The organism is Corallococcus sp. RDP092CA, from assembly GCF_041903675.1.
Lineage (GTDB): Bacteria > Myxococcota > Myxococcia > Myxococcales > Myxococcaceae > Corallococcus.
On the sequence record NZ_JAYESI010000016.1, the window covers coordinates 113,874 to 171,544 of the forward strand.

38 protein-coding genes and 1 pseudogene (1 of these 39 only partly in view) are annotated in these 57,671 nt (G+C 72.1%); 12 read left to right on the top strand and 27 right to left on the bottom strand.

Features of this window, described 5'->3' with window-relative positions:
- Positions 1 to 162, top strand: the end of a protein-coding gene (locus tag U8525_RS18820; protein ID WP_374267608.1) for a TerC/Alx family metal homeostasis membrane protein. The gene continues 762 nt to the left of window position 1, outside the view; the window shows 162 of its 924 coding nt (coding positions 763-924); the start codon falls outside the window, past its left edge; it ends in the stop codon at positions 160 to 162.
- Between the two features lie 3 nt (positions 163 to 165).
- On the opposite strand, the gene U8525_RS18825 is transcribed toward U8525_RS18820, so the two are convergent.
- Both U8525_RS18825 and U8525_RS18830 read right to left on the bottom strand, forming a co-directional pair.
- Positions 166 to 978, bottom strand: a complete 813-nt coding sequence (locus U8525_RS18825) for a hypothetical protein (RefSeq protein WP_374267610.1) — start codon at positions 976 to 978, stop codon at positions 166 to 168.
- Between the two features lie 108 nt (positions 979 to 1,086).
- Positions 1,087 to 3,351, bottom strand: a complete 2,265-nt coding sequence (locus tag U8525_RS18830; RefSeq protein WP_374267691.1) for a PAS domain S-box protein — start codon at positions 3,349 to 3,351, stop codon at positions 1,087 to 1,089.
- Between the two features lie 396 nt (positions 3,352 to 3,747).
- Here U8525_RS18830 and U8525_RS18835 point away from each other — a divergent pair, with 396 nt between their 5' ends.
- The gene (locus U8525_RS18835; RefSeq protein ID WP_374267694.1) at positions 3,748 to 4,455 is read left to right on the top strand and encodes a hypothetical protein; all 708 of its coding nucleotides are present in this window, start codon (positions 3,748 to 3,750) and stop codon (positions 4,453 to 4,455) included.
- A gap of 63 nt (positions 4,456 to 4,518) precedes the next feature.
- Here U8525_RS18835 and U8525_RS18840 read toward each other — a convergent pair.
- The 3 genes and pseudogenes from U8525_RS18840 to U8525_RS18850 form a co-directional block, all read right to left on the bottom strand.
- Positions 4,519 to 4,959 (bottom strand): annotated as a pseudogene (locus U8525_RS18840) (thermonuclease family protein); the annotation flags it as partial.
- Complete coding sequence (locus tag U8525_RS18845) at positions 4,956 to 6,614, bottom strand: lamin tail domain-containing protein (RefSeq protein WP_374267612.1); 1,659 nt, start codon at positions 6,612 to 6,614, stop codon at positions 4,956 to 4,958. The gene U8525_RS18845 and the pseudogene U8525_RS18840, both read right to left, overlap by 4 nt.
- Before the next feature lie 96 nt (positions 6,615 to 6,710).
- Positions 6,711 to 8,714, bottom strand: a complete 2,004-nt coding sequence (locus U8525_RS18850) for a hypothetical protein (RefSeq protein ID WP_374267614.1) — start codon at positions 8,712 to 8,714, stop codon at positions 6,711 to 6,713.
- A 196-nt stretch (positions 8,715 to 8,910) separates the two neighbouring features.
- Between U8525_RS18850 and U8525_RS18855 the strand changes: the two genes are divergently transcribed.
- Both U8525_RS18855 and U8525_RS18860 read left to right on the top strand, forming a co-directional pair.
- Complete coding sequence (locus tag U8525_RS18855; RefSeq protein WP_374267616.1) at positions 8,911 to 9,684, top strand: alpha/beta hydrolase; 774 nt, start codon at positions 8,911 to 8,913, stop codon at positions 9,682 to 9,684.
- Between the two features lie 10 nt (positions 9,685 to 9,694).
- Positions 9,695 to 10,273 (top strand): DUF2378 family protein, encoded by a 579-nt coding sequence (locus tag U8525_RS18860; protein ID WP_374267618.1) that lies wholly within the window; start codon positions 9,695 to 9,697, stop codon positions 10,271 to 10,273.
- 3 nt (positions 10,274 to 10,276) lie between these two features.
- On the opposite strand, the gene U8525_RS18865 is transcribed toward U8525_RS18860, so the two are convergent.
- Positions 10,277 to 11,437, bottom strand: coding sequence for an acetyl-CoA carboxylase biotin carboxylase subunit family protein (locus U8525_RS18865; RefSeq protein WP_374267620.1), 1,161 nt, complete (start codon positions 11,435 to 11,437; stop codon positions 10,277 to 10,279).
- A 363-nt stretch (positions 11,438 to 11,800) separates the two neighbouring features.
- Complete coding sequence (gene ettA / locus U8525_RS18870) at positions 11,801 to 13,480, bottom strand: energy-dependent translational throttle protein EttA (RefSeq protein ID WP_374267622.1); 1,680 nt, start codon at positions 13,478 to 13,480, stop codon at positions 11,801 to 11,803.
- 185 nt (positions 13,481 to 13,665) lie between these two features.
- On the opposite strand from ettA, the gene U8525_RS18875 reads away from it, so the two are divergent.
- The 4 genes from U8525_RS18875 to U8525_RS18890 all read left to right on the top strand — a co-directional run bounded on the left by U8525_RS18875 (position 13,666) and on the right by U8525_RS18890 (position 17,393).
- Complete coding sequence (locus U8525_RS18875) at positions 13,666 to 14,607, top strand: ABC transporter ATP-binding protein (RefSeq protein ID WP_374267624.1); 942 nt, start codon at positions 13,666 to 13,668, stop codon at positions 14,605 to 14,607.
- A 25-nt stretch (positions 14,608 to 14,632) separates the two neighbouring features.
- On the top strand, positions 14,633 to 15,394 hold the full coding sequence (locus U8525_RS18880; protein ID WP_374267626.1) for an ABC transporter permease: 762 nt from the start codon (positions 14,633 to 14,635) through the stop codon (positions 15,392 to 15,394).
- Positions 15,395 to 15,524: 130 nt separating this feature from the next.
- Positions 15,525 to 17,141, top strand: coding sequence for a serine/threonine protein kinase (locus U8525_RS18885; protein WP_374267628.1), 1,617 nt, complete (start codon positions 15,525 to 15,527; stop codon positions 17,139 to 17,141).
- Between the two features lie 102 nt (positions 17,142 to 17,243).
- On the top strand, positions 17,244 to 17,393 hold the full coding sequence (locus U8525_RS18890; protein WP_374267630.1) for a hypothetical protein: 150 nt from the start codon (positions 17,244 to 17,246) through the stop codon (positions 17,391 to 17,393).
- Here the strand turns inward: U8525_RS18890 and U8525_RS18895 are convergent.
- From U8525_RS18895 to treZ, 4 genes are all read right to left on the bottom strand, one after another.
- On the bottom strand, positions 17,348 to 17,767 hold the full coding sequence (locus U8525_RS18895) for a VOC family protein (protein ID WP_374267632.1): 420 nt from the start codon (positions 17,765 to 17,767) through the stop codon (positions 17,348 to 17,350). The genes U8525_RS18890 and U8525_RS18895 overlap by 46 nt on opposite strands.
- Before the next feature lie 76 nt (positions 17,768 to 17,843).
- Entirely contained in the window at positions 17,844 to 19,274 is a 1,431-nt protein-coding gene (locus U8525_RS18900; protein ID WP_374267634.1) for a M20 family metallopeptidase, read from the bottom strand.
- Positions 19,275 to 19,427: 153 nt separating this feature from the next.
- Positions 19,428 to 20,690: a discoidin domain-containing protein gene (locus U8525_RS18905; RefSeq protein WP_374267636.1), complete on the bottom strand. Its 1,263-nt coding sequence runs from the start codon at positions 20,688 to 20,690 to the stop codon at positions 19,428 to 19,430.
- Positions 20,691 to 20,865: 175 nt separating this feature from the next.
- The gene (gene treZ, locus U8525_RS18910) at positions 20,866 to 22,710 is read right to left on the bottom strand and encodes a malto-oligosyltrehalose trehalohydrolase (RefSeq protein WP_374267638.1); all 1,845 of its coding nucleotides are present in this window, start codon (positions 22,708 to 22,710) and stop codon (positions 20,866 to 20,868) included.
- A 211-nt stretch (positions 22,711 to 22,921) separates the two neighbouring features.
- Between treZ and U8525_RS18915 the strand changes: the two genes are divergently transcribed.
- Both U8525_RS18915 and U8525_RS18920 read left to right on the top strand, forming a co-directional pair.
- The gene (locus tag U8525_RS18915; protein ID WP_374267641.1) at positions 22,922 to 24,073 is read left to right on the top strand and encodes an AAA family ATPase; all 1,152 of its coding nucleotides are present in this window, start codon (positions 22,922 to 22,924) and stop codon (positions 24,071 to 24,073) included.
- 134 nt (positions 24,074 to 24,207) lie between these two features.
- On the top strand, positions 24,208 to 24,585 hold the full coding sequence (locus U8525_RS18920) for a DUF5335 family protein (RefSeq protein WP_374267643.1): 378 nt from the start codon (positions 24,208 to 24,210) through the stop codon (positions 24,583 to 24,585).
- Positions 24,586 to 24,689: 104 nt separating this feature from the next.
- On the opposite strand, the gene U8525_RS18925 is transcribed toward U8525_RS18920, so the two are convergent.
- From U8525_RS18925 to U8525_RS18950, 6 genes are all read right to left on the bottom strand, one after another.
- Positions 24,690 to 26,084 carry an MBL fold metallo-hydrolase gene (locus U8525_RS18925; RefSeq protein ID WP_374267645.1) on the bottom strand — a complete coding sequence of 465 codons (1,395 nt, stop codon included), beginning with the start codon at positions 26,082 to 26,084 and terminating at the stop codon, positions 24,690 to 24,692.
- Positions 26,085 to 26,397: 313 nt separating this feature from the next.
- Complete coding sequence (locus tag U8525_RS18930; protein ID WP_374267647.1) at positions 26,398 to 31,398, bottom strand: DNA topoisomerase 3; 5,001 nt, start codon at positions 31,396 to 31,398, stop codon at positions 26,398 to 26,400.
- Positions 31,399 to 31,648: 250 nt separating this feature from the next.
- Complete coding sequence (locus U8525_RS18935; RefSeq protein WP_374267649.1) at positions 31,649 to 32,965, bottom strand: NAD(P)/FAD-dependent oxidoreductase; 1,317 nt, start codon at positions 32,963 to 32,965, stop codon at positions 31,649 to 31,651.
- A 173-nt stretch (positions 32,966 to 33,138) separates the two neighbouring features.
- Positions 33,139 to 34,302, bottom strand: a complete 1,164-nt coding sequence (locus tag U8525_RS18940) for an NAD-dependent epimerase/dehydratase family protein (RefSeq protein WP_374267651.1) — start codon at positions 34,300 to 34,302, stop codon at positions 33,139 to 33,141.
- A complete protein-coding gene (locus U8525_RS18945) occupies positions 34,299 to 35,585 on the bottom strand; it encodes an NTP/NDP exchange transporter (protein WP_374267653.1) in 1,287 nt (428 codons plus the stop codon). The genes U8525_RS18940 and U8525_RS18945 overlap by 4 nt, the downstream gene beginning before the upstream one ends.
- A gap of 68 nt (positions 35,586 to 35,653) precedes the next feature.
- The gene (locus U8525_RS18950) at positions 35,654 to 36,949 is read right to left on the bottom strand and encodes a pyridoxal phosphate-dependent aminotransferase (RefSeq protein ID WP_374267655.1); all 1,296 of its coding nucleotides are present in this window, start codon (positions 36,947 to 36,949) and stop codon (positions 35,654 to 35,656) included.
- A 159-nt stretch (positions 36,950 to 37,108) separates the two neighbouring features.
- Here U8525_RS18950 and U8525_RS18955 point away from each other — a divergent pair, with 159 nt between their 5' ends.
- Positions 37,109 to 37,789 (top strand): hypothetical protein, encoded by a 681-nt coding sequence (locus U8525_RS18955; protein ID WP_374267657.1) that lies wholly within the window; start codon positions 37,109 to 37,111, stop codon positions 37,787 to 37,789.
- 16 nt (positions 37,790 to 37,805) lie between these two features.
- On the opposite strand, the gene U8525_RS18960 is transcribed toward U8525_RS18955, so the two are convergent.
- The 10 genes from U8525_RS18960 to U8525_RS19005 all read right to left on the bottom strand — a co-directional run bounded on the left by U8525_RS18960 (position 37,806) and on the right by U8525_RS19005 (position 57,009).
- Complete coding sequence (locus U8525_RS18960) at positions 37,806 to 38,213, bottom strand: hypothetical protein (protein ID WP_374267659.1); 408 nt, start codon at positions 38,211 to 38,213, stop codon at positions 37,806 to 37,808.
- Between the two features lie 364 nt (positions 38,214 to 38,577).
- Positions 38,578 to 40,560: a 4-alpha-glucanotransferase gene (locus tag U8525_RS18965; protein ID WP_374267661.1), complete on the bottom strand. Its 1,983-nt coding sequence runs from the start codon at positions 40,558 to 40,560 to the stop codon at positions 38,578 to 38,580.
- A 72-nt stretch (positions 40,561 to 40,632) separates the two neighbouring features.
- A complete protein-coding gene (locus U8525_RS18970; RefSeq protein WP_374267663.1) occupies positions 40,633 to 43,818 on the bottom strand; it encodes an efflux RND transporter permease subunit in 3,186 nt (1,061 codons plus the stop codon).
- A gap of 45 nt (positions 43,819 to 43,863) precedes the next feature.
- Positions 43,864 to 45,159 (bottom strand): efflux RND transporter periplasmic adaptor subunit, encoded by a 1,296-nt coding sequence (locus tag U8525_RS18975; RefSeq protein WP_374267665.1) that lies wholly within the window; start codon positions 45,157 to 45,159, stop codon positions 43,864 to 43,866.
- Between the two features lie 248 nt (positions 45,160 to 45,407).
- Entirely contained in the window at positions 45,408 to 47,282 is a 1,875-nt protein-coding gene (locus tag U8525_RS18980) for a hypothetical protein (RefSeq protein ID WP_374267666.1), read from the bottom strand.
- A 256-nt stretch (positions 47,283 to 47,538) separates the two neighbouring features.
- Positions 47,539 to 48,507 (bottom strand): ADYC domain-containing protein, encoded by a 969-nt coding sequence (locus U8525_RS18985; RefSeq protein ID WP_374267667.1) that lies wholly within the window; start codon positions 48,505 to 48,507, stop codon positions 47,539 to 47,541.
- Between the two features lie 187 nt (positions 48,508 to 48,694).
- On the bottom strand, positions 48,695 to 52,510 hold the full coding sequence (locus tag U8525_RS18990) for an SUMF1/EgtB/PvdO family nonheme iron enzyme (RefSeq protein WP_374267668.1): 3,816 nt from the start codon (positions 52,508 to 52,510) through the stop codon (positions 48,695 to 48,697).
- Positions 52,511 to 52,630: 120 nt separating this feature from the next.
- A complete protein-coding gene (locus U8525_RS18995) occupies positions 52,631 to 53,098 on the bottom strand; it encodes a response regulator (RefSeq protein WP_171421672.1) in 468 nt (155 codons plus the stop codon).
- A 169-nt stretch (positions 53,099 to 53,267) separates the two neighbouring features.
- The gene (locus U8525_RS19000; protein ID WP_374267669.1) at positions 53,268 to 55,064 is read right to left on the bottom strand and encodes an Ig-like domain-containing protein; all 1,797 of its coding nucleotides are present in this window, start codon (positions 55,062 to 55,064) and stop codon (positions 53,268 to 53,270) included.
- 250 nt (positions 55,065 to 55,314) lie between these two features.
- Complete coding sequence (locus tag U8525_RS19005) at positions 55,315 to 57,009, bottom strand: carboxypeptidase-like regulatory domain-containing protein (protein WP_374267670.1); 1,695 nt, start codon at positions 57,007 to 57,009, stop codon at positions 55,315 to 55,317.
- A gap of 151 nt (positions 57,010 to 57,160) precedes the next feature.
- Between U8525_RS19005 and U8525_RS19010 the strand changes: the two genes are divergently transcribed.
- Complete coding sequence (locus U8525_RS19010) at positions 57,161 to 57,604, top strand: HIT family protein (RefSeq protein ID WP_374267671.1); 444 nt, start codon at positions 57,161 to 57,163, stop codon at positions 57,602 to 57,604.
- Positions 57,605 to 57,671: the final 67 nt, after the last annotated feature.

Genomic DNA, 57,671 nt, shown 5'->3' on the forward strand with positions numbered 1-57,671 from the left:
GGGCTGGCCGGGGTGCTGGCGTTCGCGGGCGTGAAGATGGTGGCGGAGGCGTGGGTGCACATCCCGCCGCTGCTCTCCGTGGCCATCATCGTGGTGCTGATTGGCGGGGCGGTGGGCGCGAGCCTCGCCCACCGGCGCTCCGCGCGTCAGGTGGAGGCCTGACGCTCAGGGCGTGGGCAGGCCCGCGGTGCCGGCGGGCTCCAGGGGCCGGATGAGCAGGTCGTCGAACGTGGGGTTCGCCGCCTTCGCGATGCGCTCCGCGTGCTTCTTCAGGAGGGCCGCGTTGGCGTCCTTCACGTCCTTGCCCGAGGCCAGCTCCAGCTGGGTGATGTACTTGCGCAGCCCGGCGCGGCGCTGCTCCAGCTGCAGCCGCTCCGCCTCGGTGAGCTTCGGGTCCTCCAGCTGCGGCGCGATGGCGGCGAGCTGCGCCTCCAGCTGCGCGAGGTTCGTTGGATCCGACACCTGGGACGCCATCGCCACGCCCGCGTCCGGCGCGGCCTCGGGCGGGGGGTAGACCACGGCGGTGAGGCGGCGGAACTCCACGGGCGACATGCGCTGCGCCTCCAGGTTCTGGAGGAGGACGGACTGGGCCTTGCCCGCCATGCGCAGGGAGGCGCCGGCGGCCTTCAGCATCGCGCGGCGGCTTCCGGTGCTGAGCTCGCCGCCGTGCGCCTGGACGTACTCCAGGCTCTCCCGCTGCATCACCTGGTAGGCGGGCAGGGTCGCCTCGCGCGCCGCGAGGTAGGCCTCCAGCCGCGCCTCGTCCAGCGGCAGCAGCTTGCCCGCGGGCGGCGGCTGGAAGGGGTAGCGGGCGTTGAGCTCCATGACCTTCTGGGCGCGCTCCTGGGTGTTCATCAGCGCCTCCACGCCGCCGCCCATGGCGCGGTCCGCCCAGTACCCCGTCGCGACCAGGCCGCCGCCCACCAGCGCCAGCCCGCCGACACCCAGCCCCAGCCCGAGGATCCACTTCTTGTTCATGGCGCCGCTCCGCTCTCCGTCCGGCAAGGGCGGGGCCCGCCCGCCGCCGGAGCCCCTTTGCTACCCGGGCCGTCCCGCCAGGGCAAGCGCGCCTCGGGCGGCGGCGCTTCACCTCCCAGCAGGCGGCCGGCGCGGCAGCCGCACGAGGAAGGTGGTGCCCTCCAGGGGGGTGGAGCGCACGCGGAGCCGCCCGGCATGCGCATCCACGATGTGCTTCACGATGAACAGCCCCAGCCCCAGGCCGTGGGTGTGGTTGCGGTGGGTGTCGTGGGCCTTCACCCGCTTGAGGGGCTCGAACAGGTGCGGCATCAGCTCCGGCGGAATGGGGCGCCCCCGGTTCCTCACCGCGAGCGTCACCGAGTCCCGGTGGGCGCGCAGGCGCACGCGCACCGGGCAGAAGGCGTCTCCATAGGCGAGCGCGTTGTTCACCAGGTTGGTGATGACCTGCGCCAGCCGGTCCGGGTCGCAGCGCAGCCGGGCCTCCCCCTGTCCATCCACCTCCAGGCGCCGGTCCGGGTGGGCCTGCTGCACCTCGTCCACCACCTGGCGCACCAGGTCCAGGAGGTCCACCTCGCGCGGGTCCATGGGGATGCCGCCGCCCAGCCGGGCCTGGGTGAAGTCCAGCACGTCGCGCAGCATGCGGTGCGCGCGCTCGGCGCTGGAGAGGATGCGGGCCACGGCCTTCTGGTCGCGCGGGTCGGCGTCCTCGCGCCTGGAGAGCGACGTGGCGGCCATGGTGATGGCGGAGATGGGGTTGCGCAGGTCGTGGCCGACGATGCCGATGAGCAGCTGCTCGAACTCCGCGCGGCGCCTCGCCTCCGCCTCCGCCTCGTGCCGGTCGGTGACGTCCTGCATGGCGCCCACCATGCGCACCGGGTGGCCCTGGAGGTCCTTCACCACGCGGCCCCGGTCCTCGACGAAGGCCCACGTCCCGTCGCCCCGCCGCAGCCGGTACGCGGCCACCCAGTGCCCCTCGTCGCTGTCGAGCGCCTCCTGCAGCTCCCGCGTCACCCGCTCGCGCTCGTCGGGGTGCAGGTGGGCCGACCACCAGGCCATGTCCATGACGGGCAGCCCCTGGGACGTGTCCAGCCGGAGGAGGCGCGGCGCCAGCTCGCTCCAGTGGATCTCCCCCGTCACCAGGTCCCAGTCCCAGATGATGTCGCGGGTGGCCAGGGTGGCCAGCCGGTAGCGGGTCTCCGACGCGCGCAGCTCCTGCTCCGCCCGGCGCCGCTCGGTGATGTCCAGCGACACGCCCGACACGCTCACCACCCGTCCGTCCGCGCCGACCACCGGCAGGAGGCGGACCTCGAACCAGACGCCCATGAGGTAGAGCTCGGTGGACAGCCGCTCCCCGGCCAGCGCGCGCAGGACGACCTCCAGCACGTCCCGCCGGTCCTGGAACACCTCGAAGATGGAGCGCCCCTGCATCATCCGGGAGGACACGGTCGTGGACGTCACGCCCTCTCCCTCGAAGAGGGTGAACACGCCCTGCGTGTCGAAGGCCCACAGCACCACCGGCAGCTGGGTGAGCACGCGTTGGAGCTGCTCGCGGGCCTCGTCGCGCTCCTCGCGCAGGGTGCGCGTGGTGGTGATGTCCGTGGACACGCCGCAGAGGGCCCACGACTCGCCCTCCACGCCGGGCAGGGGGAACTTCATCGTGTGGTAGAGGTGCGCCCCGTCGGGCTGGAGCACCTCCTCGTCGAAGACGAGCGGCCGCCGCGACGACAGCACCCGGCGGTCGTTGTAGCGGAAGCGCTCCGCCGCCTCCCGGGGGAACAGCTCCAGGTCCGAGCGCCCCAGCACCGACGCGCGCGGGTGGCCGGAGATGGCCTCGAAGGGGCGGTTGACGAAGAGGTACCGCCCGCCCGCGTCCTTCGCGTAGATGGCGGCCGGGGCGTGGTCGAGGATCTCCTGCAACCGCAGCTCGCGGGAGCGCAGCGCCTGTTCATTCTCGTGGACGTAGTGGGCCACGGCCTCCGTCAGGCCGCGGTCCAGCGCGCGCCACAGCCTGCGCAGCTCGTCCGTATCGAGCGGCCGGTGGGAGGCATCCAGCACCTCCAGGATGGCCTCGCGCAAGAGGCCGTACTCCTCCACCAGGGTCTCCACCCGCGCGCCGGCCCGGAAGCGCCGCAGCCCGATCTCCCGGGCGTGGGCCCAGGCCGGCCCGCTGGACCACGCCTCCGCGGCGCCCTGCCGGAGGACGAGCACCAGGGCGTCCACCTGCTTGAGCATCCCCTGCAGCCGCTCCTGGAGCTCCACGTCCATGCCCGGAGGGAGGGGCTCCAGCCGGGCGCCCCAGCGCCGGATGATGTCCTCGCGCCTCGCCTCCACCAGATCCGCGAGCGACTCTTCCGTGGACGCGACCGGCTTCATGCCGGCGCCCCGGAGGCCCTGCCCGGACGAGGCAGGCCGCATGCTGTCGGAAGAGTGAGCTTCACTGGACCCCTGCTCCCTGGACGTGCCCGGAGTGGAGGGAAGATGCGCATCGTGCGCCGCGGAATGGATGGGGCCTGCGGGCGGAGACGGGGTGGGTTGCCCACCTCTGGGATTGAACCCAGGGACATGGCGGGCGGCCAGGAGGGGCGCTCTCGAACCGCTGGGCCCCGTCAGGGACCTGGGGGAGACTGCCCTCCAAGCACACGGGAGGCAGCAGGCCATGGCATTCGCGGAACGCAGCACCAGTGGACAGGGCGATGACGTGCTGGCGACGGGGCGGCTGCCCTCCAGGCCCGGGTCCCAGCTACGGAGCATGGCGGCGGAGGTCCGGTCATGAGCACGCCCAAGCCGGTGGATCCGCTGGAGTCGCTGGCCCGGGGCCACGTGCGCGGCGTCGGGGAGGTATTGCAGGCGATGAGCACCCTCATGCGCCGCCGCGATGAGGGCCTGCCGCTGAACCTGCCGCAGGTGACGGTGTTCCTGCGCAGCGGGCGCGAGCTGACGGGGCTCGTCCGGGAGTACGGCGAGGGCCGCCAGGGCCGCGGCGTGCTGCTCATCACCTCCAGCGGCTACGGGTCGCGCGGGGACGGGCTGGACCTGACGTTCATCCCGGATGGCGCCATCGAGGCGCTCACGCTGCACGACGCCACGGTGCTGGACACGCCCGCGAAGTCGATGCCCGAGTCCTCGCCCATGCACCTGCGGCGGCACCTGCCCGCGCTGGCCGACAAGCTGTCCAGCGCCTGGGGCACGAAGGTGGCGGTGGAGCTCGGCGCGCCCACGGAGCTGGAGGAGGAGGCCCACATCCAGCCCCTGGCGTGGCTCGTCGAGCGGGCCGGCGAGGTGCTGACCCGGCTGACCCGGGTGCCCGACGTGGGCGACGTGCTCCGGGAGAAGGTGCGCAAGGTGCGGCTGTCCGTGGGGGAGTCCTTCGGGGCGAGGCTCGCGGGCGACACGCTGGAGCTCGCCACGTCGCGCCGCCCGCCTGCCTGGCCGCTGGATTCGGAGCTGGAGCAGGCGGTGACGGACGCGCTGCCGTAGGGTGGACGCCGCCGGGCGCCGGCCCCTGGGACACGGCGCCGGGCAGCGGCCCCACAGCCCCCGGCGGGCGCGGCGGGCCTCCAGCTCCAGGGCCTCGAACTCGCCGCGCCGGGAGGCGCCGGCCGGCGGGATGAACAGCGTGCACGCGTAGCCCCGCTGCACGAGCAGCGCGTTCACGTCCTGGCCGTCCACGGACACATAGGCGAGCCGCCGCCCGAAGCGGTCCGTGCACGCCTCCGCGTCCCGCAGCCGCACCGTGCGGCCCTCCACGAGCGAGCGGTTGAACGCCGCGGCCTCCTCGCCGAAGCAGTCGTCGTGGCCCCGCGTGGTCTCCGGCGTATCCGCGAGCAGGTAGCGGATGCGCTCGCCGTCCTGGAGCACCACCGTGTCGCCGTCGATGACCTTCGTCACCACGCCCGTGCTCGGGCCGCACTCCCCTTCCGCGCCGCCGCAGGCGGACAGGAGCGCGAGCAGCAGCAGCCACAGCCCTCCCCGAGCCCTCATGGCGCGCACGTCCGGTTCTCCCGGCCCGGGGTGCCCCGGTCGCCCGCGCCATACGTCACGCCCGAGGGCGTCGGACAGAAGGCCCCGGCCGCGTCGTTGCCGGTGGCGTCCCGCACGCGCGCATCCAGCTGCGAGGACACCCCGGGGCTCGCGGCGTTCGTGAAGGCCACGGCGTCCAGCACGGTGCCCTGCGCGGACAGCTCGAGGACATGCGCGCCCGCGCTGTTGCCCAGGCCGAAGGCGAACGTGCCGAGCACCGAGGGCAACCCGCCATTGCGTGAAGCGTCGTCGCTGCGCGCGAGGACCGCGAAGGCGCCGGCCCTCATCGACAGGCACAGCGGGGACTCCAGGAGGGTGCCGCCGGATTCATTGGCGAGCGCCACCCCGTTGAGGTCCACCTCGCGCAGCGCGAGCACCTCCACCCACTCCCCCTGCGCATCCGGGACGACGGCGGGGTCGGCCATGAACTCGGTGAGCACCAGGGAGCCCACGGTGGGAGCGCGGCGCGCGCGCGACTGCCCCGTCGTCCGGTCGATGCAGGTCGCGTGCGGCGCGCCCGCATCGCTCGCGGTGCACACGCGGTTGGCCCGCCCCGGCGTGCCCAGGTTGCCCTTGTCACCGTAGGACTCCGTGGCCGCGCACCAGGACGTGGCGACATCGTTGTGCTTCGCGTCACCGGTGAGCGGCGCGGACACCTGGGTGGCCACGCCGTCCTGGGCCGGGCCATACAGCGCGCTGTCGATGAGCACGCCTCCCGCGCGCACGGCGACCACGCCACCCGCGTTGCGCAGGTCCACGGAGAACGTGGCCAGCGGCTCCGGCAGTCCGCCGTTCACCTCCGGCTCCCGCCTGCGCGCGAGCAGCGCGGACTCTCCGGCGGCGAGCGACAGACAGCGCTCCGACTCCAGGCGTGTCCCGGACGCCTCCGTCCCCACCGTCAGCCCGTTGAGGTCCACGGGCACGGTGGCGCGGACCTCCAGCCATTCGCCCACCGCGTCGTCGCCTCGCGGGTTGGCCATCACCTCGGTGATGAGCAGCTCACCCGGACGCGGGGGCTGAACCGCCCTGGGAGCGACCGCGCCCGGTGGCAGGCACGTGGCGACGCGGCCTCCGTCCCCGGCGGACGCGCCTCCATCCGCCAGCGAGGGACACGGCGCGTTCGCGACGCCCGGGCTGCCCGGCGCATCGCACCAGCGCGACAGGTCGTCGTTGCCTTCCGCGTCGGGCACGAGCTGACCGTCATGGGTCCGGGCCATGCCCGACTTCGCTGGCGCGGTGAGGGCCACCGTGTCGAGCACCCGCGAACCACACCGCAGCCCCAGCAGGCCCGCGCTGTTTCCCAGCGCGCCGAGCGAGTCGCCATAGGTCTGATCCACGTGCTCGGGCAGGGCTCCCTCGCGCACGTCGCCCAGGACGACGAAGGCCCCCGCGTCCACCGGCAGGCCCGTGGTGAACGTATAGACCCGCTCCTGCGCCGCCTCGTCGCGCGCGGTGAAGAGCGTGACGCCGAGCAGGTCCACGGTCTCACGGGTGGGGTTGTGAAGCTCCACGTACTCCTTCCCCGTGTCCACGCCCGCGGGGTCGTTGAGGTACTCCGTGATGACCAGGTCCCCCGGCAGCAAGGCCTCACAGGCCGGGGGCTCCTCCTCCCACATGGGCAGTCCACACGCCCCCATCCATCCCAGCACCCATCCCAACCCCAACCTCACACCCCATCCCCGCACTGCCCGAGCCACCACACTCCGCTCCCTTCAGAACCGCGTCTCCACTTCCAGCGCGAACAGGTGCCGGGGCGCCTCCGGCGGCGTCCGGGCACCTCGCGCGTCCTTCAAGTCGACGACCCACGCGTACCGGGCCCGCGTCGTCACGGCGTCCGCCGTCCAGCTCGCGTCGAGCGTGGCCCGGAAGGACTGCTCCCGCCGGTTGCGCGTCGACAGGTCCTCGTCCCTCCACACGGCGCGGCCGCGCAGCCTCAAGGCCTCGCAGGGCCGCACCTGCGCCTCCACCACCGCGTGCGCGTCCTCCCGCGCGCCCTGGTTCACCGGATCATCCACGCGGGCGTGCGCGTACTGCGCGGCCACGGACACGGCATCGTGAAGCTCAGCCTTCACCCGGGCCGTGAGGCGCAGGAGCGACCCCGAGCAGGGCTCCTCCCCCGAGCCGTCGAAGCAATCCCCCGCCACGCCGACGTCCTTGTCCCGGAATTCGCCCCACAGTGACGGCTGGAACAGCGCATGCGCCCGCCAGTCCACCCGGCCCGAGGCCCGCAGGTTCACGGTGCCGGCGCTCCCCACCGCCGCGCCGTCGGAGGGCAGCGTCCACGCATCCACCTCCCCGCGCAGCCGCAGGGTGCTCAGGCGATGAACGTAGCGCACGCGCGCGCCCACCTCGTTCCGGGCCCGCGAGCCCTCCAGCTCATCCGGGCCAGACAGGGCCCCGGTGTAGGGATTGGCGAAGCCGCGTCCGTAGGCCCGCAGCGACAGCTCCAGCTCCTTCGACGCGCCCGTCACCACCGTGCGCTGAAGGGCGCCGTAGCCACCGCCGCCTCCCGGCGCCGCGTCGAACGTGCGAGCCACCTCCACGAAGAGGTCCACGGGGCCCAGGCCCCACGCCCCATCGAGGCCCACCGCGCCGAATGCGCCGCCCGCCGGGTAGCCCGCGGTGGAGCGGAAGTCGAGCATCGCGCCCTCCACGCGCCACACCGGCCGCGCGCCCCAGGCCGTCACTCCGACCTGCGCGCGCGAGCCCCAGGCCATCGCCGCGTGGCCACCTCCGGCCCACTCATGGAACACGCCGGGCAGCTTGCGCGACACCACGCGCCCCACCGGCGCCCCCGGCCCCGCGAGCCACACCGCTGGCGCCTTGCAGGCCGCGCCCTCGCAGAGGGCATGGGAGAGCAACGAGCGGGACTGGTACGAACCGAAGCCCGTCACGGACACCCCCGCGGGGGTCCGCACCGTCCCCACCACGCCCCGGAAGCCTTCATCCCACTGGAAGTCCGGCGTCACGTCCGCGGCGCGCTCCTCGGGCGTGCAGGCGCCTTCCCCCAGGAAGCACCAGCGCTCCACGCCTCCCGGCGCGCGCACGGTGTCGTCGGGCAGGAAGCCGTCCGGCGTGGGCAGCCCGGTGGTGTCCAGCGTGAGGCGCTGACCGAAGCCCAGCCGGTACGAGCCCACCAGCACGGAAGCCCGCTCGCCCGTCCACTGACCGTGGAGCTTGGGCACGACCAACGACACCCCGGGCGCCTCCGCCACCAGCGCCCGCCGGTTCGCATCCCGATGCACCGCGCCCAGCCGTCGCCGCGTCAGCGAGGTGAGCAGGCCCACGCGCCAGCCCTGGGGCCCTGCCATACGCACCTGGAGCGCCAGCGGAGGCAGCACCGGATCCGACGCGGCGAACGCCGTCAGGAGCCTCGCATCGCCCGTCACCCGCTCCGGCGCCGAGGTCGTCAGGAAGGGCGCCAGGCGTCGCCGCTCCTCCGGCGTCATCCCCCCTGCTGCCCACCCATCCACGCGCGCGTACGTCAGCCCCGGCAACGCATAGAGCGAGGCGCGCGACGCCCACGTCGGATCCACGCCCGAGCGCCGCAGCACCAGCAGCGCCGACAGCGTCTCCGCCGTGATGGCGCCGTCCTCCCGCAGCGCGAGCAGCGCCTGCTCCCCCGCATCCTCGGGGTCGACCTCATAGGACGCGGCGAGCGCCATGGAGGGCACCCCCAGCAGGAACAGCCACACGCAGGCGAGGACGGAACGCACGCGGCGGGCCCTCTGCACGAGCGGGACCACCCTTCCCTACAGCGAGGCCCCGACATGGGGCCCATCCCTTCTCCGGACCTGGGGTCCAGGCGAGGGACGGCGGTCCCGCGCGCTCCAGGTGGGCGTGGGCCGGTGCGGCTATGCTGCCGGCCACATCTTCGCGAGGGCCGGCCCCGTCCGGCCCCGGAAACAGCGCATGGGCTACGTCCACATCCTTCGCCACTTCCCCTCTCCGCAGGAGGGATTCAACCGCACCGTCCGCATCTACACGCCGGACACCTACGACGCCTGGCAGGACCACCGCTTCCCGGTGCTCTACATGCACGACGGGCAGAACGTCTTCGCGCATCCCGAGTCCGCCGTCTTCGACACGTGGTGCGCCAACCGCGTCGTGGAGGAGGGCGTCCAGGCCGGGAGGCTGGAGCCGTGGATCATCGTCGCGGTGGACTCCGGCCCCGGCCGCTTCCAGGAGTACTCGCCGTGGGACGAGCCGCGCAACGGCGTGTCCGCGCGCGGCGAGGCCTACGGGCGCTTCCTCGTGGAGGAGCTGAAGCCCTACATCGACCGGACGTACCGCACGCGCCAGGACAGCGAGTGGACCGGCGCGATGGGCTCGTCCCTGGGCGGGCTCATCTCGCTGTATCTGGGGTGGAGGTTCCCGCAGGTGTTCGGGCGCATCGGCGCGCTGTCGCCCACGGTGATGTGGAGCCAGGGCCGCCTGTTCGACGCGTGGCGCGAGCACAGCCGCCGCTGGACGCGCATCTACCTGGACGCGGGCGCCACGGAGTCCATCCACGCGGGCGGCATCCCCCTGGACTACGGCCGGGGCACGCGCGACTTCTTCCATCACCTCAAGGGCCTGGGCTACGGCGACCACGAGGTGTCGCTCGTGCTGGAGCCCGGCGGCGAGCACCACGAGAGGGACTGGCAGCGCCGGCTCCCGGGCGCCATGCAGTGGCTGCTCGGGTGAGCCCACGCTCGTGACACGCCGGCCCCGCTCCGTGCCGCCCGAGCAGCGGCAGGTCTACGTGCAGGTCGTGGAAGGCCTGCTCCAGCATGGCCTGAGGGGCCAGGTGTCCCCCCGCCTGCGTGAGCGGCTGCGCCAGGTGGGCGTGGACCTGGACCGGCCGCTGCTGCCGCTCTACCCGGTGCCGCTCTGGGCGCGGTGCCTGGAGATGGTCGTGGAAGAGGTGTACCCAGGCCTGCCTCGCGCGGAGGGCTACGCCCGGCTCGCCCGCGCGCACGTGGAGGGCTACGGGGCCACGCTGCTGGGGCGCGCGGTGATGGGCGTGATGCGCGTGCTGGGGCCCCGGCGCGTGGTGCAGCGGCTGCCGGAGGTGCTGCGCGGCACGGACAACTACACGGAGGCGACGCTCGTGGAGCGCGGCCCCGCGCACTTCGAGCTGCACCTCAACTCGAGCCTCAAGGCGCCCGGCTACGTGGAGGCCCTCTTCGAGGCCCTGCTGGCCGCGGGCGGCGCGAAGGCGCCTCGCGCGACGAAGCGGTACGACGACGGGGAGCGCACCGAGTACGCGCTCACCTGGACGCAGGAGCCGTGAGGCTCACGTCGCCTGGATGAAGCGCACCGCGTCCTGCATGGACTCGAGGTCCGGGTGGCGCGTGAGGTACATCTCCTCGCCCAGCAGCGAGTGGTAGATGGGCGGCAGCTCGCGGTGCACGAGCAGCGACCTGCCCAGCCGCTCGACGATCTGCGCGTGGGAGTGCTTGTAGCGGCGGCCGTGGCGGCGGGCGCTGTGGCAGACGTGGTATCGCGGCGTGTACTGGAAGTCCGCCACCGGGTCGCCGGTCACGACGCGGGCATAGAGCCGGTACACGTCGATGTCGCACGCGTAGTTCATCATGTCCGTCATGAAGCCGCCGGGCGGGCGGAGGTTGGCCTCCAGCACGACGAAGCGGCCGTCGGGCAGGCGGAAGAACTCCAGGTGGAACCAGCGCTCGCGCAGGCCGAACGCGGCGACCACCTGACGGCCCAGCACGTCGAGCGCGGCGGGGATGTGCTGGAGGCTCCAGAAGGAGATGTCGCGCCGCTCGGTGACGGTCTCCATGCCGCCGTCGCTGTACTCGTGGCTGAGGTTGAAGATGATGACGCCGTGGCGGTCCACGATGCCGTCGTAGGTGACGATGGTGCCGCGCACGAAGGGCTGCGCGACGTAGGACGTGGGCAGCGGGTGGGCGAGCGCGGCGTCCACCTCCGCGTCGCTGGCGACCTTGAAGGTGTGGGCGGCGCCCACGCCCACGTCGGGCTTGAGCACGAGCGGGTAGCCCACGCGGGCGGCGAAGGTCTTCACCTGGTCCGCGTCGCGCACGCGCAGGAGGTCCGGGTGGGGGACGCCGGAGGCGTGGAAGACCTCGGCCATGCCGGACTTGGAGCGCAGCTTGAGGATGTCCGCGGGCTGGAGGCCGGGGACGTGGAAGTCCTCGCGCAGGCGGGCCTCCACCTCCAGCCAGGACTCGTTGAGGGACTCGATGCGGTCCATGCGGCCATGGCGCCAGGTGAGGTAGCCGGTGGCGCGCAGGAGGGCGTCGGAGTCGTTGAGGCTGGGGACGAAGAAGTACTCGCGCAGGGACTCGCGCAGCTCCTGGCGGAGGGACTCGTAGGGGGCGTCGCCGATGCCCAGCACGGCCACCCCGCGCTCGCGCAGCGCGGTGGCGAAGTGGAAGTACTGGGAGGGGAAGTGGGGGGAGATGAAGACGAAGTTCATGGCTCCTGGCGGGCGAGTCCTCCGCTGGGGAGGGACCATAGCGGCCCCGCCCGCGCCCTAGAAGCCCGGTGGGGAACAGTGTCCACCCACGGGGCTCGCGCGGAGGCCCTGTGACGGGAACACTCGCGGCATGGCGGAGGATTCCAAGCCGTCCGTCCACGCACGGGAGGCGAGGGGAAAGCCCACCCTCCCGGAGCTCATCGAACCGCTGGAGAGCGAGGACGTCCGCACGCGCCTCCTGGCGGAGGTGCGCCTGGGGGGCGCCGTACAAGCAGCGCTGGGGCGACCGGAGCGGCGGCTGGCAGCGCCCTCCCTCCGCCCCGGAACCACTCACGGGGCGGAGCCCGGCAGCACGGCGGTCCCTCAGCTCTTCGTCAGCGGGCGGTACCGGATCCGGTGCGGCTCCAGCGCGTCCGGGCCCAGGCGCTTCTTCTTGTCCGCTTCGTAGTCCTCGAAGTTGCCCTCGAAGAAGAACGCCTTGCTGTCCCCCTCGAACGCCAGGATGTGCGTGGCGATGCGGTCCAGGAACCAGCGGTCGTGGCTGATGACCACCGCGCAGCCCGCGAAGCTCAAGAGCGCGTCCTCCAGGCTCCGCAGCGTCTCCACGTCCAGGTCGTTCGTGGGCTCGTCCAGCAGGAGCAGGTTGCCGCCGCTCTTGAGCATCTTCGCCAGGTGCACCCGGTTGCGCTCGCCGCCCGACAGGTCCTTCACCCGCTTCTGCTGGTCCTGCCCCTTGAACGCGAACCCCGCCAGGTACGCGCGGCTGGGCACCTGCCCCGCCTTGCCCAGGTCCAGGTGGTCCAACCCGCCGCTCACCTCCTGGAACACCGTCTGGTCGCCGTTCAGCGCGTCGCGGCTCTGGTCCACGTACGCCATCACCACCGTCTCGCCAATCCGCAGCTCGCCCGCGTCCGGCTTCTCCGCCCCCGTCATCATCCGGAACAGCGTCGTCTTGCCCGCGCCGTTCGGGCCAATCACGCCCACGATGCCGCCCGGCGGCAGCTTGAAGTTCAGGTCGTCGATGAGCAGCCGGTCCCCATACGCCTTGCGCAGCCCCTTCGCCTCCACCACCAGGCCGCCCAGCTTCGGCCCAGGCGGGATCAGCACCTCGCCCGTCGGGTCGCGCTTCTCCTGCGACTGGTTGAGCAGGTCCTCGTACGCCGCGATGCGCGCCTTGCTCTTCGCCTGACGCGCCTTCGGAGACGCCCGCACCCACTCCAGCTCGCGCTTGAGCGTCTTCTGGCGGTGGCTCTCCGACTTCTCCTCCAGCTCCAGCCGCTTCTGCTTCTGGTCCAGCCAGCTGGAGTAGTTCCCCTTCCAGGGCACCCCCTCGCCGCGGTCCAGCTCCAGGATCCACTCCGCCACGTTGTCCAGGAAGTACCGGTCGTGCGTGATGCACACGATGGTCCCCGTGTACGCCTTCAGCGCCTGCTCCAGCCACGCCACGCTCTCCGCGTCCAGGTGGTTGGTGGGCTCGTCCAGCAGCAGCAGGTCCGGCTTCTCCAGGAGGATGCGGCAGAGCGCCACGCGGCGCTTCTCACCGCCGGACAGCTTCGTCACGTCCGCGTCCCCCGGCGGCAGCCGCAGGGCGTCCATCGCCATCTCCAGCGTGCGGTCCAGCTCCCAGCCGTTCGTGGAGTCGATGAAGTCCTGGAGCTTCGCCTGCTCGGCGAGCAGCTTCTCCATCTGCGCGTCGTCCATGGGCTCCGCGAACTTCGCGCTCACCTCATTGAAGCGGTCCAGCGCCTGACGGATCTCCTTCAGGCCCAGCTCCACGTTCCCCTTCACGTCCAGCTTCGCGTCGAGCTGCGGCTCCTGCGCCAGGTAGCCCACCTTCACCGTGGGGTCCGGCTTCGCGATGCCGAAGAACTCCGTGTCCACCCCCGCCATGATGCGCAGGAGCGTGGACTTGCCGGAGCCGTTGGGGCCAATCACGCCAATCTTCGCGCCCGGGAAGAAGGACAGGTAGATGCCCTTGAGGATGTCCTTGCCGTTCTTGACCTTGCGCAGGTCCTGCATCGTGAAGATGAAATTCTGGGCCATGGCGGCCTCCTGGGATTCGCGAAAAGACGTGAGCGGGGCCAGCGGATAGCAGGGAGCCCCATCCGGCTCAAGGCGCCTGCATGGGCGCCGTGTCCGGCTGGACGGGGCGCGTCACGCGGCCGGGAGCGAAAACGCCTGCTCGCTGACCAGCGAACGCGGGTCGAAGGTGTTAGAGGAAGCGCCCCATGTCCGAGCCCACGACCCCCGCCCTGGAGCTGAAGGGCCTCTCCAAGGCCTACGGAAAGTTCACCGCCCTCCACGCCGTGGACCTCACCATCCGCCCCGGTGAAATCTTCGCCCTCCTGGGCCCCAACGGCGCCGGCAAGACGACCCTCATCGGCAGTGTGTGCGGCCTGGTGAAGAAGTCCGCCGGCACCGTGAAGGTCTTCGGCAAGGACCTGGACCAGGACCCCAACGGGCCCCGCTACCAGGTCGGCCTCGTCCCGCAGGAGATCAACTTCGACCCGTTCTTCTCCGTCGCGGAGTCCCTGCGCATCCAGCAGGGCTACTACGGCCAGCCCCGCGACGACGCGCGCGTCGATGAGGTCCTCACCGCCTTGAACCTCCAGGCCAAGAAGGACTCGCTCACGCGCGCCCTGTCCGGCGGCATGAAGCGCCGGCTCCTCATCGCCAAGGCGCTGGTGCACAAGCCCAGGCTCGTGTTCCTGGACGAGCCCACCGCCGGCGTGGACGTGGAGCTGCGCCGCGACCTGTGGACCTACGTGAAGAAGATCGCCAGCGAGGGCACCACCATCGTCCTCACCACCCACTACCTGGAGGAGGCGGAGGAGCTGGCGGACCGCGTGGGCATCATCAACGAGGGCCGCCTCCTCATGACCGAGGACAAGGCCGCGCTCCTGCGCCGCTTCGGCGAGAAGCGCCTCGTCGTCACCTTCTCCGAACCCCAGGCCGCCATGCCCGCCGCGGGCGCGCGCTTCGCCGCGAACCTCTCCGCCGACGGCCGCACGCTCACCTACGTGGAGCGCGACAACTGCGCGCCCTCGGGTGAGCTGCTCCGCTCGCTCTACGCGGACGGGCTGCCCATCGCGGAGGTGGAGACGCGCCGCTCGCGCCTGGAAGACGTGCTCATCGAGATCCTCCGCGGCCGCCCCTCGCAGGCCGCCTGAACCCACCGCTCCTCAAGAACACCCCATGAACGTCCTCGGGATGCAGACGCTGTTCGCGAAGGAGGTCCGGCGCTTCATGCGCGTGCCGGGCCAGACCGTCCTGTCGCCCCTCATCAGCACCACGCTGTACTTCATCGTCTTCGGCTACTCGATCTCCGGCCGCATCCACGAGGTGGAGGGCCACCCGTACCTGCACTTCATCGTGCCGGGCCTCGTGTTCCTGGGCATCGCCAACAACGCGTTCCTCAACAGCTCCTCGTCGCTGTTCATCACCAAGATTCAGGGCACGGTGGTGGACCTGCTGGTGGCGCCGCTGGGGCCCGGCGAGCTGATGGTGGGCTTCATCGGCGGCGCCATGGTGCGCGGCCTGGTGGTGGGCCTGCTCACCTGGATGGTCGCGGCGGTGTTCTCCGGCTTCAGCCTGGTGCACCCGCTGGCCACTCTCTACTTCCTCCTGCTCGCCAGCTACGTGTTCAGCGTGCTGGGCATGCTCGCCGCCGTGTGGGCGGAGAAGTTCGAGCAGATCAACTTCTTCCCCACCTTCGTCATGCTGCCGCTCACGTTCCTGGGCGGCGTCTTCTACTCGGTGCGCGAGCTGCCCTCGCCGTGGAACCACGTCAGCCTCTTCAACCCCATGGTCTACATGGTGGAGGGGCTGCGCTACGGCATGCTCGGCAGCAGCCTGTTCTCGCCGCTCGTGGGCGGCGCCATCCTCGCCCTCACCGCCGCCGTCGCCACCGCCCTCACGTACGCGGTCCTTCGCTCCGGGTACAAGATGAAGGCCTAGACGTCAGGAGCCCGCCTGCCGCCTCCACGGGTAGGAAGGCGGGCCCCTCCCCGGCGGACAGAAGCTCTGTCTTTTTGGAAGTCGGCTGTTTCCCGCCCGGTGAGAAAGAGAGGTATCCTCCCGGACACCCATGGCGGTGGTCTTCGGGAAATACGAGCTGCTTCGAAAAATCGCGTCGGGCGGAATGGGACAGGTGTTCCTCGCCCGGGAGCACGGGACGGGCTTCGAGCGACTTGTCGTCCTCAAGCTCATCTTGCCCCACCTCGCCGAGGACGAAGAGTTCCTGGACATGTTCCTGGAGGAGGCGCGGCTGGTGGCGCGGCTCTCCCACCCGAACCTCATCACCATCCTGGACCTCACGGAGATCGAGGGCCGGCACTGCCTGGCCATGGAGTACGTGCAGGGCGAGGACGTGCGGCGCCTGGACCGCTTCGCGCGCAAGCAGGAGCGGCCGCTGCCGGTGGGACTGGTGGTGCGCATCATCGCGGACGCGGCGGCGGGGCTGTCCTACGCGCACAGCGCGCGCGACGGGCACGGCCAGCCGCTGAAGCTGGTGCACCGGGACGTGTCGCCGCAGAACGTGCTCGTCGGGTTCGACGGGGGCGTGAAGGTCATCGACTTCGGCGTGGCGAAGGCGGCCACCAGCGGGCAGCAGACGGCGACGGGGGTGCTCAAGGGCAAGTACCCGTACATGTCGCCGGAGCAGGCCAACGGGATGGCGGTGGACGGCCGGAGCGACCAGTTCGCGCTGGGCGTGGTGATGTGGGAGCTGCTCACGGGCAAGCGCCTCTTCAAGGGCGACACGGACCTGATGACGCTGCGGCTGGTGCGCGACTGCCAGGTGCCGCCGCCGTCGCAGCTCAACCCCCGGCTGCCGCCGGGCCTGGATGAGGTGGTGCTCAAGGCGCTGGCGCCCACGCCGGAGGGCCGCTACGCGGACTGCGCCGCGTTCCGGCTGGCGCTGGAGGACTGGGCGCTCAACCTGCGGCTGCCGTCCAGCAGCGCGCACCTGGCCGCGTACCTGCGGGCGCTGTACGCGGAGCGCATCGCCGCGGAGGCGGACCCCGCGAAGCTGGACCAGCTGGCCGAGGACGTGGACCTGGACGCGCAGTCCAACTCCTCGCGGGACGGGATGCCCACGTCGGGTGCGCGAGGGCAGGCCGCGTCGCGCGCGTCGAAGCTGGTGGGGCCGCCGTCCCGTCCGCCCACGCGCGTGGAGCCGGAGAAGACGCGGAACACCGCGGCGCTGGTGCCGGAGCCGCCGAAGCGCCGCGCATGGCTGCCCTACGTGGTGGGCGGCGTGGCGCTGGTGGCGGGTGGCGCGGCGGTGGTGCTGATGCGCGACGGCACCGAGACGGCGACGCCGCCCCCGGTCGTGGCCACGCGGCCTCCGCCGGAGGAGGCGCGGGACCGCGCGCCGGAGACGCCCACGACGCCGGAGGCGCCGCCGCGGAACACCGCGCCCCAGCCGGTGCACCTGACGGTGACGAGCGAGCCGCCCGGCGCCACGGTGCAGGTGGCGGGCGAGGAGCGCGGCCTCACGCCGGTGGCGCTGCCGCTGGTGCCCGGGGAGCCGTCGGTGGCGGTGACGCTCGCGCTCAACGGCTATGAGCCGGTGACGCGGCAGGTGTCCGCGGCGGATGCGCCCGCGGTGGTGGTGGCGCTCCAGAAGCGGGCGGCGCGGCCCACGCCCCAGCCCAAGAAGCCGCCGTCCAGCTCGTCGCTGGGAATCAAGACAGGGCGCTGAGGCGCCGCGCCGCGGGCCTGACGGACGCATGTGCGCGGGCCCGGCAGCCCCCCCCGCGCGAGCCACACCGGCGCGGGGCTGCCGTGTTCCCCCGCGTCCACCATGCGCGCGGCCATCGGCCTCTACACGTCGCTGGGGTTCCGGCCCATCGACCCCTACGTGGTCAACCCCATCCCGGGCGCGCTGTTCCTCGGGCGGGAGCTGGGTCAGGAGCGCCGCGCGCGCGACTCCGCCGCCACCACGACGACGTAGCCGTCCGGGTCCTTCACCCAGAGCTCCCAGCGGCGCGAGTTCGGGTTCACGTGCGGCTCCTCCACCCACTCCACCTTCAGCGCCCGCGCCGCCTCCACGCAGGCGTCGAAGTCCGTGGTCTCGAACCACAGCAGCACGCCGTGGCCCTTCGGCGCCGCGTCCGGCCCCATCAGGTTCGTGTGCTCGTCCAGGTCCCACGCGTGCAACTGGAGCACGAGCTCGCCGTTGTTCAGCAGCATCTCGTACTCGGCGCCGCCGTGCCCGCTCTCGCAGCCGAGCACCGCCTGGTACCACCGACTGCTCGCTTCGACGTCGCGCACCGCGATGAGGGGCTGCGCGCGGACGTGGCCCGCGCGACGGGGCTTGCTCGGCATGGGTTGCTCCGGAGGTCGGGGGCGTGGGCTCGGAAGAAGGACGGGGCGCCCGCGGCCCCGTCCCTCCGGTGAGGCACTACCGCTTGAAGTGGTCCGCGACGACGCTCGCCACCGCGGCGGTCAGCTTCTTGCCCGTGGGGATGTGCAGGAACTCATTGGGCCCGTGCGCGTTGCTGCCCGGCCCCAGGAGGCCCGTGATGAGGAACTGCGCCTCCGGGAAGCGCTCGCCCAGCATGCCCATGAACGGGATGGTGCCGCCCTCGCCCATGGCCATGGCCGGCTTGCCGAAGCACGCCCTGGACGCGGACTCCACCGCGCTCGACAGCCAGCCCGCGAGCGGCGGCGCGTCCCAGCCCACCGACGCCTTGTCGCCCTCGAACGACACCTTCGCGCCGTACGGCGGATCCTTCTCCAGCGTCTCCTTCAGCGCCTTCGCGGCCACCTTGGGGTCCACGCGCGGCGGGATGCGCATGGACAGCTTCCACGTGGTGTAGGGGCGCAGCACGTTGCCCGCGCTCGCGAGCCCCGGCACGCCCTCCACGCCCGTCAGCGCCAGCGCCGGACGCCAGGTGCGGTTGAGCACCAGCTCCGCGCCGTCCGTCGTCACCGGGCGCGCCCCCTCCACCCAGGGGAACTTCGTGTAGAGCTCGTCGCCCATCGTCTCCGCGGCGGCCTTCGCCTGCTGGCGCCGGCCCTCGGGAATCTCCGTGTGCAGGGCCTGCACCTTGATGTGGCCCGTGGCCTCGTCCTCCACGCGCGACAGGAGCATCCGCATGATGCGCATGGAAGACGCCACCACGCCCGTCGCGTCGCCGGAGTGCACGCCCTCCGTGAGGATGTCCACGCGCAGGTTGCCGGCCACCATGCCGCGCAGGCTGGTGGTCATCCACAGCTGCTCGTAGTTCGCGCAGCCCGAGTCCAGGCACACCACCAGCGACGGCTTGCCGATGCGCGGCGCCAGCGCCTCGATGTACGCGGGCAGGTCGTAGCTGCCGCTCTCCTCGCACGCCTCGATGACGATGGCGCAGCGGGCGTGCGGCACGCCCTGCTCCTTGAGCAGCCGCAGCGCGGACAGCGACGCGAACGCGGAGTAGCCGTCATCCGCGCCGCCGCGGCCGAAGAGCTTGTCGCCCTCGCGCACGGGGGTCCACGGCGTGAGGCCCTCGCGCCAGCCGGTCATCTCCGGCTGCTTGTCCAGGTGGCCGTACAAGAGCACGGTGTCGTCGCCGCGCGTGCCCGGCACCTCCATGTAGATGACCGGCGTGCGGTCCTTGCCGTCCGCCGTCTTCAGCCGCACCACCTCCACCGTCAGCCCCGGCAGGTGCGTGGCCTGCGCGCGGCACCAGTCCGAGATGAGCTGGACGGCCTGCTCCATGTGGCCGGACTTCACCCAGTCCGGGTCGAAGGCAGGCGACTTGTTGGGGATGCGGATGTAGCGCTCCAGCGCCGGGAGGATCTCCTGCTCCCAGATGCGCTCGGACGAGGCGAGGGCTTGGTCGACGTTCATGGCGGCGCCATGCTGCCCACCCCGGCGCCCCCTGTCGATGGAAAGCCCCGCCTGCCGAGCGCGGCGCGCCCCCGCGCAGGGCCTCCCCGGCAGCCCGGCGCGCGGCCTGCCGTCCTGCGTCAGGCCGCGTGCGGGTCCGGCTTCACGCGGGGTTCAGGGCTGGATCTCCCGGACGCTCAGCCACTTGAAGTCCACGTCCGTGGCGTTGTCCCAGCGGAACACCGCGATGGGGCCTCCCCACGTGATGGGCGCGGCGGGCACGGCGCCGCCGCAGTGCTGGGCGTCCCCGCCCCACCTGCCGGCGTCCGTGGAGTCGTAGACCTTCTTCCACGTCACCTTGTCCGCGTTCTCGTTGACGTACAGCTCCAGCTTCACGGCGAGCTGGCTGTTGACGGTGACGTTGCGCATGACGGCCTTGAAGCCCACCCAGCGGCCCTTGAGGGCGGAGGTGGCGGTGACGTAGGGCGTCTGCTCGTAGGAGACGTGCCAGGTCTCCTTCTCCCAGCGGGCGCGGCCGTCGTAGTGCAGGCCGGCCTTGTAGCCGCTGCCCTCGCAGCCGGAGTGGTCGTCGTTGTGCTTCCCGCCGCGCGCGTACCAGGCGAAGTTGTCCTTCACGTCGGCCACCGCGTTGACCTTCACGAAGCCGGTCATCTCGATGTTCCGCCAGTCGTTGGGCGCCTGCATGTAGCCGCGGCTCGCGAGCACGTCCCGGTCGTAGGTGGGGATCCTCCGCTCGTCGTAGCCCGTGGACGTGAAGACGCTCATCCGCACCTGCTTGTCCTTCATCTTCCAGGAGCCGTCGCTGTTGCGGGTGAGGGGGTCCTGCGGGTCGAAGCGCGCGTCCGCCAGCGCGTTGTCCGCCAGGGTCCACGACTCGCCCCCGGACTTCGTGGGGTAGAGCATGGTGACGCCGAAGCGGTCCTGGCCCGCCGTGGGCGCGGCGGCGCCGGTGATGGCGGCCCACTCCGCGATGCTGGCCCAGGTGTTGACGGAGTTGCCGTTGACGGTGACGCGCACGTAGCGCGCGTTGCGCGGGGGGAAGCGGTAGCGCTCGAAGCTGGCGGTGGCGCCGGACGACCTCGTGGACACGGCCGTGGACCAGGTGGCGCCGTCCGTGGACGTGGCCAGGACGAACGTGTTGGTCCGCTCGTCGCCCCGGTGCCAGGCGATGTCCACCGCGGACAGCGACTTCACGCCGCCCAGGTCGCCCCGGAGCCACTGCCCCACGCCGTCGCTGGACCAGCGCGTGGAGAGGTTGCCGTCGAGGGTGGCGGACGGCTTGTTGCCGTCATCTCCGCTGGCGGTGACGGCGGTGAAGCCCGACGCGGCGAGCGCCGGCGTGGCGGACCCGAGCAACACGAGCACGCTCGCGGTGGTGACGTGACGCTTCCACGGCGATGGATGGGATGGAGACACGGTGCTTCCTCCTGGCGGGCGTGTACCGGCCCGTCCCCGAGGGCATTCCCTGTCGTTGCATGTTTCACGGGCGGCGAAAGGCGACGGCCCGCCACCTCCGCTTCCGGGGTGACGGGCCGCGCGTGAAATGGCGTCTGTCTTTACGTGCGAGTTCGGGACTCGCCGTCTGGAATGACTACTCGCGCAGCCGCACCACCGCCGCGGAGGGGCCCTCCAGCCGCACGACGTTGCCGGTGAGCGGGGACGCCTCCACGGCGCCGCCGAAGCGCGGGGTCTCGCTCCACGCGACGATGCCCGCGCTCGCGTGCGAAGGCAGCGTGTGCACCAGCGAGCCCCGCAGGTTCACGAAGACGAGCAGCGTGTCCCCCTCCGCGCGGCGCTCCAGCACGAACGCGTCCGGGCCCAGCGCCCGGGCGTCGTGCGTGCCCTCGCGGCTGGTGAGCACGGGCTCCGTGGCGCGCAGGCGCAGCAGCTCCTTGTAGAGCGTGTGCACGCCCGCGGCCTCCGCGCCGTCCAGCTCGCCCCAGTCCAGCGTGGAGCGGGTGAAGGTGTCGCGGGCCTGCGGGTCGGGCACCTGCTCGCCCTTGAAGCGCGAGAAGCCGGCGAACTCCCTGCGGCGCCCCTCCGTGACGAGCCTGCCCAGCTCCGCGTGGTGGTCCGTGAAGTAGAGGAACGGCGTGCGCGCGTTCCACTCCTGGCCCATGAAGAGCAGCGGCGTGAAGGGCGACAGGAGCAGGAGCGTGCTCATGGCGCGGTAGGCGGCCGGGGACACGTCCTCCGACAGGCGGTTGCCGAAGGGCCGGTTGCCCACCTGGTCGTGGTTCTGGATGCAGTGGACGAAGCGCCAGGGCGCCAGCCCCTTCGGGTCCGTGCCGCGCGCGCGGCCCAGGCTCCTGGACTGCTGGCCCGTGTAGAACCAGCCCTGCCGCAGCGTCGCGGCCAGGTCCTCCGCGCTGCCCGTGTAGTCCTGGTAGTAGCCCTCGTGGTCGCCCGCGAAGGCGCGCCGCAGCTGGTGGTGCAGGTCATCCGCCCAGACGGCGTCCAGGCCGTAGCCGCCCTCCGACGCGGGCGTGAGGAGCCGCCGGTCGTTGCGCTCGTCCTCCGCGATGACGACCACGCGGCGGCCGGGGGCGGACGCGTGGGCGCGCGCGACGATCTCCGCCAGCAGGTGCGGCTGGCCGTCGTCCACCAGGGCGTGCGCCGCGTCCAGGCGCAGGCCGTCCGCGTGGTAGTCGCGGATCCACATCTCCACGTTGGCGAGCACCAGCGAGCGCACGAAGCGGCTGCCCTCGCTGTCGTAGTTCACCGCGTCGCCCCAGGGCGTGTGGTGCTTGCCGGTGAAGTAGTGCGGCGAGTACGCGCGCAGGTAGTTCCCGTCCGGTCCGAAGTGGTTGTAGACGGCGTCGATGAGCACCGCGAGCCCGTGCGCGTGCGCCGCGTCGATGAGCTTGCGCAGCCCCCGCGGGCCGCCATACGTGGCCTGCGGCGCGAAGAGGTCCACGCCGTCGTAGCCCCAGTTGCGCGCGCCCGGGAAGCTGGCCACGGGCAAGAGCTCCAGCGTGTTGACGCCCAGCTCGCGCAGGTGGGCGAGCTTCGGGATGAGCGCCTCGAAGGTGCCCTCCGGCGTGGCGGTGCCCACGTGCACTTCGTAGATGACCAGGGCGCGCGGATCCGGCCCCTTCCAGGGCGCGTCCGTCCACCCGTGGTCGGCGCCCACCACCTCGGAGGGGCCGTGCACGCCCCTGGGCTGCGAGCGGGACCACGGGTCGGGGAGCGGCTCCGCGCCGTCCACGCTGAGCTTGTAGCGCGCGCCCTCGCCCAGGCCCGGCAGCGCGCCGCCGAAGCAGCCGTCCGCCTCCGGTTGGAGCGGCACCCTCCGCAGGACGCGGTCCTCCGCGTCGTACAGGACCACGTCCACGCCCTCGTGGCCGGGCGCCCAGACGCGCCAGCGCACCGAGGACCCCTCCACCCACGCGCCCAGCCGGGGCGACAGGGACCGCGCTTCAGTCGATTGAGCCATGTCGTGTCCCTAACGCGCGGACGCGGCCCAGGGGGAGCGCCGTCCGGGCCCGCGCGCCGCGGCTGTTCACGGGCCGACCTCTGGTGGTCCATGACTGCGGACCGGCGGACGGAGGGACGCCCGCCCGCCGCCACGGGGGATGGCTTGTGGCGGCCGGGCACGTCCCGGATGATGGGCCGCCGCGCCCGCCCCCGCCTGGAGTCCCCCCGCGATGTCTCCCCGTTCCGGCGTCGACCTGCCCTCCGCCCTCCCCGAAGGCCCGCCCATCGAGGAGCGCGTGGCCGCGCTGGAGGTGCTGTCGCCCAGGGACATCGACGAGCGCCTGGGCGACCTGGGCTACCGGGGCCAGCCCGAGGCCCGCCGCGCGGCCTCCGTGCTCGCCTACCGGCACCTGCGCCGCATCCGCCGGCTGTACCTGGAGGGGCTGGAGCCGGAGCCCGGCACGCGCGAGAACGCCCTCTTCCTGGGCCCCACCGGCTCCGGCAAGACGTTCCTCGTGGAGCTCCTGTTCCGTGAGATCCTGGGCGTGCCCACCGTGCTCGCGGACGCCACCCAGTTCTCCGAGACGGGCTACGTGGGCGACGACGTCAGCACCCTCCTGTCCCGGCTCTACGAGGCCGCGGAGCGCGACGCGGCGTGGGCGTCCTGCGGCGTCATCTGCATGGACGAGTTCGACAAGCTCGCCACCAGCCGCTCCGACAGCCGCTTCTCCGGCCAGCAGACGACCAAGGACGTGAGCGGCTTCGGCGTGCAGCGCAGCCTGCTGCACCTGCTGTCCGCGCCGCAGGCCACCTTCCCGCCGGACTTCGGCTTCACCAGCCGCATCCGCGCCGAGTCCCTGGACATGGGCTGCATCACCTTCATCGCCTGTGGCGCGTTCAGCGGCTTCCGGGGCACGGCGGAGACCCTGGCCCACGTGGAGCGCGTGGGCTTCGGCCGCGAGCCCGGCAGGGGCGGCCAGCGGGACCTGGAGTCCGTCGCCGCGCGCATCACGGACGAGCACCTGGAGAACACCACCGCCTTCTCCCGCTACGGCTTCATCCCGGAGCTCATCGGCCGCTTCAACCGGCTGGTGTCCTTCAGCCCGCTGGACGCGGCCACGCTGGGGGACATCCTCCAGCACAACGTGCTGCGCGCCTGGGAGCGCGAGTTCGCCCACGAGGGGCTGGAGCTCGCCGTGGAGCCCGCCGTGCGGGAGTGGGTCGTCGCCCGCGCCCTCAAGCGCGAGACGGGCGCCCGGGGCCTGCGCACCGCCCTGGCCCCCGTGCTGGAGCAGGCCGCCTACGAGCACTTCGGCCACGGGCAGGCCGCCACGGTGCGCCTGGTGCTGGGGGACGACGCCGTGCGCGCCCTGCGCGACTGAGGTGGGAGCAGACGACGCGCCGGGGCCCGGTCCGGGAGGCCCCCGGAGCGTCGTTCAGCCGGGCCCGTCCTTCACCCGCGCGTCCGACGCCTTACGGTTGAGGCACACACGCGCAGCCACGTGGAGGCGGACCCATGGCACACATCAATCAGGAAATCCCCCGGGAGGAGTGGGCGAGCTACCTCGCCGGCATCAGCAGGAAGGACGCCACCCAGTGGGTGCGCGTGGAGTCCATCGACGCGGAGAGCGGAGACCAGCCCCTGGCCGACCGCCTGCCCCTGGTGGACATCTCCCTGGAGACCAAGGGGAGCGACGCCGGCGCGGTGCAGATCATCGTGGGTCGCGAGGGCCAGGAGGTCACCCACCGCATCCTCGAACCCGACCGCGTCTACGCGGAGCTGGATGACAAGACGCAGGCGCTGGAGTGCCTGGAGATCGGCGAGAAGGGCGGCAAGACGCTCATCTTCTTCGAGCGCCCCACGGAGGCCGACGAGGTCTCCGCCCGCTTCTAGCGCCCGCGCTCCGTCCGAAGTGGCACGGGGCCGACGGGAGCGAGGACGCCCCCACCGGCCCCTGCCCCTCGGGCGTGACGCGCCAGCGGGCGTCCCGGGCGTCCCTAGAGGATGGCGCGGCGCACCTTCCAGTAGGTCTCCTTGGCCATGCGGAAGGCGCTGGAGTCGGCGGGCAGCAGGGTGCGCAGGAGCTCCGCGGAGCCCACCTGGAGGGGGCGCACGCAGTGGGCATCCAGTTGGTGGCGCAGGTAGCCCACCATGTCGCGGCTCTTGTACTCGTTGAAGTAGTTGCGCAGCTCCGCCTCCGTGCGGGCCTTGCCGTTGTCCGCGTACTTGGCCACGTAGGGGCTGAAGTCCGGGTAGAGGCTGCCCTTGCCGAAGCCGCCGTGCACGGTGGTCTTCATGAAGTTGCCGATGAGCAGGTCGTCGAACACCTGGTACTTCACGGCCGTCATCAGCGAGTTGCGGGGCGCCTCGAAGGTGATGCCCTTGTGGAAGCGGCGCTTGTTGAGCTCGATGACGTGCTCCTGGCCGCCCACGCGGAAGCGGAGGAAGTCCAGCACGGTGCCCAGGTGCTCGACGGCGCGGAAGTAGCGCTCCAGTTGCTTCACCTCGTCCGCCTCCAGGCGCTCGCTCCAGTCGTCCCCGTACTCCTTGGGGTCCACCGGCCTGATGACGCGCTCCTTCGGGTTGATGGAGACGGAGGCGTCGTTGGTGAAGTCCTGGCGCAGGAAGGCCGGGAGCATCTCGCAGGTGGTGGACGAGAAGCCCCGCGCGTAGTCCGGCAGCGTGGTGGTGTACTCGGAGCACCAGACGCTGTCCGCGCGCTGGTACTTGTGCATGGAGCTGAAGGGGACGAAGTAGCGCACGCCATACGTCTCCGCCATGCGCGCGATGGTCTGCCCCACGGGCGTCTTCGCCGCCGCGTACGGGAGGATGCGGCGCCCGTCCTCGGTGAAGAAGTTCATCATGTCCGCGTCGCCGTAGCCGGACAGGGCCAGGAGGTACGTCTCGCTGTACTCCTTGATGACCCGGCGCACGAAGCGGCCCTGGCCGCGGTCCCCCGCGTCGTTGAGGTTGACGATGAGCCGGCCGCCCACCTCCGCCAGCAGCACCGCGTCCTGGTTCACGTCCGGGATGCACAGCACGCGGATGCGCGGGGAGAGGCGCGTCCACTCGCGGTCCTGGAGCACCTGGACCTTGAAGCCCGCCTCGCGCAGGTCGTCGCGGATGCGGCCGCCCACGTGGTTGGGGACGAGCAGGGTGCGCTCGCGCAGCTTCTCCAGCGAGGCCATGCTCAGGTGATCCGGGTGGCCGTGCGACAGCCACACGTAGGGGCAGCCCAGGATGGACTGACGCTGCTCCTCGGGAACCTCATGGGACAGCGTCCAGCTGCCGAAGTACGCGTCCCCGTCCGTCCAGGGGTCGGTCACCAGCACCGGCCCGTTGTCGTGGCAGATGAGTGTGGCGTTGCCAATCGTCTCGAAACCCAGCTCCATTGCGCGCCCCCTTGTGCCCTCACGCCGCGTCCATTGCGCGTGTGGACGAGAAGGTGGCACCCGGACCCGGGCCTACAAGCGAGGGAACGGGGCTTCCACGCCTGGCCGGCCGCTCTCCGCGCCTGCGACCCAGGAAAGGGCTTTCCCTTGTCAGGCGGTTCGCGGAGGACGGGACGGCCTCGCGGAGAACGGGGCTGCCCACGCGGTGCAGGCCGTGGCGATGCGCGGCCCGGAGCGGATCCACGCGGGCGCCGGCTGTCCCGCCCGAGGGGGCGGGGCGGCCTCTTGAGGCGGGGAGCCCCGGGCCCCGCCGTCAGCGGCGGCGGGACACGAGCGAGAGGATCTGCGCGCCGTAGCGCTCCGTGAGCGCGGGGCCCACGCCGTGGATGGACATCAGCTCCGCGCCGCTGGAGGGCCGGGCGCTGGCGATGGCGTCCAGCACGCGGTCGGTGAGGATGCGGAAGGCGGGCACCTTGCGCTTGCGGGCCTCGGTAAGGCGCCACTCCTTGAGGGACGCCACCAGCGCGGGGGACGCCGGAGGCGCCGCGAAGTCCGGCTCGCGCGGCGCGTTGCGGGACGCGTTCCACGACGCCCGGGGGCCCGGGGGCGCGTCGGGCGTGGCGCGCGCCTTCCAGCCGCTCCGGGCCGGTGGGGGCGCGTCCTCGGGGAAGGCCTGCTGGGAGAAGTCCGCGTCACCGGAGGCGCGGCGCGAGGCCCACGGGTCGGCGGTCCCCCCGCGGCCCTTGCCGCGCCCCCGGGTCGGGGCCTCGGCGCGCTTGCGGGGCGTGCGCTTCGCGCCGCCGGAGGCCGTGCGGCCCTTGCGCTTCCGGGAGGGCACCTCGCGCGCCTGGGGGAGCACCACCTGGCCGGGGGCGATGACGCGGGCGCGGCGGCCGGTGTCCGTGAGGGCCAGCCGCTGGAACTGGATGACCTGGCCGTCCTTGTCGAACGAGTCCGAGTCCAGGCGCACCAGCCCCGCGCGCACCAGCCCGCCCACGAGGCGCTCGAAGTCGCGGCGGTGGAGCTGCTCCCCGAAGAGCTCCCGGTGGAGCCGCCCGGTGGCCTGCCCGTCGCGCGCGTGGAGGGCCTCCAGGATGCGGCCCAGCGCGTGCGACTCCAGGGCGGAGGGCTCCTCGAAGCGGACCACCTCGCAGGACTCGGGGGCGCAGACGTCGCACAGGCCGCAGGCGGCGCCGGAGTCCTGCACGTCGCCGAAGTGCGCGACCAGGTGGCGCATGCGGCAGTCATGCGCCTCCGCGTACCGGCCCATCTGCTCCAGGTGGAGCTGCTTGCGCTCGCGCTGCGCGATGTACGCCACGGCCCAGCCCGCGCGGCCGCGCCGCACGTCCTCGTCCGGGGTCATCTCCACGCCGCCGTGGATCCACAGCTGCTCCAGGGCCTTGTCGAAGACCTCCGGGTCGCCGCGCACGCGGGCCTGGATGGAGGCCTTGGGCTCCAACTCGTTGGAGGTGGCCTGGTAGATGCGCTCCAGGACGGAGGGGTCCGGGTAGTCGCGGCGGTGGAAGAACTCGTGGGTGCGCCGGTCCACGAAGGCGTGGAGCAGCACCGCGCGCGAGTCCTTGCCGTCGCGCCCCGCGCGGCCCAGCTCCTGGTAGTAGCCCTCCAGGCTGGCCGGCAGCGCCGCGTGGATGACGGTGCGCACGTCCGGCTTGTCGATGCCCATGCCGAACGCCGTCGTGGCCACGATGACCTCCAGGTGGCCCTTGAGGAAGGCGGCCTGGATGCGGTCGCGCTCCTGGGGCTGGAGGCCCGCGTGGTACGGCGCGGTGTGGAAGTCGTGCGCGAGCAGGTCCGCGTACTGCTCCGCGTGCTTGCGCGTGGACGCGTAGACGATGGCGGGCCGGTGCGCCGGGTTCCTGAGCAGGGACAGGATGGCGGCGCCGCGAGCCCCCGGGTTGAGCTCACGCACCTCGATGGCGATGTTGGTGCGGCGGAAGCCGTGGATGAAGGTGTGCGCGGCGCCGCCCCGCGAGCCGCGCAGGCCCAGCTGCTGGACGATGTCCTTCTGCACGTCCGGCGTGGCGGTGGCGGTGAGCGCCACCACGGGGGCGGGGCGCAGCAGCGGCAGGCGCGAGCCCAGCAGGCGGTAGTCCGGGCGGAAGTCATGGCCCCACTGCGAGATGCAGTGCGCCTCGTCGATGGCGATGAGCGCGGGCGTGCGGCGGGCCAGCAGCTCCACGAAGCCGGGGACGCCCAGGCGCTCCGGGGCGATGAAGAGGAAGTCCAGGCGGCCTTCCAGGTATTCGGCGCAGACCTGACGGGAGGTGGCCCGGTCGCGGCCGGAGTGGATGCGGTCCGCGGCGAAGCCCAGCGCCTGGAGCCGCAGCACCTGGTCCTCCATCAGCGCGATGAGCGGGCTGACGACGACGGTGGTGCCCGCGCGGGCCAGGCCCGGAAGCTGGTAGCAGAGGGACTTGCCCGCGCCCGTGGGCATCACCAGCAGCAGGTCCTCGCCGGACGTGGCCGCGCGGCAGACCTCCTCCTGGTACGGGCGGAAGTCGGAGAAGCCGAAGGCCTCCTTGAGGAGGCCGCGCAGCTTGTCCGGGGGCGTGGGCGCGCGATGCACGCGCTCCGGGCGGGGGTTGCCCATGGCCACGCCCTGGGGCTGGCGCTTCGCCCGGCCGAAGCCCTCGGAGGAGGCCTGCACGAAGGCGGAGCGCACCTCGGCGGAGGGGATCGTGGGAGGGCGGTCCTGCACGCGAGGCGGCGCGGCCCGGGAGGCGCTCCCCATCCACCCCGCCGGGTCCCCGTGAGGCCCGTGGACTTCGGCTCCGCCGTGGGCACCGTGAGCCAGAGCGCCCGGGGTGAACCGCGGAGCGCCGTGGACCTCGGCTCCGCCGTGGGCACCGTGAGCCGAAGCGCCCGGGGTGAACCGCGGAGCGCCGTGGACCTCGGCTCCGCCGTAAGCGCCGTGGACGGGAGAAGGCCCTGCCGCGTGACGCGCCTCCGCCAGGTGCGCCGCGCCGCCCTGGGCACCGCCGACGGCTGCGCCCGCCGCATGGCGCGCGTCACCTGCCGCGGCGTGGCCGGACGCGCCAGCCGGGGCGCCGGCACGGAAGCCCGCTGACGCCCCCGCCTCGTCGCGCGCGGTGTTGGAGCGGATCGCGCCCTGGACGGTGGCGCCCGCGGCCTCGCGGGTCCGGAAGAGCTCCTCGGTGGGCGCCTTCGCGGGATGGGGGCGGGTGGCCTCGAAGCGCCCGCTCGCGGGCGCGACCTCGCTCCGGGCCGCGCCGCCCGCGGCCACCGGCACGGGCGGCAGCGACGTGGGCGCCTGCCCCACGACCTCCCGAACATACGCCTCGATGCCGCTCATGAACGCCTCCAGCGCGCCCTGGCCGCGCTCGATGCGCTGGAGCCACGCCTCCCACTGTCCCGTCATCACGGGGGACTTCACGTCCGGGTGCACCACCTCGATGAGGTGGATGCCCTTCTCCGTGGCCACCAGGCGCTTGCCCTCGCGGCGCAGGTACTCGCGCTCGAGCAGCAGCTCGATGGTCGCGGCGCGCGTGGCGGGCGTGCCCAGCCCCGTGTCGCGCATCGCGTCCACCAGCTCCTTCTCATCCAGCGTGCGGCCTGCGGACTCCATCGCCGTGAGGAGCGTCGCCTCCGTGAAGCGCGGCGGCGGGCGCGTGCGCTTCTTCACCGCCTCCACGTCCTCCACCGTCTGCGGCTGCCCGCGCGCGAGCCCGGGCGGCAGGTCCTGCGGCTCGTCGTCCGGCTCCTCCTCCTTGTCCTTGTCCGCGCCCTTCTTGCCCTCCGCCTTGAGGCGCGGCGGCTTCTGCCCGCCCCCCACGTCCAGGACCTTCCAGCCCACCTTCTCCACCTGCGTGCCCGCGCTGTGGAAGCGGTCCACCACGGGCCCCGCGTCCCCCCTGGACGTCACCGCCGTGATGACCGTGGTCACCTTCCAGACGTGGTCCTCGTGCCACGCCTGGAGCAGCCGCCGGCACACCAGGTCATAGAGGCGCTGCTCGTCCGGAGACAGCCGCACGCCGGACGCCGGCATGGGCGTGGGGATGATGGCGTGGTGGTCCGTCACCTTCGAGTCGTCCACGTAGCGCTTGCCCAGCGGGCGCTCGCCCGTGCCCGGCGCCAGGTCCTCCTGGTATGGGGCCTGGATGGCATGCACCACCTCCGGCAGCGTGTCCGCCACCGTCTGCGACAGGTGCCGGCTCGCCGTGCGCGGGTAGCTCAGGAGCTTGTGCTTCTCATAGAGCGCCTGCGCCACCTCCAGCGTGCGCTGCGCGCTGAAGCCGAACAGGCGGTTCGCGTGGCGCTGGAGCTCCGTCAGGTCGTAGAGCAGCGGCGGCGGCAGCCGCTTCGTCTCCGCGTCCAGCGACTCCACCACCGCGCCGCCGCCGCGCACGCGGTCGATGACGCGGCCCGCCTCCACGCCGTCCGAGTCCAGCCGGCGCGCCTCGCGCACGGAGTCGTGGCCCGGCGGAATCACCGGCTTGCCATCCGGCCCGGAGCGGAACCACGTGCCCTGGTAGCGAGCCCCCACGGGCGCGCCCCTGCCGCGCGGCGAGAAGGTGGCCACGACCTCCAGGTAGTCCCGGGGCACGAAGTCGCGGATGGCCAGCTCGCGCTCCACCACCATGGCCAGGGTGGGCGTCTGCACGCGCCCCACGGACAGCATGCTGCCGTAGGTGCCGCTGGCCAGCGTGTAGAGGCGCGACAGGTTCATGCCCACGAGCCAGTCCGCGCGGCTGCGCCCCATGGCGGCGTCCGCCAGCGGCGCGTACTCCTTGCCGTCCTTGAGGTGCTGGAAGCCGTCGCGGATGGCGCGCTCGGTGAGCGACGACACCCACAGCCGCCGCACCGGCTTGCGGCACCCGGCGGCGGCGTAGATGTAGCGGAAGATGAGCTCGCCCTCGCGCCCCGCGTCCGTGGCGCACACCACCGCGGACACCTCCGGCGCGTTCATCACGCGGCGGACGACCTCGAACTGGTCCTTCGTGGAGGACGACACCACCAGCGGCCAGTCCCCCGGCAGCATGGGCAGCTGCGAGCGGTGCCACTTCTTCCATTCCGGGCGGATCTCATGCGGCTGGGCCAGCCCCACCAGGTGGCCGATGGCCCACGTCACGACGTAGCCGTTGCCGCGCAGGAGGCCCTCACCGCGCTCGGTGGCGCCCAGCACCCGGGCGATGTCGCGCGCCACGGCGGGCTTCTCCGCCACCACGGCGAGGATGGAGCCCCGCCCACCGCGAGCCGGCCCACCGTCCACGCTCCCGTCCCGCGACACCGTCCTGTCCCATCCGGGCGACTCGCCCATCTCGTCCCACCTCATGGCCTGTCCCCACCCCGCCCCGGCCGCCCACCCGCGGGGTCGGGCCCCCCGCGTCGTGCGTCCCTACCCTTCCCTATCGCGAGAGGCTGACATGGCCAGGGGCCCCCTGTCCCGCTCCGTCACGCCCGCCTGCCCCCCAGGGGGCCGCGGGGCGGACGGGAGGCGCGGACGGCCCGGCCCAGAACGGAAATCGCCCCGGCGCCAGCAGGCACCGGGGCGACTCTCGCACCACGTCCCAGGTCTCCTGGCGTCAGTGCACCTGCGCGGGCTGCGACGCCGGCAGCGCCGGGCGCGCGGTGGGCGCCTGGAGGGACGCCGCCAGGGCGGGCATGCGCTTCGCCACGTCGCCGATGATGAGCCGCATGTTCCGGCCTCCCCGGGTGATGAACGTGAAGGCCCAGTTCAGCATCACGGAGAGGCGGTTGCGGAAGCCGATGAGGTAGGTGATGTGCACGCCCGCCCAGACGAGCCACGCGGGCAGCCCCTTCATGCGCCACCTGTCGTAGAGCATCCCCACCGCGTAGCCGCGGCCAATCACCGCGAAGCTGCCCTTGTCGTGGTAGCGGAAGGCGCGCAGCGGCTGGTTCGACAGGCGGCAGCGGATGGTCCTCGCCACGTGCCGCCCCATCTGCATCGCCGCCGGCGCGATGCCCGGCACGGGCTTGCCGGACTGCTCCACCGCCGCCACGTCGCCAATCACATACACGTCCGGCAGGCCCGGCGCCGTGAGCACCGGCGTCACGTGCACCCGCCCCGCGCGGTCCAGCGGCACCCCCAGCGAGCGCACCAGCGGCGACGCCGCCACCCCCGCGCCCCACAGCACCGTCTTCGTGGCGATGTGCTCGTTGCCGAACGTAACGCCCTCCGCGTCGAGGTCCGTCACCATGGCCCCGGTGCGCACGTCGACGTGCAGCTCCTCCAGGTCCAGCTTCGCCCGCTCGGACAGCTCCTCCGGATAGGCGCTCAGCACGCGCGGCAGGCCCTCCAGCAGGATGACCCGCGACTCGCGCGTGTCGATGCGCCGGAAGTCCTTCCGCAGCCCGTGCCGCGTCATGTACGAGAGCGCCCCCGCCAGCTCCACGCCCGTGGGCCCCGCGCCGATGATGACGAAGGTCATCCACTGGCGCTGGCGCACCGGATCGGACTCGCGCTCCGCGGCCTCGAAGGCCGTCAGGATGCGCTCGCGGATGCGCACCGCGTCGTCCAGCGTCTTCAGGCCCGGCGCCACCTGCGCCCACTCCGGGTGCTTGAAGTACGAGTGCGACGCGCCCGTGGCCAGCACCAGCGAGTCGTAGGGGAGCTCCCCGCCCTCCACCACGAGCACCTTGCGGCGCGCGTCCACCGACTTCGCCTCGGCCAGCAGCACCTCCGTGTTGGGCGAGTGCAGCACGCCGCGGATGGGCGCGGAGATGTCCGCCGTGTTCAGCACCGACGTCGCCACCTGGTAGAGGAGCGGCTGGAAGAGGTGGTGGTTGTAGCGGTCCACCACCGTCACCCGCACGTCGTGCGCCTTGCCCAGGGCCTTCGCGGCCTGAAGCCCGCCGAAGCCCGCCCCCACGATGACCACGTGATGCCTGCTGTCCCGGACTCGTTCCATGGCGGACAAGGTGAGGACGCATGACGCGCCCGGCCAGCGCCGCGCGCGCCTCGCCTGCCCGGCGGCCCGGGGGTGGATGCCCGGCCGCCCTCCAGCCGGGCCCCCGCGCGCGGGCCTCCGCTCGCACGTCCGGACGCCGCCGCTCAGTCCGCCCTGGCGGTGCCCTTCGCCTGGTGCCAGGCGGCGAGCACCTCCTTCTCGCGCTCGGCGGACAGGCCCGAGCGCAGCTTCTCCTGGCGGTCCGGCGGCAGCCCCTGGAACCAGGCCAGCGTGTCGCGCGCGGTGTCCGCGAGCGGGCGGGTGACGAGCCCCGCCTGGACGGCCTTGGCGATGCGCACGTTGCCGACGCCGCGCTCCGGTCCGGTGCGCGGCACCCAGGCGGGCATGTCCGCGAACGCCGCCACCTTCTGCTGGTCCAGGAACGCGGTGTCCACCCAGGTGAAGCGCGCGTCGCTCCCGGTGGCCTCGCGCAAGGTCTCCAGCATGCCCTTCATCTTCATGGGCTGGACCGGGCCGGTGACGTTGAAGATGCCCGCGGTGCGGCGCTCCACGTTCCGGATGATGAACGCGGCCAGGTCGCGCGCGTCGATGAGCTGCACGGGGTCCTCGCCGTCGCCGGGGGCCAGCACCTCGCCGCCCTTCGCCACGCGCAGCGGCCAGTAGGTGAAGCGGTCTGAGCCGTCATCCGGGCCCACGATGAGGCCGGGGCGGATGTTGAGCGTGCGGCCGGGCAGCGCGGCCTCCGCGGCCTGCTCGCAGAGCGCCTTGAGCGGACCGTAGCTCAGGTCGTCCACCTCCTCCTTCGTCTCGTCCGGCATGGTGGCCACGGCGTCGGCCTCGTTGAGGTCCGCCTTCGCCATCTCCTTGTAGACGGAGATGCTGGAGACGAAGACGTACTGCCCCACGTTGGGCGCGAGCAGCTCCGCGGACGCCTTCACGATGCGCGGCACGTAGCCGGACGTGTCGATGACCGCGTCCCACTTGCGGCCCTCCAGCGCCTTCAGGCCCTCGCCGTGGTCCGGGTCGCGGTCGCCCTGGAGCTTCTCCACCTCCGGGAAGAGGCCGGGGTTGGACTTGCCGCGGTTGAAGAGCGTGAGCGTGTGGCCGCGCGCCTGCGCCACCTGCACCAGCGCCGGGCCCAGGAACCGGGTGCCGCCCAGGATGAGGAGGTTCAGGGGCCTTCCCGGGGCCTCGCCCGGGTCGTCACCGCCCGGAGGGCCCGCCTTGGGGGACGCCGCACAGCCCAACACCTGGACCGCGCCGAGCGCGGCCGCTGCTTGAATCACGCCTCTTCGGGACAGCTTCATGCCGTGGTTCCTCCGGGAAGGGTCGTCTGCGGAAGGGGTTCAGCGGCGCGCGTGCGCTGCTGCCGCGCCAGGTACAGGGCCACCGCGAGCCACAGCGCCGCCACGGGCACGGCCACCAGCGACAGGCCCGTCATCCCCAGGCCCAGCGCCGTGAGCCCCCCCTGGAGCCACGCGCTCAGCGTGTCGCTGCCGCGGTACACCACCGTGTCGATGAAGCTCTTGGACTTGTAGCGGGCCTCGCGGTCCACCGTGGTGAAGAGGATCTCTCGCGACGGGCGCTCCAGCGCGTAGTGGCTCGCGCTCCGCAGCGACTTCACCGCGATGAGCACCGCCAGCACCGGCGCGAACGCCAGCACGCCAAAGCCCACCAGCGTGAGCACCGGCGCCACCGCCATCGCCACGCCCAACCCCAGCCGGGAGATGACCCGCCCGGTGACGAGCGTCTGGAGGCCCAGCGTCAGCACCTGCACCCAGAAGTCGATGTCCGCGAACACCGCCGTGCGCGACGCCGCGTCCTTCGCCAGCGACGCGACCAACTGCACCTCCTGGTAGTACAGGAACGTGGAGGTCGCCGCGTACAGCAGCACCTGCGTCCCCAGCGCGAGCAGGAACGGCGACGTCACCAGGAGCCGCAGGCCCGCGAGCACCCCGCCGCCCACCGGCCCCTCGCGCGTGGCGGGCTGGTGCTGCACGTCCCGCGCCCAGTGGCCCAGGCGGCGCACGCACTGCGCGCTCACCTCCAGCATCACCGCGGACACGAGGATGAGGTTCACCGGCCCCACCGGCTCCGCCAGCCGCCCCACCAGGAACGGGCCGACGATCATCCCCGTGGTGCCGCCCGCGGCGATGAAGCCGAAGAGCCGCTTGCCCTGCTCGCTGGCGAACACGTCCGCCATGAAGCTCCAGAAGATGGAGACGACGAACAGGTTGTAGACGCTCAGCCAGACGTAGAAGGCGCGCGCCACGACCTCCCTCGCCACGCCCCACTGGAGCAGCGCGAAGAAGCCCAGCAGGTTGAGGAGGAAGAAGCGGTAGACGCGCGGCACCACCACCCGCCGGGGGTAGCGCGCCACCAGCGCGGAGAAGGCCGGCACCGCCAGCAGCATCACCACGAAGGTGGCGCTGAAGAGCCAGGGCAGGTGCTTCACGTCCCCCGCGGTGCCCATCTCGTTGCGGATGGGCCGCAGGATGGCGTAGCCGCACATCAGCGTGAAGAAGTAGACGAACGCCCCGAGGACCGCCCCCACCTCCTCGTCCCGGACGTCCACGAAGCGCTTGAGCATGATGGCGGCGCCCTCAACGCCACGGCCGGCAGGCTATTCCCTGTCTGCCGGCCTGTGGAGGAAAGAGGCTATTTCGCCGCGAGGATCTCCCGCACGGTGGCCTCCACGCGCGGCAGGGCCTCCTCGATCTCGGCGACGGAGGTGGCGCCCACGGAGAGGCGGAACCAGCCGGTGTCCGCCGCGAGCCCGAACGCCTGGAAGGGCACCATGGCGAAGCGGGCCTTCTCCAGGAGGCGCTTGCGGATCGCGTCATTGGTGGTGAGGCCGTCCCTGCCCACCACGTCGAAGCGCACGGAGAGGTAGATGGCGCCCTGCGGCGCGATGGCCTCCACCGGCAGGCCCGCGTCCCGCATGCGCTGGAAGCCCTTGTAGAGGGCCTCCAGGCGCTCGTCGACGCGCTGGCGCATCGTCTTCAGGAAGGACTCGGTGGCCTGCGTGTCGTCCAGGTAGCGCGCGGTGGCCAGTTGCTCGGCCTTGGGGGCCCAGGCGCCCACGTGGCCCAGCACATCGCGCATGCGGGAGATGAGGGTGGGCGCGCCCACGCCCCAGCCCACGCGCACGCCGGTGGCGGCGAAGGCCTTGCTGATGCCGTCCACGAACACGGTGTACGGCGCCAGCTCCGGCACCAGCGCCACGGGGGTGACGTGCTGCTTGCCGAAGCTCAGCACCCAGTAGATGTGGTCGTACATCAGGATGAGGGGCTTCTGGCCGCGGCCCTCGCGCGCGCGGTTCTCCTCGACGATGCGCTGGCAGATGGCGCGCAGGGCCTCCGGGTCCAGCATGGTGCCGGTGGGGTTGAGCGGGCTGCACAGGCACAGGAGGCGCGCGGTGGACAGGTGCGGCTCCAGCTGCGCCAGCGTGGGCATGAAGCCCGCGGCGGAGTCCGTGGCCACCACCACGCTCTTCGCGCCCAGCATGTGGGCGTAGTGGTTGTTGTTCCACGACGGCACCGGGTAGACGACGACGTCCCCCGGGTCGAGCACCGCGCGGAAGGTGGCGTAGATGATGGGCCGCGCGCCGCCCGCGATGAGGATGCCCTCCAGCGGGTACTTCAGCCCCAGGGAGCGCTTGTAGAAGCGCTGCACGGCCTGGCGCAGGTCCAGCACGCCGTCGGACGGCGGGTAGTTCGTCTCACCGCCCTGGAGCGCGGCGCCAATCTGGTCGCGCAGGCCGTCCGGGATGGGGAACTCCTTCGGGTTGAAGTCGCCCACGGTGAGGTTGCACACCTTGTTGCCCCTGGCCACCAGCTCGCGGATCTCCGCCGCGATGCGGAGGATCTCGCTGCCCACGAGCCCACGCACCATGGCGCCCACGGTGGTGTCGTCGCGAGAGGGACGCGGGAGGGAGGTCAGGTCGATGGCCATGGGTGGGCTCTCCAGTGCGCGAAGGGGGGCCAGGGGGACGTGGCCCGGAGGACCCTATACGCAACGGAGCCGCGCGAGCGCATCTTCCATGGTCCCGGGACACGCTGTATGCGAGGACTCAGGGAGTCCCCGGGTGACGGGTTTGACGGGAGGAACCAGATGCGCCTGAGACACAGGTGGTACGCATGCGGGTTGGCCCTGGGGCTGCTGGGCCAGGGGTGCCAGAAGCAGGAGCCCCCGACCGTCCCCATGGACGTGCCGGCCGTTCCCCCGCCCTCCAACACCGTGCCCCGCGAAGACCCGGCGGCCCCGGCGCCCGGCGTGCGGAAGGCCCTGGACGTGAAGACAGACGGCCCGGCGGCCACGGTCGCGCGGGACGCGGGCGGGAGCGCCGGAGAAGGTGAAGCGGCGTGGACGACGGCGACGGTGCAGAAGCCGCGTGGCGAGCCTCCGTCCATCACGCTGCGCTCGGTGCGCACCGGGACGCACGCGGACTACGACCGCACGGTGTTCGAGTTCGACGGGCCCCGCCTGCCGGGCTACCAGCTGGGGTACGTGAAGACGCCGGTGCAGCAGTGCGGCTCCGGCGACGACGTGGCCCTGCCAGGGGAGGCCGCGCTGGAGGTGCGCTTCACGCTGGCGCGGGCCCACGACGACCAGGGGCAGGCCACCGTGGCGCAGCGCACGCTCAAGCCCGCGCTGCCGTCCTTGCTCCAGTTGGAGCGCGTGTGCGACTTCGAGGGCGAGGTGACGTGGGTGCTGGGCACCGCTCGCCGCGCCCCGTTCCGGGTGCTGGAGCTGACGAACCCCACGCGCCTCGTGCTGGACGTCCAGCACTGAGGCGGCGGCGGGGCGGCTACTTCTTCGGCGGCTGCTGGCGCTTCTTCGCGATGAGCTCGCGGGCTTCCTTCTCCGAGTCCGCGAAGTCCACGTCCACCGTCCACTTGCCGGTGAAGTACAGCGCGAGCATCAACGCCTTGGCGCCCGCGCGCTGGAGCGGGCCCGTGCCCAGGTAGACATGGCCGCGGAACCACTCGGCCTTCGCCTGCGCCACCAGCAGCTCCCGCGAGTCCTTCTCGATGCTGGAGTTGGACACGTCGGAGATGACGAACACCGGTCCGTTCGCCGACACCTCCTTGCAGATCTCCAGCACCTTCTTCGAGTCCTCCAGCTTCGAGGGCCCGTTGAACTTCATCACCAACAGGTCCGGATCCTCGAAGTACGCGCGATGCGCCCCGAACTCCCACTCACGATGATTCGCCACGCGGTTCGTGCCTCACCTGATCAAGGATTGCGCAGCTCCGATAGCATCGATAACGAGGATTTCCAAGGAGACTGCGGAGACCCTCTCTGCGTGAAAGAAGCGGAAGGCGTGACGCGGAAAAATGCACCCACCGTCCTTCCGCGGGTGCTCGGCGGAGCGTGTCAGGCGCCGGCCCCGGATGTAGCTGTAGGGGCTCTCTCCCACCACCTCGCGGAAGGTGCGTGGCAGCGGGTGGCGGCCCCGCGCACGAGCCGGGCTGTTCCGCCAGCATCTCGACGACCGCGCTGAGCGGTGCGAGCCGCTGGAGCGGAGACAGCCGGCGCGCGGGGAGGTCCCGGAGACCGACGGGCAGTGGAGGCCCCCGTCACGCTCCGACGTGCGGCGCATCCCCTGCGCCCGCGCCGCTTCGCAGGCGAGCAGCGGCGGCGTCCAGCCGCGTCAGCAGCTCCGCGTGCCGGGCCCGGGCCTCCGCGCCACCCGCGCGCAGCGCCATGGCGAGCACCTGCGGCAGGTTGAGCGCGGCGCCCACGCGCAGCCGCCGTTGATACTGCTCGGCCCAGTCCGTCGGGATGCGCAGCGACCAGTTGCGCGCGTCCACGGAGCCCGGCGCGTTGTACGTGTCCGGCATGCCCAGCAGGTCCGCGAAGAACACCATCACGCTGCGCGCGCGGCTGGCGAACAGGTCCGCGAACTTCGCCTGCGCGAGCAGGCCCGGATCCTCCGCCAGCCGACGCGCGAAGGCCGCGCGCCCCTCCGCCTCGGGGTGGAGCCGCGCCGCGAGGGCGTCCGCCTGGGCGCGCAGCAGGTGCTTCCACTGCCACTCGGAGACCAACCGCCAGAGCGACTTCGTGTCGTGGTTGCCCACCATCACCCAGTCCTCGGGGGCCACGTTCTCGCTGCGGTACACGTCCGCCGGGTTGTCCAGGTCCGCCTTCTGCGTGACGCGGAAGCGGCCCAGGCCGTCGCGGGCCATCACCCGCGACAGCTCGTAGGGCAGCGTGCTCAGCACCTCGCACAGCACGTCCTCGCGGGCCCGGCCGTACTCCCGCGCCGTGCGCACCACGGCGTCGAAGAGGATGGCGTACCGGCCCACCTGCGCCTCCGTGAGCCCCGTCACCCAGCCATCCGCGTAGCGCGGCACCGCGCGATTCAGTTGCTCCGGGGCCACGATGGAGTACCGCGCCAGCTCCGGGTGGTCCGGCAGGTCCGGCGAGGAGAACAGCCGCGCTCCCCCCTGCACCGCGCGCAGCGGCTCCGCGGAGTCCGCGCGGTACACCCAGGGACACACGAGCCCGTGCGGGTGGTCGATGCGCAGGCCGTCGTACTCGGACAGCATCTTGCCCAGCCGCGCGTCCATGTAGCGCAGCACCGGCCCGGGGCCGTCCGGCGTGACGTACTGCCCGGGGTCCAGCACGGGGTAGTTCCACGGCTGGCCCTCCGGGTTGGTGCGGCTGGGCGGCGCGCCCATCAGGTACGCGCCGAGGAACAGCCCCTGCCGCGCCCACGTGTCCCGCGGCGAGAACCCAATCTGGAGGTCCCCGTACAGCTTGAGGCCCCAGGCCTCCGCGCGCTCCCGCAGCAGCCCATGCTGCTCGTGCACGAGGAGCTGCCGGAAGGCGTACTGCTCCACCGCGTCGGCTTCGTCTGCGAGCAGCTCCCGGATGCGCGCCTCCGCCTGCATCACCTCCTCAGCACGCGGCGCATACAGGCGCCCGTCCAGCGAGTCCGCCCACCCACGCCAGTCATCCGGCGTGTGGTGCCGGGCAGCGAGCACGTCGAAGAGGGCGTCCCGCTCCAGCCACTCCTGGTGCTCCAGCCGGAAGTCCGCGAAGCGCCGGACGAGCGCGAGGATGGAGGCGGGGGCATCCACGCGGTCGCGCTCGCGGCGGAAGGTGTCCCACGCCTCCTGGAGCGCCACCGCCTGGCCCCGGCACGCGGCCTGGTAGCGCGCCGCCGGCCCCGCGGTCCCGGGCACCTCGGAGACGAGCCGGGCCAGGGTGGCGGGTGACAACAGCGCGCCCCAGGGCCCTCGCGGCTCCGTGAGCGGCGCGAGCGCCACGTTCAGCGTGTTGCGAGAGAACAACGTGCCGTCGTACGGCGACGGGTTGTGCGCGGTGGTCTGCCCCTGCGGCCCCAGCTGGACGCCGGTGAAGCCCATGTCCCGGGCGAAGGCGAGGAAGCGCGCGGCGCCCTCGGAGTACGGCGAGCCCCGCCCCAGGTCCTCTCCAGGGAGGCCGGGGAAGCTGGGGTCATGGATGCTCAGGACCCAGCGGGAGACGCCCAGGGCCTCCAGGGCTTCGGTGATGAGCGAGCGATGCGAATCAGGCAGCAGGGACAGGAGCTCCACACTCCCGACCCTATGGCTCCGCGCCCCATGCGCCAACCGTTCCTTGAGGGTGACGCGAGCATCGCCTCCGCGTCAGTCCTGACGGGCCTGCGGCTGGGGCCGGGGCTCGCCGCCGCTGTGCACCGGCTCGTGGGCCTGCGTGTTCGCCTTGAACACCCGGCGCATCCTGCGGGTCAGCCACGTCCGGGCGTCCGACAGGATCTCATACACCGTCGGAATCACCAGCAGCGTGAGCAGCGTGGAGGTGATCACGCCGCCAATCACCGCGCGGCCCAGGGGCGCCCGGAAGTCGCCGCCCTCGCCGTGCCCCAGCGCCACCGGCACCATGCCCGCGATGAGCGCGAAGGTCGTCATGATGATGGGCCGCAAGCGGATGCGCCCCGCTTCAATGAGCGCCTCGCGCAGCGGCATGCCCTTCTCGTGCTGCCACTTGGCGAAGTCGATGAGCAGGATGGCGTTCTTCGCGACGATGCCCATCAGCAGGATGACGCCGATGAGGCTCATGATGTTCAGCGTGTCCCCTGTCAGCACCAACGCCAGCACCACGCCGATGAGCGACAGCGGCAGCGACACCAGGATGGCCAGCGGATCCAGGAACGAGCTGAACTGGATGACGAGGATGAGGTACATCAGCATCACCGCCACCCCCAGCGCCAGGAACACCCGGCCGAACACCTCCTGCTGATCCGCGGACTCTCCGCCCGTGGACAGCTCGTAGCCCGGCGGCACCTTCACCGCCTTGAGCCGCGTCTGGATGTCGCGCATCACCTCCGACAGCGACCGGCCCGCCACGTTCGCCTGCACGTTGATGACCTTCTCGCGGTTCAGGTGGTCGATCTGCGCCGGGCCCACGGTCTGCGTCACCCTCGCCACCTGCCCCAGCGGCACGACGATGGGCGCGCCCGTGGCGGTGGACCCCACCACCAGCGGCAGCTGCGCCAGGTCAGACGGGTTCTGGCGGTACTGCGGCGCCAGGCGCACCATCACGTCGCGCGTCTCGCCAATGGGGTCCACCCAGTCACCGGAGTCCAGGCCCGCGAAGGCCGGCCGCAGCGACTGCGCCACCTGCCCCACCGTCACGTTGAGCTGGCCCGCGACGCCGCGGTTCAGCTCCACCACCAGCTCCGGCTTCTCGCCGCGCGTGGACAGGCCCACGTCCACCGCGCCCGGCACCTGCCTCACCTCCTGCATCACCTGCCGTGCCAGCTGGTTGAGCCCCTTGGACTCCGGCCCGCGCAGCTCCAGCTGGATGGACTTGATGGCCCCGCCGAAGCCGCTGGTGAACACCGACACGTTCGCGCCGCCCACCGCGAGCAGCTCCTGGCGCAGCGTCTTGCCCAGCACCTCCTGGCTCGCCTTGCGCTCCGTCTTCGGCTTGAGCCGCACGTACACCAGCGCCTGGTCCACGCCCGGCGAGCGCAGCGGCAACGGCACGCCGATGGTCGTGTACGTGTACGCGACCTCCGGGTGCGCGCGCGTGAGGCGGGACACCTCCTCCACCTTGCGCCGCGTGTAGTCCAGGCTGGAGCCCGCGGGCGTCTCCACCAGCATCTCAATCTCCGCGCGGTCGCTCACCGGCACGAAGCCCGCGCCGCCGAAGACGCCTTGCAGCGCCACCGCGCCCACCAGCGACCCCACCGCCAGCAGCACCATCGCCAGCCGGTGGTCCAGCGCCCAGGCGATGACGCCCTTGTAGCGGTCCGCCTGCCGGTCGAACCAGTGGTTGAAGCGCGCCAGCCCCCGCGAGAGGAAGTTGCGCCGCTCCCCCTTCTCCACCTGCGGGTCGGGCCAGTACGCGCTGAGCATGGGGTCCAGCGAGAAGCTCACGAACAGCGACACCAGCACCGAGCACGCGATGGTGAGCGCGAACGGCTTGAACCACTGCCCCGCCACGCCGTACATGAACGCCACCGGGACGAACACCGCCACGATGGAGAACGTCGTCGCCGCCACCGCGAGCCCAATCTCGTTGGTGCCCTCGCGCGACGCCGTGTAGTGGTCCTTCCCCATCTCCACGTGCCGCACGATGTTCTCTCGCACCACGATGGCGTCGTCGATGAGGATGCCGATGGCCAGCGTCAGGCCCAGCAGCGACATCGTGTTGAGCGTGAAGCCGAACGCCCACACGCTCACGAACGACGCCAGCACGGACACGGGCAGCGCCAGGCCCGTAATCACCGTGGACCGCCACGAGTTGAGGAACAGGAACACCACCAGCACCGTGAGCAGCGCGCCCTCGATCAGCGCCTGCTGCACGTTGACCACCGAGTTCTCCACGCGCGTGCCCGCGTCGCGGACGATCTCCAGCTTCGCGTTGGCGGGCAGCCGCTGCTGAAGCGTCTTCACCCGCTCGCGCACGCCGTCCGCGACCTCCGTGGTGCTGTGGCCCTTGGCCTTGATGACCTCGATGCCCACCGCCTGCGCGCCGTTGTAGAGCGACAGGGTGCGCGGCTCCTCGGTGCCGGCGAACACGTCCGCGACCTCGCCCAGCCGCAGCGTGCGGCCGTTGCGCTCCGCGATGGGCACCTGGGCGAAGTCCTCCGGCGTCTCCAGGCGGCCCTTGAGCCGGATGGTGCGCTCCTGCAACTCCGTGTTGAGCCGCCCCACCGGCGCCGCCAGGTTCTGCGCCTGGAGCGCCGCCACCACCTGCGCCACCGACAGGCCCGCCGCCTGGAGCGCCGCGGGCCGCACCTGCACCGTCATCTCCCGGTCCACGCCGCCCACCACCGTGGCCTGCGCCACGCCCGGCACCGAGCGCAGGTCCCCCACCACCATCGGATCCGCGATGAGCGACAGCGCGGGCACGTCCAGCGCGTCCGACGTCAGCACCAGCGACACGATGGGCTGGTCCGCCGGATCGAACCGCGTGAGGATGGGCTCCTCCATCTCCTGCGGCAGGTCCGCGCGCTTGCTGGAGATGGCGTCGCGGATGTCCTGGGACGCCTCCTGGATGTCCTTCTCGAAGTCGAAGAAGACCGTGAAGTTCGCCAGGCTGTCGGTGGAGCTGGACGTGGTCTTCTTCCCGTCCACGCCGGAGATGGCGAAGATGGCGTCCTCGATGGGCTCCACGATCTCGCGCTCCACCGTGTCCGGTGAAGCGCCCGGGTACGCGATGGTGACGTTGATGACCGGCTGCTGAACGTCCGGGAACTCGTCCGTCTCCAGGTTGATGAGCGCGACGATGCCGAACACGACGAGCGCCACCATCGCCGTGATGGTGATGATGGGGCGCTTGATGGCGAAGTCGGAGATGAACACGGACGACTCCTGCGGTGCTGCTTCAAGAAGTGGAGACGCCTGGAGCTACTTCGCGGGCGCCTGGGCCGGAGGCGTGCGGGCCCCGGCCGCCGCTGGCGCCCGCGCGGGCCCGCTCCCGCCGGACGCGCTGCCCGCGCCGCCCACGCCCTGCGCGGCCTCGGCCTGCGGGGGCTCTGGCGGCGCGGCGGGCCGCTGCTGCTTCGGGCCCTCCGGCGCGGCGGTGAGCTTCACCGGCGTGCCATTCGTCAGGTCGCGCGCGGAGCCGAGCAGCACCACGTCCCCGGCCCTCAACCCCGACGTCACCTCCACCGTCTGCGCCACGTCGTCCCGCAGGCCCACCGTCACCGCCACCTCCTCCACCTTGCCGTTGGCGATGCGCTGCACGGTGGGCGGCTCCTGGCGCGTGTCCAGCGCGTCCACCGGCACCGCCAGCGCCTGCTTCGCCTGGGACGCCACGCGCCCCTCCGCGAACAGGCCGGACAGGAGCACCTGCTCGGTGTTGGGGATGCTCACGTAGATGCGCACCTGGCCCGTGGCCGGGTCCACCGCCGGGTTGATGCGCTCCACCTGGCCCTTGAAGGCGCGGCCCGCGTAGCCGTTCACGCGGAAGTCCACGGGCGTGCCCACCTGCACCTGCCCCAGCTGCGCCGCGGGCACGGAGGCCTCCAGCCGCAGCGTCGCGGGGTCCACCACCGTGAACAGCGGCGCGCCCGGCTGGACGATGTCGCCCGCGTGCACCTGCCGCTCGCTCACCACCCCGTCGAAGGGCGCGGTCACCTTCGTGCGCCCCAGCTGGTCCTGCGCCAGCTTCAGCCGCGCCTGCGCGTCCGCCAGCTGCCCCTCCGCCTGCGTCCGCGCGAGCTGCGCGCGCTCGAAGTCGCGGCGGGTGATGACGCCCTGCTTGACGAGGATTTGATTGCGCTGCTCATCCGCCTTCGCCACCTGCAAGGCATTGCGCGCCACGCGCACCGTGGAGCTGGCCGCCAGCACCTGCTCGCGCAGCGTGCCCTCCTCCACGCGCGCCAGCAGCTGCCCCTCCTTCACCGTCTGCCCCTGGTCCGCCTCCACGGCCAGGATGCTGCCCCCCACCTCCGCGCGGACGCTGGCCAGCCGCCGCGCCTGCAACGTCCCGGAGATGACGGGGCCGCTCTCCAGCCTCAGCGGCTCCACGCGCACCACGTTCTCCGGCCCCAGCGACACCACCGCGGGCGCGGTGGGCTCGGCGGCCTGCTCGGAGCGCTGTCCGCAGGCGCCAGCCAGCCAGGCGACGGTCAGCACGGCGCCCAGCTGTCTCCCCGCGCGCCGGGCACGACGGCCCGTTGTCTCTTCGGTGCGTCCCACGGCCTGCCTCCCGGCCCCCGGAGCCTGTGGTCCCAGGGTCCAACCCGGGGGTCTCCCCGGAGCCGGGTAAACGTGGTGCCGCCTCCCCGGCCGGGGAAGTCGTCCCCACAGGGGCCGTGACGCCAGGACACACGCCCGGCCCGTTCCCCCAGCAGGCGGGACGCCATGCGCACGGCGCCCCGGGGGACGACGGCCTCCGCCCCCGCGAAGGGGCGGAGGCCGCGCTCGCCATCACACCGGCGCGAGGCTCAGTGGACGCCCGGCGGGGCGGTCACGAACGCCGCGGTGAGGCAGCTCTGGTTGGCCACCTGGTCCAGGAACGTCTGGCGCGCCAGCACCTCGTTGAAGGTGCGCACGGGCGTGCCGTCCGCGCGGTCCGGCACGGTGAGCGCGCCGCTGAGGAACGGCGACAGCGCGCCGGTCCAGCTCACGTGGGTGAAGTTCGTGCCCAGCTCATCGCCGTGGCAGCCGTCGCAGGTGTTGAGGGAGAAGACGTGCCGCGCCTGACGGTTGGGGATGACGGACGCCGGCTTGCTCCAGAACGGCGGGGTGGCGGTGGGGTTGGTCACGATGGCGCGGCCCGCGCGGATGGGGCTGCCCGACCACTGCAGCGGGACGGAGTAGGCGCCCGTGATGATGGCCGACGCGCTGGCGTTCACGAAGGACGGGAACAGCGTGCCCTGCGTGGTGCGGTCCGGCGTCTGGGCCACGGTGTGGCTGTTGAGCAGCCCCAGCACCGGCGGCGGCGTGGTGGAGAACGAGTTCGGGTTGATGGCGCTGTTCCAGAGGCGGAACTCGCGCAGCTCCCAGGGGTTGCCCAGCCAGTCGTCGTTGGTGCGCACCTGGTTGATGGAGCTGCGGTTGGGCTTGCGCGGGGACAGGTCGCGCCGGGCGAACTGCTCCGTCAGGGCCTCCAGCGCCGCGTTGTACGACGCGCTGCCCAGCGTCAGCCCGGACAGCGCCTGCCACTGCTGCGCGTAGGTCTTGATGTCCGCGCAGCCGTTCTTGTCCACCCCGTACTCCAGGATGACCAGGAAGGGCACCGTGTAGCAGCTGCTCCCGCTGCCCGTGGTGGCCGCGAAGATGAAGCGGCCCTCGCCCGCCGAGCCGGAGCCATAGGCCGGGTTGCTGCCCGCCAGGTCCAGCCGGTTCACGATGGCGATGAGCTTGAACGGCGACTTCGCCAGGTTCAGCTCGCCGGAGGCCAGCTTCGGCCAGGGGGCGATGAGGTTCGCCGCGATGGACGCGCGCGGCGGGTTCACGAAGCCGTTGAGGGTGCGCGGCTGCTCCCACTGCCGCAGCCACTCGCGCACGAAGGTGGCCGGGGCCACGCCCGTGTAGGGCGGGTTGGCCATCTCCGTCATCAGGTAGTTGAACGTCCACTTGCCGTTCGGGTTGCCCACGCCGGTGCACGGGTCATACGTGCGCGTCACGTCGTTCACGACGGCGGGCGCCCGGATGATGAGCGAGCGCGCGGGGTCCACCAGCGACGCCAGGCCCATGGGCTGGATGGGCACGGGCTGGCCCACCGGGAACTGCGGGCCCAGCGCCGTCACCGGCACCGTGCGCACCAGCTGGCGGTGCTCGAACACGGCCGTGGTCAGCTGCGTGGGCGACTGGGACTGCGCCTGGGCGATGCGCTGCTGCTCGGCCTGGAACGCCACGAAGTCGAACGTGCCGGACGCCGTGAAGAGCAGGTCCCCCGCCACCGCGTCGCCCCCCTGGCCGTTGTCGCGAAACGTCAACTGCTGCGCGCCGTCCGCCATCGTCAGCGTCCCACCGCGGAACGCCTCGTTCTCCGCGCGCTTCGGGTCCAGCTTCAGCTGGAACACCGTGGCGGTGCTCTTGCTGACCGCCGCCTGGGGGATCGCGACCAGGGACTCCACCACCGGACGCGCCGCGTCCCCCTCCAGGACCTCCAGGGTCGAACCGAGCGCCGCCTCCAGACCGCTGGACGGGTCCACGGCCCGGGCGGAGGACTCCGCCTGGGGCGCGGAAGGCGCGAGGGCTCCGGTCGTCTCCGGGGCGGGCTGGCCACAGCCCACCGCCAGCGACGAGGCCAGCAGCGCGAACGGCAGGCGCTTCCGGGAATGCTTCCACAGCAAGGACAGCTCAGGCTTCATGGGGTGTGCTCCACTCACGACGGGGGTACCGCGACGACAGCCTCGCGATGGGGCACCCTCCCCTCACCGTGCGCGGAACCCCGGACACACCGGTCCCGTCCCCCTCCGTGAACGCGGAGAACGCCCCATGCCCCTCCGGTCCTTGCGACGCGGAGGCGGATGGAGCGTTCTCATAACATGAGACACTGGATTTTATCGACTTCCAGTTTTTGTAACCTAATCCGTTACAAGTCTGGGATTGCTGTAGCCGGTCGGGCTACAGCCCGCTGGCCCCATAGGGCGACTCGCTGATGAGGCGGGTGCCGTCCTGGAAGTGGCTGGTGTCGCCGCAGTCGGGGATGGCCTCGAGGCCCGAGCACGTCACGGGCGCGTGGGCGCGGGTCTCGGAGGTGAAGCAGCGCGCGCCGGCCTCGTTCCACTCGGCCTCCACGCTCCAGGACTCGGTGTCCGTCTGGACGCCCACGCCGTCGTAGAGGTTGACCCACTGACCGTCGATGGTGTGCGACGCGCCGTCGCCGCAGAAGTCCGCGCGCACCATGCGGGTGCAGGCCTGGTGGTGGCCCGCGAGGCTCTGGCCGCTGGCGGTGGTGGCCCAGGGCTTGTAGCCGAAGTGCATGCACTTCGCGATGGCTGCGCCCTCGCAGGCGAAGGTGAAGGCGGTGGCGTCCTCGATCTTCTCACCGCCGCCCGCGACGCCCTGGAGGTAGTTCCAGCGGCCAGCCACGGCGATGGCGGAGAGCGCCGCGCCGTTCGCGTCCTGGCACACGGAGCGCCAGGTCCCGTCGGAGCCCTGGTAGGAGACCTGGTAGGACCACAGGTCGCTGTCGGCGCCGCTGCCCTGGGTGATGCCGTCCACGCGCAGGGGCAGGGAGGTCCCGTCGCCCAGCGCGCCGACGAAGCGCGCCCCGGTGAAGCCCGCGCCCGTCACGGGGCTGTTGCCGTCCAGGCCGACGAAGGCCGAGCCCTCCAGCCGCACGTTGCTCAGCGGCTTGCCGGAGGCGGAGTGGGCGCCCGCGTACGCCACGGACACCAGCATGCCGCCCAGCTCGCTGTTGTTCAGGTTGCGGCCGTTGAGGTTGCGGCCGTTGAGGTTGCGCCCATTGGGAGACACGACCTCCGCCACTTGCGTGCGCAGGGAGGGAGCCTCGGGCTCCGACGATTCCGTGCCACAGCCCACCGCCACGACGGCGAGACACGCCGCGACCACTCGCTGCAACGTCCTCATCTGGATGCCCCTTCCCTGCCCCGACCCCAACCCGCACCGCGCCTTCCCCGTACAAGGTCCGTCCGGGGGTCGGGAGCGGCAACCGGGCCTGGCCCGTCCGGGCACTTGCAGCGTCCAGTGGCTTCCAGTTGGGGGGGCCCTCGGGGTGAGGCCAGCGGTTCCCGAGGGTTTCAGTGTCCGGTGGTGCTCAACCGGCGGACACGGGCGCGTCCGCGCACACGCGCAGGCCCACCGTGACGTCGCGCAGGGAGGCCTCCGGCAGCTCCCGGTTGGAGGACCGCGCGCTCGTCACGTTGAAGGTGAAGCTGCCCCCGCGGGCCACCGGCCGGCCGGGCTCCAGCCACGAGCGGGTCCACTCCCAGACGTTGCCCGCCATGTCGTCCGCGCCGAAGGGGCTGCGGGACGCGGGGTGGCTGCCCACGACGTCCGGGCCGAAGCCGCCCGGGTCCTTGCCGTAGGTGATGTCCACGTTGGCCTCGTCCGGGCCCAGCCGGTTGCCGTGGGGGTACTCGCGGCCGTCCACGCCGCGCGCGGCGCGCTCCCACTCCAGCTCCGAGCACAGCCGCGCCCCCGGCACCCGGCCGGACGTGGACAGCCATGCCACGTAGGCCTCCGCGTCCGCGAAGCTGATGCCGCTGACGGGGAACTGGCGCCAGTCCTGCTCCGCGCGCTGCGAGCGCCGGGCGTACCGCACGGGCTCGCCCGTCCGCGCCGTGTAGCGCACGCCCCCGGGCTGGAAGCGCAGCCGCCAGCCATTGCCGTCCGGCTCCAGCGCCAGGCCGCCGGCGTAGCCGCCCGTGCCCACGCGGGGCTGGCGCGTGGCGCGCTCCTCCGGGGACAGGGCCGCCAGGTACTGGAGCCAGTCCGCGTACGTCGTCTCGTGGCGCGCGATGAGGAAGCCCTGCACGGGCACGGTGTGCAGCGGCGTGGCGTTGAAGAAGTCGCGCACGCTGGACTCGGCGGCGCTGCCGAAGCGCACGTCGCCCGGGGGCACGTACACGAACCCCTGCGGGAGCGCCCCCGCCCGGACGAGCGGCAGGACGACGCGCCGCGACTCCCCGCGCGTCAGGAGCAGCGGCTGCACCGACGCCTCGTACCCCGGAGCGCGCGCGGTGAGCTGGTAGGTCCCTGGAGCCACGGTGAGGTCGGTCCAGGGGAGCGCGCCCGGGGAAGGCAGGGGCTCGCCCACGGCCTCCGGCCCCGAGGCCTCGCGCGACACGGGGCGCAGCTCCACGGCGGCCCCGGGCGCGTCCACCTGGAGGGACAGCCGCGCGGGCGCGCTCCAGCGGCGCCAGCGCGCGCCGTCGGCGTCGTAGAGGCGCAGGCGCTGGAGCAGCGCGGGCAGCACGGGCTCGCCCTCGCTCTCGGCCCACAGGGCGCGCTCGTAGAGGAAGTCCGCCAGCGCGTCGCGCACGTCGGCGCGCATGGGGGCCAGCGCCAGCGCGCGCTCCAGCCGGTCCGCCACGGCGTCGAAGTGGTGGGACAGCTGGCCGGCGTGTCCGGCCACCTTCGCCCAGCTCCGGTCGCCGTCCGCCTTGTGGCCGGTGTCGTAGAGCTGGAAGGCCTCCGCGCGCCGGGCCTGGAGCGCATCGCGCTCGCGGCGCACGGCGTCCAGCTCCAAGCCCGCCGCCGCCAGCTCGCCGCGCACGCGCGCGTCGAGGATGCGGCGCTCGCGCCACTGGAGGCCCGCGAACACGAGCCCCAGCGACGCGAGGAAGCCCAGCGCCAGGCCCACCTTCAGGCGCCGGCTGCGCACGCCGGTGCGGCGCGAGGTGTGGAGGAAGGACTGCTCGCGCTGGGTGAGCTCGGAGGGCTCCAGCAGCGCCGTCTCCGCCAGCTGGCGAGGGCCCCAGAGCGACTCGCGAGCGTGCCCCAGGCGCTCCCACTGCGCGGCGGCGGCCTCCAGCCGGGCCTGCACCTCGCGGCGCTCGCCCGCCTCCACCAGCCAGCGCGCCAGCGTGGCCCAGCCGGTGAGGAGCGCTTCGTGGGCCAGCTCGTACGCGGTGCCGCCCTCCCCTTCACGCGCCACGAGCAGGCGCGCGCGCACCAGGGCCTCCAGCGCGGCGCGGTAGCGAGGGTCGTCGCCCACGAGCTCGCGGTCCGTCTTGCGCGCGCGGGTGCCGTCGGCCGTCACCAGGCGCAGCATCACGCCCCGCGCCGCCGAGCGCTGGTCCGGCAGCAGCCGGGCCACCGCGGCGTCGGCGTGCCGGGCGAGCGCGCCGGACACGCCGCCCAGCGAGTCCAGCGCCGCCTGGGTCATCACGCCCCGGGCCTCATCGCGCGCGTCCCACAGCTCCGCGAGCGCGAACTGGAGCAGCGGCAGGCCGCCGTCGGACGCCGCCGTGGAGGCGACGAGCGCGTCCACCACGGCCTCGGACTCGAAGCGCACGCCCTTCACGCGGGCGGGGCCGACGATGGCCTCGCGCGTCTCCTCCGGGGTGAGCGCGCGCAGGAGGTACAGCGCGTGCGGCACCTCCGGGCCCAGGCCGGGCACGGCGGTGAGGCGGGTGAGGAAGTCGCTGCGGCCGGTGGCGAGCAGCCGCAGCCCCCCGGCCGCCTCCGTGAGCGCCCCCAGCGCGGCGCCGGCGAGCGCGGCCTCCTCGGGAGGGGACAGCGTCACCAGCTCCTCCAGCTGGTCCATGTAGACGAGCAGCCCGCCCTGCGCACCCAGCTTCGCGCGCAGCCGGCGGCCGAGCGACGTGGGGTCCTGGCGCAGCGTCTCCGCGAGCGGCTCCTCGTCCACCTCCAGCACCGGCGCGAGCGCCGCGGCCAGCGCGGACACGGGCCTACGCCCGGGCACCAGCCGCGCGGTGCGCCAGCGCCGGCCGTCCTCCAGCGCGCCGTCCGCCACGGCGGGGAGGATGCCCGCGAGGCACAGGGACGACTTGCCCACGCCGGAGTCGCCCGTCATCAGCAGGAAGGCCTCCGCCTTGAGCCGCTCCAGCACGGCGCGCTGCTCGCGGCGACGGCCGAAGAAGAGGGCGCGGTGCTCGGCCTCGAAGGCCTGGAGGCCGCGGTAGGGATTGCCCTCCGGCACGGCGGCCGGCGGCTCCTCGCGCGCGAGCGCCTCCAGCGCGTCGAGCAGCTGCGCGGCGGACGCGTGGCGCTGGGCCGGGTCCCGCTTCAGGCACTTGTCGATGGCGGCGGCGAAGCCCGGGTCCACCGACGGGGCCACCTCCAGGAGGGGGCGCACGTCGCGGGTGCGCACGGCGGCGGACAGCTCGCGCCAGGGCACGTCGCGGAAGGGGCCCCTGCCCGCGCACAGCTCGTAGAGCACGACGCCCAGCGAGTACACGTCGCTGCGCGCGGTGAGCTCCTCGCCGGCCCAGGCCTCCGGGGACATGTAGTAGGGCGTGCCCACCAGCGCGCCGCGCGGCAGGGACGGCAGGAAGACGCCGTCCAGCGAGCGGGCCCCCAGGGCGGGGCTGGACTCGGGGTCCCAGTCCGCGGGCAGCTCCGGGGGCGGCTGGGGCGCGCGCGCCGGAGCGGGCTCGCCGGCCTCGGCGCGGTCGAGCAGCTTGGCCAGGCCGAAGTCGAGCAGCTTCACCTCGCCGCTCTCCGTGAGGACCGCGTTGCCCGGCTTGATGTCGCGGTGGAGCACGCCCCGGCGGTGCGCGGCGCCCAGCCCCCGCGCCAGGTCCCGCCCGATGCCCAGCGCGCGCTCCCAGGGCACGGGCCGCGCAAGCCGGTCCAGGCTGACGCCGCGGATGAACTCCGAGATGAGGTACGGCTGGTCCTCCAGCTGCCCCACCCGGTACAGGGTGACGACGTTGGGGTGCTGGATGCGGGCGGCGGCGCGGGCCTCCACCAGGAAGCGCGCCAGCGCGTTGGAGCCCAGCGCCGGGATGAACTTCACCGCGACGGGGCGCTCCAGGAGTGTGTCGTGCGCCAGGTACACGCGGCCCGTGCGCCCCCGGCCGAGCGGCCGCACGATGCGGTACTCGTCGAACTCCTCGGGAGGAGTCCACGCGTCGGGCGGAGGGGACGAGGCGGGAGAGCCCACCAGGGTTGCCTACGTTTCCCGCGTCCGGGGGTCAACCGGGGGGGCCGCGGGAGCCCGGCCCGGCGCAGGGTGTCTCACCCGGGTGTCCACCCCTGGACACTCTCGGGCCACGGCCTGGGGTTACTCCTGACCCGAGCGGGGCTTCGCCTTGCTGGGTTTGAGCATGTTGCGGATCTTGTTCTCCAGGTCCTGGGGCAGGCAGGGCTTGGCGACGAACTCGTCCGCGCCCACGGACAGGGCGTGCTCGGCGTTGCCGGCGAGCACGTGGCCGGTGAGGGCCATCACGGGGATGTCGCGGGTGCGGGTGTCCTGCTTGATGCGCCGCGTCGCCTCCCAGCCATCCATGACGGGGAGGGACAGGTCCATGAGGATGATGTCCGGCTCCCCCTCCTGGGCCTTCTCCACGGCCTCCAGGCCGTTCTTCGCGGTGTCCACCTCAAACCCGCAGAATTCCAGGTATTCGGCGTACATCTCGCGGGCGTCGTCGAAGTCGTCGACGACGAGGACGCGCTGCTTGGCGTTCACGGGAGCGGGTCCGCCGCTCGCGGTTGGCTCACCCTCGGGAGATGTCAGGACCGCGTTCTTCATGGAGCAGAGGCCTCGCATGCAGGGGAGGGGTGGAGCGAATCTAAACACGTCCACGGGAAAGCGCCCGTTCTCGCGAGTTTTCCCTGGACGGCTCAAAGGGTAGGTCCCCTGTCCGCTGGGCGACAGGGGGAGAGTGGGCGCCAGTGTAGGTGGGCGGAGGGACTGGGGGTCAGTGGTTGAGGCGGTGGACGTGGATGGCCGACATGAAGGTGTCAGCCGGGTAGACTTTCTCCCTCCACAGGACGATGGGCTCCTCATCCCCCATGAGGGCGATCTGTGACGTCCCCCAAAGCAACCGGCCAGGAGCTGGCCTCAAGACGCCGCCCACGGACACCCACTGCTCGCCGGTCCATCGGCGCGTCTGGCTGATCCGGCTAGCGGTTTCTGTCGCCACAGGGGCTTCACTGACAACCACGACGGGTGCTCCGTCTGTGTCCAGCGCGATGGCATCCACCAGTGGGGCTGTCCCGCCAGCAATGTCCATCATGGGTTCGCCGACCGTCACCCAGGCACCTCCATCCCATTTCCTGACAACCCCTCTCCAGCCTCCTTCCACCCAGGCAGTCCCTCCTACAAGCACCTTGCCATCACCGGCAAAGAGGCGGGTCGTAGGCAGCCCCCCAAGTCCCTCCGAGAGGTCCGTCCAGGAAGTCCCATTCCATTGCGCCACACGCCCTGCTTCGCCAGTGCCCCCACTTGATTCTCGATAGGAAATTACGGGCTGCCCCGAGGCGTCCAAGTCGAACCCAAGGTAGTTGATGATCGCATCCGGATTGAGCGGCAGCGGCGCGGCCTTCGCGTTCCAGTTGCTGCCATCCCATTGGCGCATCACGACTTGTGCCTGTGAGGAGTTGTATTCGTGCCATGCGATGACAGGAAGGCTGCTGCTTCCTGTGCAGAACCCCATCCACCGGATGTAGCCCTGCGCGAGGCTGGTTGTCATGAAGGGGCCCATGGGCTCCCATGCGGTTCCATTCCATCGCCGGACATGGACCTGCCCCTGGGTGCCTCCGCCATATTCCCGCCACGCCAGCATCGGGCGCCCATCAGGATCGATCTGCAACGCGTTTCCGATGGCGTCGTTGCCTGCGCCTCCGGCCAGCGGAGTTCCCAGGGACTCCCACCCCTCGCCATTCCAGTGTTTCGCGTGGACCGTCCCGCTTTGCGTCCATGCCACCACGGGGTGTGCGTCCCTTCCCACCCGGAGTGACGTATCGGCGATGGAGCTCTCTTCGATGCTTCCGGCGAACAGCGGCTCACCCAGCAACAAATAAGCAGGGACGCTCCAGCTCCATCCCTGCTGCGGTAGCTCTACCGGGTTTCCAGCCACGTCAGTCACTGTTGAAGCCATCTCGACGGAGAAGGTGCTTCCCACGGCCATGGGAGCAGAAGGAACGATTGTCAGACTTCTTCCATCCTCGGAGAGGAGAACGCTGGCCTCCACCTGCACCGATTGCGTGGTGAGCCTCACGGACTCCTCACTGACCGAGAGGCGGCTGAGGGGCTCCGAGAAAGTCGCCTGAATCAGCGCATTCACCGCTGTTTGAGTCGAGCCACTTCCTGGAAGTTGCGCGATCAACCTCGGACGGGTTCGGTCAATGCGGACCTCGCGCTCAGGACTGATGAAGACCTGCCCTCCTCGCGTCGCCCGAACGGTGAGGACATGGAGGCCTTCCGCGACCGACCATGTCTCCCAACTGAACTCATATGGAGCGACAAGCTGGGCAACGGGCGTTCCATCCACCCACAACTCGACGCGCTCAGGAACTGGACCCGTGACCTCCATCCGGATCTCGAGTGCCCCATTGATGGAGGCTCCTGCCTCTGGAGACAGCCAGGTGATGCTGATGGAGCGAGCATCGACTCCACCATCCACCGCCCCAGGAGGCTCCAGCTCTGGAATCTCCAGGCATGCGCTCGTCATCAGCAACGTGAGCGAAACGACGAGGCTCCAACGTAGACTCATGTATCACCGTCAATGCAAGGAAGGAGGGGGCGCAGGCGCATGGCCCGATGCGGCTCCCATGCCACCCTTGAGCCTCTGGCATCGCGCTCTCCCGCGGCCATCCGCACCTTCAGTCCCTCTGGACAGGTGTCCAAGACGTGAGACGGCCCACGCAATCCAATGGATGGCCTGCACTGAAAACGAAACTGCCTCCGTGAGTCCTTGCTCACGGAGGCAGTTGGCAACGTGCCCCTTCCCGGCGGGAAGCGCGTCAGTTGCTCGTGGGGAGCGGCTGCTGGACAACCGTCGTCACGGAGAGGTCCTCCGTCACCGGTTGGCCCCAGATGCTCTCGTAGGTTTCGCTGTTACGAACCTGCAGCTTGGAGAACGCCACGGTGAGCCCCAGCCCCGTCGGGTTCAGCGACTTCAGGGGAACAGAAATGCCGCCCGGGATGAACTGCGCGCTGGGCGAATAGACGAAGTAGTACCGGCTGCTGAAGGACGAAGGCTGGATGGGGAAGACCGCCTGCTCAGGGCTGGTCAGGTTCGTCACATACGGCCCCAGGGGCTCATCCACCAGAAGCAGGAATCCAATCCCGGACGGGTTCCCCTTCTCACCCGGATCATCATTCTTGCCCGTGGCGTTGGCGCCATTCTCCGTGATGTCCGCATCAATGAAGACATACGCCTGGGACTGGATGGCGAGGGGGCCCTGCAAGGGAGCGTTGAAGTTGATGTAGACGCGCTCACCCGGGGTGATGAGGATGTTCTCGGGCGAGGCCGTGTTCTCTTCCTTGTACCGCGCCTCGACGATGGAGATCGCCTTCGGAGTGGCCTGGTCACCGCCGAAGAAGAAGCCGGTGCGGCTGTAGTTCGTGCCACCCTCCGCGGCCACCGCGCGCACGAAGATGTTGTACTCCTTGCCTTCCTGCACGATGCCGCTGGCCGGGGTGATGGTCGCCGAGTAGCCACCGACGTTCACCGAGGCCGTCACCGGCAGCGACTCCTTCGCGTACTCGTCCGTCAGGCGCACGAGCAGCGAGCCCGGCTGCACCGGCTGGTTGAAGTACACGTAGATGGGCTCGCCCGGGCGCACCAGGTTCCGGAGCGGATCCACCTCCGCGATGCCCTTCAGGCTGGCCACGTTGCCACCCTCGATGGTCAGCGCCCCCGCGCCCGTCGGCTTCGAGTACGCCAGCTGCGCCAGCGTCGTGGCCTGCGTCCCCACGATGGAGCCACCCGAGTAGCTCTTCACGTAGCCGCCCGTGTCCACCACGCCGTCGCCGTTGGAGTCCATCGGCGCGATCCACAGGTTGTACGTGCCGTTCAGGCGCGCCAGCTCCACGCCGGAGGGCACCCCCGTGAAGGTCAGGATGCCGTTGGAGTCCGCCGTGGCCTCCACGTAGACCTTGCTCACCACGGAGGCGACCGAGTCGTAGTTGCTCAGGATGACCGAGCCCGCCCGGTCCACCTCCAGCACGCCCTTCGCGCCCACCGCCGGGCGGCCCTGCGGCGTCACCACGGTCACGCTCAGCGAGCTGTTCAGCTGCGTCAGCGTCACCGGACCGAAGCTCGCGTTGCCGTTGTTGATGGGCACCGTGCCCGCGGCCGACGGCACCGTGGAGGTCGCGCGCAGCGTCGAGTAGCCGGCCTTGCTGAACGTCAGCAGCACCTGCGCGCCCGCCGGCACGTCCGTCATCACGAAGTTGCCGCTCGGATCCGTCGTCGCGGACTTGCCCGTCGGCTGGCTGCCAATCGTCATCGCCACCGTGACGTCCGCCAGCGGCTGCAGCGTCGTGGTCAGCACCTGACCCGACACCGTGCCCTTCGGCGTGGAAGGCACCACCACCGACACGTTGTTAGGCTCCCGGATACCGTCCGCGACACCATCGTTGTCCGCGTCAGTCGCGTCGCCGCACCCCCAAGCCAGCAGCGGCAACACGGCCATCAGCACATGCTTCTTCATCGTCCCCACCTTGAATTTATGACGGAATTTTCACGCCCCAGCTGCACCCAAAGGGCGGAAATCGGACACTCCTCGACCCGAGCCCACGCCGTCAAGGTGGGGTGGTTTCCACCCAAGGGTGTCCAAACGCCTCGAATCAGGATGACTCGCCATGTCAGACGTCAATGCCCCCTGCCTGGGCTGCGCCCTCGTTCGCGGGGAGGTCCACCCACCGGGTGGCGTGCTCGCGCGGGCCCCCGGGCTCGTCCTCCACGGGGTGGCGTCCCCCAGCCCCGTGCCCGGCTGGGTGGTGCTCACCAGCGAGCAGCACGTGCGCGGCTGGTATGACCTGGACGCGACGGCCTCGCGGGAGCTGGGCCCGTTCGCGGCGCGGGTGATGCGCGCCCAGCGCGCGGTGCTCGGCGCCGAGCACGTCTACGCCTTCGCCATTGGCGACGTGCTCCGCCACTTCCACCTGCACCTCGTGCCCCGCTTCGCGGACACCCCGGCCCACCTCCGGGGTCGGGGGGCCTTCGACGCGGCCCCGGCGGAGCACCTCTCGCCGGAAACCCTGGAGGTCGCGGCCCGGCGGCTGGCGGCGGCGCTCGCCCGCTGACCCACGCCAGGCGTGCGCGGGCCGCCAGGGCGCTCCAGTGTCATGGACCTGACACCGCATCGGGGGA

Bases quoted from the DNA above. Each gene is read 5' to 3' on its own strand.
- U8525_RS18825 (WP_374267610.1), bottom strand. From the start codon at position 978: ATGAACAAGAAGTGGATCCTCGGGCTGGGGCTGGGTGTCGGCGGGCTG.
- U8525_RS18830 (WP_374267691.1), bottom strand. From the start codon at position 3,351: ATGAAGCCGGTCGCGTCCACGGAAGAGTCGCTCGCGGATCTGGTGGAG.
- U8525_RS18835 (WP_374267694.1), top strand. From the start codon at position 3,748: ATGAGCACGCCCAAGCCGGTGGATCCGCTGGAGTCGCTGGCCCGGGGC.
- U8525_RS18845 (WP_374267612.1), bottom strand. From the start codon at position 6,614: ATGTGGGAGGAGGAGCCCCCGGCCTGTGAGGCCTTGCTGCCGGGGGAC.
- U8525_RS18855 (WP_374267616.1), top strand. From the start codon at position 8,911: ATGGGCTACGTCCACATCCTTCGCCACTTCCCCTCTCCGCAGGAGGGA.
- U8525_RS18865 (WP_374267620.1), bottom strand. From the start codon at position 11,437: ATGAACTTCGTCTTCATCTCCCCCCACTTCCCCTCCCAGTACTTCCAC.
- ettA (WP_374267622.1), bottom strand. From the start codon at position 13,480: ATGGCCCAGAATTTCATCTTCACGATGCAGGACCTGCGCAAGGTCAAG.
- U8525_RS18875 (WP_374267624.1), top strand. From the start codon at position 13,666: ATGTCCGAGCCCACGACCCCCGCCCTGGAGCTGAAGGGCCTCTCCAAG.
- U8525_RS18880 (WP_374267626.1), top strand. From the start codon at position 14,633: ATGAACGTCCTCGGGATGCAGACGCTGTTCGCGAAGGAGGTCCGGCGC.
- U8525_RS18885 (WP_374267628.1), top strand. From the start codon at position 15,525: ATGGCGGTGGTCTTCGGGAAATACGAGCTGCTTCGAAAAATCGCGTCG.
- U8525_RS18890 (WP_374267630.1), top strand. From the start codon at position 17,244: ATGCGCGCGGCCATCGGCCTCTACACGTCGCTGGGGTTCCGGCCCATC.
- U8525_RS18895 (WP_374267632.1), bottom strand. From the start codon at position 17,767: ATGCCGAGCAAGCCCCGTCGCGCGGGCCACGTCCGCGCGCAGCCCCTC.
- U8525_RS18900 (WP_374267634.1), bottom strand. From the start codon at position 19,274: ATGAACGTCGACCAAGCCCTCGCCTCGTCCGAGCGCATCTGGGAGCAG.
- treZ (WP_374267638.1), bottom strand. From the start codon at position 22,710: ATGGCTCAATCGACTGAAGCGCGGTCCCTGTCGCCCCGGCTGGGCGCG.
- U8525_RS18915 (WP_374267641.1), top strand. From the start codon at position 22,922: ATGTCTCCCCGTTCCGGCGTCGACCTGCCCTCCGCCCTCCCCGAAGGC.
- U8525_RS18920 (WP_374267643.1), top strand. From the start codon at position 24,208: ATGGCACACATCAATCAGGAAATCCCCCGGGAGGAGTGGGCGAGCTAC.
- U8525_RS18925 (WP_374267645.1), bottom strand. From the start codon at position 26,084: ATGGAGCTGGGTTTCGAGACGATTGGCAACGCCACACTCATCTGCCAC.
- U8525_RS18930 (WP_374267647.1), bottom strand. From the start codon at position 31,398: ATGAGGTGGGACGAGATGGGCGAGTCGCCCGGATGGGACAGGACGGTG.
- U8525_RS18940 (WP_374267651.1), bottom strand. From the start codon at position 34,302: ATGAAGCTGTCCCGAAGAGGCGTGATTCAAGCAGCGGCCGCGCTCGGC.
- U8525_RS18945 (WP_374267653.1), bottom strand. From the start codon at position 35,585: ATGCTCAAGCGCTTCGTGGACGTCCGGGACGAGGAGGTGGGGGCGGTC.
- U8525_RS18950 (WP_374267655.1), bottom strand. From the start codon at position 36,949: ATGGCCATCGACCTGACCTCCCTCCCGCGTCCCTCTCGCGACGACACC.
- U8525_RS18955 (WP_374267657.1), top strand. From the start codon at position 37,109: ATGCGCCTGAGACACAGGTGGTACGCATGCGGGTTGGCCCTGGGGCTG.
- U8525_RS18980 (WP_374267666.1), bottom strand. From the start codon at position 47,282: ATGAAGCCTGAGCTGTCCTTGCTGTGGAAGCATTCCCGGAAGCGCCTG.
- U8525_RS18985 (WP_374267667.1), bottom strand. From the start codon at position 48,507: ATGAGGACGTTGCAGCGAGTGGTCGCGGCGTGTCTCGCCGTCGTGGCG.
- U8525_RS18995 (WP_171421672.1), bottom strand. From the start codon at position 53,098: ATGAAGAACGCGGTCCTGACATCTCCCGAGGGTGAGCCAACCGCGAGC.
- U8525_RS19000 (WP_374267669.1), bottom strand. From the start codon at position 55,064: ATGAGTCTACGTTGGAGCCTCGTCGTTTCGCTCACGTTGCTGATGACG.
- U8525_RS19005 (WP_374267670.1), bottom strand. From the start codon at position 57,009: ATGAAGAAGCATGTGCTGATGGCCGTGTTGCCGCTGCTGGCTTGGGGG.
- U8525_RS19010 (WP_374267671.1), top strand. From the start codon at position 57,161: ATGTCAGACGTCAATGCCCCCTGCCTGGGCTGCGCCCTCGTTCGCGGG.